59 protein-coding genes, 1 tRNA gene, 1 other RNA gene and 1 pseudogene are annotated in these 57671 nt (G+C 43.5%); 46 read left to right on the top strand and 16 right to left on the bottom strand.

The features are described 5' to 3' along the window. Nucleotides 1–427: 427 nt before the first annotated feature. The gene (gene mgsA / locus SLU01_RS05325) at nt 428–868 is read right to left on the bottom strand and encodes a methylglyoxal synthase (RefSeq protein WP_147056086.1); all 441 of its coding nucleotides are present in this window, start codon (nt 866–868) and stop codon (nt 428–430) included. A 66-nt stretch (nt 869–934) separates the two neighbouring features. After that, the gene (locus SLU01_RS05330) at nt 935–1120 is read right to left on the bottom strand and encodes a YhzD family protein (protein WP_147056089.1); all 186 of its coding nucleotides are present in this window, start codon (nt 1118–1120) and stop codon (nt 935–937) included. A 167-nt stretch (nt 1121–1287) separates the two neighbouring features. On the opposite strand from SLU01_RS05330, the gene SLU01_RS05335 reads away from it, so the two are divergent. The 8 genes from SLU01_RS05335 (at nt 1288) to yhaM (ending at nt 10160) form a co-directional block, all read left to right on the top strand. Further along, nucleotides 1288–1485 (top strand): helix-turn-helix transcriptional regulator, encoded by a 198-nt coding sequence (locus SLU01_RS05335; RefSeq protein WP_147056091.1) that lies wholly within the window; start codon nt 1288–1290, stop codon nt 1483–1485. 2 nt (nt 1486–1487) lie between these two features. After that, nucleotides 1488–1799: a hypothetical protein gene (locus SLU01_RS05340; RefSeq protein ID WP_147056093.1), complete on the top strand. Its 312-nt coding sequence runs from the start codon at nt 1488–1490 to the stop codon at nt 1797–1799. Nucleotides 1800–1817: 18 nt separating this feature from the next. Further along, nucleotides 1818–2120, top strand: coding sequence for a DUF2178 domain-containing protein (locus SLU01_RS05345; RefSeq protein ID WP_147056096.1), 303 nt, complete (start codon nt 1818–1820; stop codon nt 2118–2120). Nucleotides 2121–2183: 63 nt separating this feature from the next. Then, a complete protein-coding gene (locus SLU01_RS05350; RefSeq protein ID WP_147056098.1) occupies nt 2184–3083 on the top strand; it encodes an ABC transporter ATP-binding protein in 900 nt (299 codons plus the stop codon). Then, nucleotides 3076–4335, top strand: coding sequence for an ABC transporter permease (locus tag SLU01_RS05355; RefSeq protein WP_147056100.1), 1260 nt, complete (start codon nt 3076–3078; stop codon nt 4333–4335). Before SLU01_RS05350 ends, SLU01_RS05355 begins: the two co-directional genes overlap by 8 nt. A 601-nt stretch (nt 4336–4936) precedes the next feature. After that, nucleotides 4937–6148, top strand: a complete 1212-nt coding sequence (locus SLU01_RS05360; RefSeq protein WP_147056102.1) for a metallophosphoesterase family protein — start codon at nt 4937–4939, stop codon at nt 6146–6148. A gap of 188 nt (nt 6149–6336) precedes the next feature. After that, on the top strand, nt 6337–9225 hold the full coding sequence (locus SLU01_RS05365; protein WP_147056104.1) for an ATP-binding protein: 2889 nt from the start codon (nt 6337–6339) through the stop codon (nt 9223–9225). Then, on the top strand, nt 9222–10160 hold the full coding sequence (gene yhaM / locus SLU01_RS05370) for a 3'-5' exoribonuclease YhaM (RefSeq protein WP_147056106.1): 939 nt from the start codon (nt 9222–9224) through the stop codon (nt 10158–10160). Before SLU01_RS05365 ends, yhaM begins: the two co-directional genes overlap by 4 nt. A gap of 41 nt (nt 10161–10201) precedes the next feature. Here yhaM and SLU01_RS05375 read toward each other — a convergent pair whose 3' ends face one another. Beyond that, nucleotides 10202–11086 (bottom strand): peptidylprolyl isomerase, encoded by an 885-nt coding sequence (locus SLU01_RS05375; RefSeq protein WP_147056108.1) that lies wholly within the window; start codon nt 11084–11086, stop codon nt 10202–10204. A 140-nt stretch (nt 11087–11226) separates the two neighbouring features. On the opposite strand from SLU01_RS05375, the gene SLU01_RS05380 reads away from it, so the two are divergent. After that, nucleotides 11227–11325, top strand: coding sequence for a YjcZ family sporulation protein (locus SLU01_RS05380; RefSeq protein ID WP_147056110.1), 99 nt, complete (start codon nt 11227–11229; stop codon nt 11323–11325). 51 nt (nt 11326–11376) lie between these two features. Here SLU01_RS05380 and SLU01_RS05385 read toward each other — a convergent pair whose 3' ends face one another. From SLU01_RS05385 to SLU01_RS05405, 5 genes are all read right to left on the bottom strand, one after another. Continuing rightward, nucleotides 11377–11562, bottom strand: a complete 186-nt coding sequence (locus SLU01_RS05385) for a hypothetical protein (RefSeq protein WP_147056112.1) — start codon at nt 11560–11562, stop codon at nt 11377–11379. Nucleotides 11563–11621: 59 nt separating this feature from the next. Then, nucleotides 11622–12230: an HTH-type transcriptional regulator Hpr gene (locus SLU01_RS05390; RefSeq protein WP_147056114.1), complete on the bottom strand. Its 609-nt coding sequence runs from the start codon at nt 12228–12230 to the stop codon at nt 11622–11624. Nucleotides 12231–12408: 178 nt separating this feature from the next. Next, nucleotides 12409–12771, bottom strand: coding sequence for a YtxH domain-containing protein (locus tag SLU01_RS05395; RefSeq protein WP_147056116.1), 363 nt, complete (start codon nt 12769–12771; stop codon nt 12409–12411). A gap of 113 nt (nt 12772–12884) precedes the next feature. After that, a complete protein-coding gene (locus SLU01_RS05400; RefSeq protein WP_147056117.1) occupies nt 12885–13409 on the bottom strand; it encodes a tryptophan transporter in 525 nt (174 codons plus the stop codon). Nucleotides 13410–13517: 108 nt separating this feature from the next. Then, entirely contained in the window at nt 13518–13946 is a 429-nt protein-coding gene (locus tag SLU01_RS05405) for an HIT family protein (protein ID WP_147056119.1), read from the bottom strand. A 154-nt stretch (nt 13947–14100) separates the two neighbouring features. Between SLU01_RS05405 and SLU01_RS05410 the strand changes: the two genes are divergently transcribed. The 6 genes from SLU01_RS05410 (at nt 14101) to SLU01_RS05435 (ending at nt 22665) form a co-directional block, all read left to right on the top strand. Then, a complete protein-coding gene (locus SLU01_RS05410) occupies nt 14101–14850 on the top strand; it encodes an ABC transporter ATP-binding protein (protein WP_147056121.1) in 750 nt (249 codons plus the stop codon). Continuing rightward, the gene (locus SLU01_RS05415; protein WP_170232599.1) at nt 14834–16045 is read left to right on the top strand and encodes an ABC transporter permease; all 1212 of its coding nucleotides are present in this window, start codon (nt 14834–14836) and stop codon (nt 16043–16045) included. The genes SLU01_RS05410 and SLU01_RS05415 overlap by 17 nt, the downstream gene beginning before the upstream one ends. A gap of 87 nt (nt 16046–16132) precedes the next feature. Next, the gene (locus tag SLU01_RS05420) at nt 16133–16366 is read left to right on the top strand and encodes an IDEAL domain-containing protein (RefSeq protein WP_147056125.1); all 234 of its coding nucleotides are present in this window, start codon (nt 16133–16135) and stop codon (nt 16364–16366) included. A 157-nt stretch (nt 16367–16523) separates the two neighbouring features. Next, nucleotides 16524–18506: an excinuclease ABC subunit UvrB gene (uvrB, locus tag SLU01_RS05425; protein WP_147056127.1), complete on the top strand. Its 1983-nt coding sequence runs from the start codon at nt 16524–16526 to the stop codon at nt 18504–18506. Nucleotides 18507–18513: 7 nt separating this feature from the next. Next, nucleotides 18514–21387 carry an excinuclease ABC subunit UvrA gene (gene uvrA, locus SLU01_RS05430; protein ID WP_147056129.1) on the top strand — a complete coding sequence of 958 codons (2874 nt, stop codon included), beginning with the start codon at nt 18514–18516 and terminating at the stop codon, nt 21385–21387. A 108-nt stretch (nt 21388–21495) separates the two neighbouring features. Then, nucleotides 21496–22665 (top strand): DUF4097 family beta strand repeat-containing protein, encoded by a 1170-nt coding sequence (locus SLU01_RS05435; RefSeq protein WP_147056131.1) that lies wholly within the window; start codon nt 21496–21498, stop codon nt 22663–22665. A gap of 307 nt (nt 22666–22972) precedes the next feature. Here SLU01_RS05435 and SLU01_RS05445 read toward each other — a convergent pair whose 3' ends face one another. Continuing rightward, entirely contained in the window at nt 22973–23530 is a 558-nt protein-coding gene (locus SLU01_RS05445) for an N-acetylmuramoyl-L-alanine amidase family protein (protein ID WP_147056135.1), read from the bottom strand. Nucleotides 23531–23665: 135 nt separating this feature from the next. Here SLU01_RS05445 and hprK point away from each other — a divergent pair, with 135 nt between their 5' ends. The 12 genes from hprK (at nt 23666) to SLU01_RS05505 (ending at nt 34116) form a co-directional block, all read left to right on the top strand. Next, nucleotides 23666–24643 (top strand): HPr(Ser) kinase/phosphatase, encoded by a 978-nt coding sequence (gene hprK / locus SLU01_RS05450; protein ID WP_147056137.1) that lies wholly within the window; start codon nt 23666–23668, stop codon nt 24641–24643. Beyond that, the gene (lgt, locus tag SLU01_RS05455) at nt 24621–25427 is read left to right on the top strand and encodes a prolipoprotein diacylglyceryl transferase (protein ID WP_147056139.1); all 807 of its coding nucleotides are present in this window, start codon (nt 24621–24623) and stop codon (nt 25425–25427) included. The genes hprK and lgt overlap by 23 nt, the downstream gene beginning before the upstream one ends. A gap of 15 nt (nt 25428–25442) precedes the next feature. Beyond that, nucleotides 25443–26387 (top strand): nucleoside recognition domain-containing protein, encoded by a 945-nt coding sequence (locus SLU01_RS05460; RefSeq protein WP_147056141.1) that lies wholly within the window; start codon nt 25443–25445, stop codon nt 26385–26387. Continuing rightward, nucleotides 26380–27030 (top strand): pyrophosphatase PpaX, encoded by a 651-nt coding sequence (gene ppaX / locus SLU01_RS05465; protein ID WP_147056143.1) that lies wholly within the window; start codon nt 26380–26382, stop codon nt 27028–27030. The genes SLU01_RS05460 and ppaX overlap by 8 nt, the downstream gene beginning before the upstream one ends. After that, nucleotides 27027–27545 carry an acyltransferase gene (locus tag SLU01_RS05470; protein ID WP_147056145.1) on the top strand — a complete coding sequence of 173 codons (519 nt, stop codon included), beginning with the start codon at nt 27027–27029 and terminating at the stop codon, nt 27543–27545. Before ppaX ends, SLU01_RS05470 begins: the two co-directional genes overlap by 4 nt. A gap of 122 nt (nt 27546–27667) precedes the next feature. Beyond that, a complete protein-coding gene (locus tag SLU01_RS05475) occupies nt 27668–29191 on the top strand; it encodes a tetratricopeptide repeat protein (RefSeq protein ID WP_147056147.1) in 1524 nt (507 codons plus the stop codon). 99 nt (nt 29192–29290) lie between these two features. Beyond that, entirely contained in the window at nt 29291–30241 is a 951-nt protein-coding gene (trxB, locus tag SLU01_RS05480) for a thioredoxin-disulfide reductase (RefSeq protein WP_147056149.1), read from the top strand. Between the two features lie 254 nt (nt 30242–30495). After that, nucleotides 30496–30978 (top strand): NUDIX hydrolase, encoded by a 483-nt coding sequence (locus tag SLU01_RS05485; RefSeq protein ID WP_147056151.1) that lies wholly within the window; start codon nt 30496–30498, stop codon nt 30976–30978. Then, nucleotides 30978–31865 carry an RNase adapter RapZ gene (gene rapZ, locus SLU01_RS05490; RefSeq protein ID WP_147056153.1) on the top strand — a complete coding sequence of 296 codons (888 nt, stop codon included), beginning with the start codon at nt 30978–30980 and terminating at the stop codon, nt 31863–31865. The genes SLU01_RS05485 and rapZ overlap by 1 nt, the downstream gene beginning before the upstream one ends. A gap of 4 nt (nt 31866–31869) precedes the next feature. Next, complete coding sequence (mgfK, locus tag SLU01_RS05495; protein WP_147056155.1) at nt 31870–32847, top strand: gluconeogenesis morphogenetic factor MgfK; 978 nt, start codon at nt 31870–31872, stop codon at nt 32845–32847. Between the two features lie 31 nt (nt 32848–32878). Next, complete coding sequence (gene whiA / locus SLU01_RS05500; RefSeq protein ID WP_147056157.1) at nt 32879–33826, top strand: DNA-binding protein WhiA; 948 nt, start codon at nt 32879–32881, stop codon at nt 33824–33826. A gap of 32 nt (nt 33827–33858) precedes the next feature. Then, the gene (locus tag SLU01_RS05505; protein ID WP_147056159.1) at nt 33859–34116 is read left to right on the top strand and encodes an HPr family phosphocarrier protein; all 258 of its coding nucleotides are present in this window, start codon (nt 33859–33861) and stop codon (nt 34114–34116) included. Nucleotides 34117–34216: 100 nt separating this feature from the next. Here SLU01_RS05505 and SLU01_RS05510 read toward each other — a convergent pair. Next, nucleotides 34217–34288 (bottom strand) — tRNA-Arg (locus SLU01_RS05510). A gap of 183 nt (nt 34289–34471) precedes the next feature. On the opposite strand from SLU01_RS05510, the gene clpP reads away from it, so the two are divergent. The 15 genes from clpP (at nt 34472) to ssrA (ending at nt 49508) form a co-directional block, all read left to right on the top strand. Then, a complete protein-coding gene (gene clpP / locus SLU01_RS05515) occupies nt 34472–35074 on the top strand; it encodes an ATP-dependent Clp endopeptidase proteolytic subunit ClpP (RefSeq protein ID WP_147056160.1) in 603 nt (200 codons plus the stop codon). Nucleotides 35075–35342: 268 nt separating this feature from the next. Next, nucleotides 35343–35921: a LemA family protein gene (locus SLU01_RS05520; RefSeq protein ID WP_147056162.1), complete on the top strand. Its 579-nt coding sequence runs from the start codon at nt 35343–35345 to the stop codon at nt 35919–35921. A 95-nt stretch (nt 35922–36016) separates the two neighbouring features. Beyond that, complete coding sequence (locus tag SLU01_RS05525) at nt 36017–36745, top strand: TPM domain-containing protein (protein ID WP_170232600.1); 729 nt, start codon at nt 36017–36019, stop codon at nt 36743–36745. 389 nt (nt 36746–37134) lie between these two features. Next, a complete protein-coding gene (locus tag SLU01_RS05530; protein WP_147056166.1) occupies nt 37135–37362 on the top strand; it encodes a glutaredoxin family protein in 228 nt (75 codons plus the stop codon). A 133-nt stretch (nt 37363–37495) separates the two neighbouring features. Continuing rightward, complete coding sequence (locus tag SLU01_RS05535; RefSeq protein ID WP_147056168.1) at nt 37496–38545, top strand: sugar-binding transcriptional regulator; 1050 nt, start codon at nt 37496–37498, stop codon at nt 38543–38545. Nucleotides 38546–38560: 15 nt separating this feature from the next. After that, on the top strand, nt 38561–39568 hold the full coding sequence (gene gap, locus SLU01_RS05540) for a type I glyceraldehyde-3-phosphate dehydrogenase (protein ID WP_147056170.1): 1008 nt from the start codon (nt 38561–38563) through the stop codon (nt 39566–39568). A gap of 137 nt (nt 39569–39705) precedes the next feature. Next, the gene (locus SLU01_RS05545) at nt 39706–40890 is read left to right on the top strand and encodes a phosphoglycerate kinase (protein WP_147056172.1); all 1185 of its coding nucleotides are present in this window, start codon (nt 39706–39708) and stop codon (nt 40888–40890) included. A gap of 14 nt (nt 40891–40904) precedes the next feature. Further along, complete coding sequence (tpiA, locus tag SLU01_RS05550; protein ID WP_147056174.1) at nt 40905–41666, top strand: triose-phosphate isomerase; 762 nt, start codon at nt 40905–40907, stop codon at nt 41664–41666. Further along, nucleotides 41659–43185 (top strand): 2,3-bisphosphoglycerate-independent phosphoglycerate mutase, encoded by a 1527-nt coding sequence (gene gpmI / locus SLU01_RS05555; protein ID WP_147056176.1) that lies wholly within the window; start codon nt 41659–41661, stop codon nt 43183–43185. Before tpiA ends, gpmI begins: the two co-directional genes overlap by 8 nt. Nucleotides 43186–43358: 173 nt before the next feature. Next, entirely contained in the window at nt 43359–44654 is a 1296-nt protein-coding gene (gene eno, locus SLU01_RS05560) for a phosphopyruvate hydratase (protein ID WP_147056178.1), read from the top strand. Between the two features lie 119 nt (nt 44655–44773). After that, nucleotides 44774–45001, top strand: coding sequence for a preprotein translocase subunit SecG (gene secG, locus SLU01_RS05565; protein ID WP_147056180.1), 228 nt, complete (start codon nt 44774–44776; stop codon nt 44999–45001). 125 nt (nt 45002–45126) lie between these two features. Further along, nucleotides 45127–45873 (top strand): alpha/beta hydrolase, encoded by a 747-nt coding sequence (locus SLU01_RS05570; protein ID WP_147056182.1) that lies wholly within the window; start codon nt 45127–45129, stop codon nt 45871–45873. An 87-nt stretch (nt 45874–45960) separates the two neighbouring features. Further along, complete coding sequence (rnr, locus tag SLU01_RS05575; RefSeq protein WP_246110898.1) at nt 45961–48249, top strand: ribonuclease R; 2289 nt, start codon at nt 45961–45963, stop codon at nt 48247–48249. A 60-nt stretch (nt 48250–48309) separates the two neighbouring features. After that, nucleotides 48310–48777 carry an SsrA-binding protein SmpB gene (smpB, locus tag SLU01_RS05580; protein WP_147056184.1) on the top strand — a complete coding sequence of 156 codons (468 nt, stop codon included), beginning with the start codon at nt 48310–48312 and terminating at the stop codon, nt 48775–48777. A 370-nt stretch (nt 48778–49147) separates the two neighbouring features. Continuing rightward, nucleotides 49148–49508: a transfer-messenger RNA gene (gene ssrA, locus SLU01_RS05585) on the top strand. 122 nt (nt 49509–49630) lie between these two features. Here ssrA and SLU01_RS18195 read toward each other — a convergent pair. From SLU01_RS18195 to SLU01_RS05610, 5 genes and pseudogenes are all read right to left on the bottom strand, one after another. Next, a pseudogene (locus SLU01_RS18195) lies at nt 49631–49756 on the bottom strand (site-specific integrase); the annotation flags it as partial. 89 nt (nt 49757–49845) lie between these two features. Next, nucleotides 49846–50385, bottom strand: coding sequence for a GNAT family N-acetyltransferase (locus SLU01_RS05595; protein ID WP_147056186.1), 540 nt, complete (start codon nt 50383–50385; stop codon nt 49846–49848). A 341-nt stretch (nt 50386–50726) separates the two neighbouring features. Next, nucleotides 50727–51500: an SDR family NAD(P)-dependent oxidoreductase gene (locus tag SLU01_RS05600; RefSeq protein ID WP_147056188.1), complete on the bottom strand. Its 774-nt coding sequence runs from the start codon at nt 51498–51500 to the stop codon at nt 50727–50729. 49 nt (nt 51501–51549) lie between these two features. Further along, complete coding sequence (locus SLU01_RS05605; RefSeq protein WP_147056190.1) at nt 51550–52731, bottom strand: NAD(P)/FAD-dependent oxidoreductase; 1182 nt, start codon at nt 52729–52731, stop codon at nt 51550–51552. Between the two features lie 38 nt (nt 52732–52769). Beyond that, entirely contained in the window at nt 52770–53213 is a 444-nt protein-coding gene (locus tag SLU01_RS05610; protein WP_147056193.1) for a helical membrane plugin domain-containing protein, read from the bottom strand. A gap of 464 nt (nt 53214–53677) precedes the next feature. On the opposite strand from SLU01_RS05610, the gene SLU01_RS05615 reads away from it, so the two are divergent. The 3 genes from SLU01_RS05615 to SLU01_RS17905 all read left to right on the top strand — a co-directional run bounded on the left by SLU01_RS05615 (nt 53678) and on the right by SLU01_RS17905 (nt 55967). Continuing rightward, complete coding sequence (locus tag SLU01_RS05615; RefSeq protein ID WP_147056195.1) at nt 53678–54838, top strand: YhgE/Pip domain-containing protein; 1161 nt, start codon at nt 53678–53680, stop codon at nt 54836–54838. 66 nt (nt 54839–54904) lie between these two features. Beyond that, a complete protein-coding gene (locus SLU01_RS05620) occupies nt 54905–55444 on the top strand; it encodes a PadR family transcriptional regulator (protein WP_147056197.1) in 540 nt (179 codons plus the stop codon). A 373-nt stretch (nt 55445–55817) separates the two neighbouring features. After that, entirely contained in the window at nt 55818–55967 is a 150-nt protein-coding gene (locus SLU01_RS17905; RefSeq protein WP_170232601.1) for a hypothetical protein, read from the top strand. A gap of 242 nt (nt 55968–56209) precedes the next feature. On the opposite strand, the gene SLU01_RS05625 is transcribed toward SLU01_RS17905, so the two are convergent. Beyond that, nucleotides 56210–56794, bottom strand: a complete 585-nt coding sequence (locus tag SLU01_RS05625) for a hypothetical protein (protein WP_147056199.1) — start codon at nt 56792–56794, stop codon at nt 56210–56212. A 531-nt stretch (nt 56795–57325) separates the two neighbouring features. On the opposite strand from SLU01_RS05625, the gene SLU01_RS05630 reads away from it, so the two are divergent. After that, nucleotides 57326–57652, top strand: coding sequence for an ASCH domain-containing protein (locus SLU01_RS05630; protein ID WP_246110885.1), 327 nt, complete (start codon nt 57326–57328; stop codon nt 57650–57652). The last annotated feature ends 19 nt before the right edge of the window (nt 57653–57671 follow it).

Consider the following 57671-nt stretch of genomic DNA (forward strand, 5'->3'; position numbering starts at 1 on the left):
CGTGTAAAGAGTTCTCGTTAAAAGTTAAGAAGTTCTCATTGAAGTAGAAAGAGTTCTCGATAAGGGGTGAGGAGTTCTCATTGAAGTGCAGTGAGTTCTAGATAAGGGGTGAGGAGTTCTCATTAAGGTGCAGTGAGTTCTCGTTAAAGGTCGAGGAGTTCTCATTGAAGTGCAGTGAGTTCTCATTGAAGGTTGAGGAGTTCTCATTAAAGTGCAAAGAGTTCTCGTTAAAGGTTAAGGAGTTCTCATTGAAGTGCAAAGAGTTCTCGATAAGCATAGTAGAGTTCTCGATTCCAGTTCACTACTTTCGCGCAAGGTCCATTCCTTCGCACGAAGGTCCATTCTTTCACGGCGAGGATCCATTCTTCTCATTCCAAGGTCCATTCTCTCTCGCCCACACACTGGCTCACTCTAAAAACAAAAGGACTTAATCCTCTCGGGGATCAAGTCCTTTTGTTTTGTATTTATCCGCTGTTTCACGCCATGAGAAATAACCTTTTTCGACAGATTTAATCAGTAACTCAGCTGTAGCGATATTTGTCGCAAGCGGTATTCCGTACACATCACAAAGTCGCAATAATGCACTGACGTCAGGCTCATGAGGTTGGGCTGTTAATGGATCGCGGAAAAAAATGATTAAATCGAGATCGCCTGTCGCGATCATAGAACCGATCTGTTGGTCTCCGCCTAAAGGGCCCGACATCATCCGGTGGATTTGAAGGCCTGTCGCTTCCATAATGCGCGTCCCGGTCGTTCCAGTGGCATAAAGTTCATATTCGGAAAAGATGTGTTTATAAGCAATCGTGAAATTCACTAATTCATCTTTCTTCTTGTCGTGTGCAATGAGAGCAATATTCAATGGACGCACCTCTCTGTCGTTTCATTCAATTAAAGAGTATCACAATGACAGAAATGTAGCCAAATTTTTCACCGATTAAACGTGAAACAGCAATAGCTTTCCGGCAGGTGATGCAAGGCGATGTGTTTGCTCAATAAGGTTTTTCTCTTCCAGCAGTGCATGACCTTTTTCTTTTGCCAACTCATCATTCTCCGCAGTAAATGTTTCCTCTGTAATCAATTCACCCGTTTTTTCGTATGCCGTCAATTTATATGTTCTCAAGCTGCTCATCCTTCCGTACATTTTCTCCATTATACTATGAAAACATTAGAAATGAATAGCGGTTCATTGAAGAATTAAAAATATTTGTAAAGGTCCCTTGACATTCTGCATATAGTAAAGTAACCTTTACGTAAAGCGACCTTTACAATGAAAGGGGGAGCATTTAACTGGAAAACTTGATTAAGGAAATGCGGACCGCTATGGGATTGACGCAGGATGACCTTGCAGAGAAATTGGAAGTCTCAAGGCAGACGATCATTTCTCTCGAAAAGGGAAGGTATAATCCCTCTTTGACTTTAGCATTTAAAATCGCAAAGCTCTTTAATTGCCGTATTGAGGATGTCTTTAAACCAGAGGAGGAGTAAATATGTACGAAGGATTTGATATATGGGCTTTTCTACTAGGCTTGCCATCTGGATTAGCCATATGGGCAATCGTTTGGTATTTTGTAAGGAAAAAAGGCAAGAAGGAGCGAATGTTTGATGAAAGGTATACAAATCTCCATCGACACGCGAGATCAATTTCGTGGAAGGTAATGACTGGCGCGATTTTAATTGCCTGGCTCATCGTCATGATTGTGGAAGGGGCAAAACTGGCATTTTTTATCCTTACTGCGTTATGGGTCATTCATATGCTTTCATGGTTGATTGGCGCAGCGATTGTCAACAAACATCATTAATAAGAAAGGCGGGGAACTATGATTCCATCCATTGAAAGTTTAGCAGGATTTATTACAGGTGCGGGGGTCGTGTTGCTGATCGCTTTCCTTTATTTCAAAAAGGGAAAGAAAGAACGCCGCTTTGATGAAAGATATCAGGAGGTTCACGAAAAAGCGAGAACTGTGTCATGGTCAATTACACTTATTACGCTTATGCTGATGTGGGTAGGAGCACTTATTTTCGAAGGTCCGAAATTGGCCTATCTCCTTCTGTCATCTGCATATGGAGTGATGCTCATTTCATATGGTGTCGGGGCTATGATTTATAACAAGCGAATTTAATGAAACTAATTATCTCGTAAGCACGTAGTAAAAACTAGTAGGAAAAGGGAAGGGAGATACATGATGGCTTTACAACTTGAGAACGTTACAAAGCGGTTTGGTGACTTTACGGCCGTGGATGATTTAACTCTTTCAATTGAGGAAGGGACGATGTATGGCTTCTTAGGGGCAAATGGGGCGGGTAAGACGACGACGTTTCGGATGATTTTGGGTCTATTGAATGCGAATGAAGGGCAAATCGCTTGGAATGGCAAAACGATTTCATACTCGACAAGTCCTGAAATCGGTTATCTACCGGAGGAGCGGGGCCTTTATCCAAAAATGAAAGTCGAGGAACAGCTCATTTTCCTTGGGGAATTAAGAGGCATGAAAAAAGCGGATGCGAAAAAGGCGATTGGGTATTGGTTGGATCGATTCGAAGTGCCGCAGTATTTGAATAAAAGAGTGGAAGAGTTGTCGAAAGGGAACCAGCAGAAGATCCAAGTGATTGCCGCCCTAATGCATGATCCAAAACTTTTAATTCTTGACGAACCGTTCTCAGGTCTCGATCCGGTGAATGTCGAAATGCTGAAAAGGGCAATTATCGATTTTAGAAATACGGGGGCGACGATCATTTTCTCCAGTCACCGGATGGATCATGTAGAAGAGTTATGTGAGCAGCTGAGCATCATTCATAAGGGTCAACAAATTGTAAAAGGGTCGCTTCGAGAAGTGAAGCGTTCATTCGGAAGGCAAAATGTACGTATCCGATCTGATCATGATTTGACGAAGTTGGATCATATTTTAGGAGTCAAATCGGTTTCCCATTCAGTCGAGGGCGCGGTCTTCCAAATTGAAGAGGAAGACGTAGCAAACGAACTTCTGACGGCTGCATTGCAGGAAGGACCAATTCGACATTTTGAGATCGAAGAGCCTTCCCTGCAAGATATATTTATTGCAAAGGTGGGGAAAGAACATGCGTGAGTTTTGGATTATCTTCAAACAAGCTTTTACATCAAAGGCGAAGGCGAAATCTTTCATCATTACGACGCTCATTATGATGGTGGCCATTTTCCTGCTTGCAAATATATCGAAAATAATAGACACGGTGCAAGATATGACAGGCGGGGAAGAGGAAGAAGTCCTTCATGTTGTGGATACTAGCGGCGTTCTGATTGACCCGTTGCGGGCACAGCTGGAAACCGAAGAGAGTGGGATTGTCGTCAAAGCAACCGAGGAATCTGAACAGGAACTTACTGATAAAGTAACGTCCGAGGACATCGATTCATTCTTGACGTTATCTGTGGATGAGCAAGGTACGATTCATGCTAATTATACTACGATGAGTATGATGGATTTTAGCTTACCGGGACGCATCCAGGACGCACTTCAATCCATCCAGACAGAAATGAAAGCGAATGAATTGTCTTTATCCGGAGCGCAAGTGCAGACATTGTTCACACCGATTCAATTTGAACAGCAAAATATATCGCCTTCTGCTAAGTCGGAAGAAGAGCTGAACACAGCCCGGGTACTTGTGTATGTACTGATGTTCGTCATTTATTTCTCTGTTATCATGTATTCAAGCATGATCGCAATGGATGTCGCAAATGAAAAATCTTCAAGAGTAATGGAAATCCTTATCTCAAGCGTTTCCCCTGTGAAGCATATGTTTGCGAAAGTTCTCGGGGTTGGGTCTTTGGGGATTTTGCAAATTATTATTTATGGCATTACAGGATTCATCGCCTTTAAAACGTCAGCAACCGAAATTCCAGGAGGGTTTTCCGACTTCTTCAGTTTGAAGGATGTCAGTCCGAGCACCCTCGTCTATGCAGCAGTTTTCTTCGTGCTAGGATTCTTCCTATATGCGACACTCGCGGCATTGCTAGGGTCATTGGTCAGTAGAACAGAAGATGTCCAACAGATGATTATGCCGATGACATTGCTGATCGTGGCGGCATTTATCATCGCTGCAACAGGGTTGGGCAATCCGGAAATCGGTTATTTGAAATACGCATCGTATTTCCCATTCTTCACACCGCTTGTCATGTTCTTGCGGGTAGGGTTGCTCGATTTGCCAATGTGGGAACCGTTGCTATCAATCGCCATCATGCTTGCGACAATCTTCATTCTCGGCTGGTTCGGAGCAAGAGTGTATCGTGGAGGCGTTCTCATGTATGGACCTTCGCGTTCGTTGAAAGATATTAAGAAAGCAATTCAGTTAGGGAAGGAATAAAAAGCTGGAGCTGTCCGGAAAGTCAGTGCATACTGATTTTCCGAACAGCTTTTTTCTTTATTGTCCCGCGAACCGGCAAGATCGGCATGACAGTCAATTAAACGTCACTTATTGTCCCGTCCGCGTGAAAATTAATCCCTCGCGGTCAATTAAACGTCTCTTAAAGTCCTGTCCACGAGAAAAATAAGCTCCCGCGGTCAATTAAACGTCACTTAAAGTCCCGTCCACGAGAAAAATAGCCACCCGCGGTCAATTAAACGTCACTTAAAGTCCCGTCCACGAGAAAAATAAGCTCCCGCAGTCAATTAAACGTCTCTTAATATCCCGTCCACGTGAAAAATAAGCTCCCGCGGTCAATTAAACGTCTCTTAAAGTCCCGTCCACGTGAAAAATAAGCTGTCGCGGTCAATTAAACGTCACTTAAAGTCCCGTCGGCGTGAAAAATAGCCTCCCGCGGTCAATTAAACCGCTCTTAAAGTCCCGTCCGCGATAAAAATAAGCTCCGACTGTCATTTAACAGCCCCAGCTTATCTATGGTGTTTTTCCCCTTTACATATGGTAAAATTAGAACAAATATTCGTTAGGGAAGGGGGTTGTTGTTTTGTCATCCATCCGATTTATACATGCTGCGGATTTGCACTTGGATAGCCCTTTCAAAGGATTGACTGGACTATCGCCCGCTCGTTTGAATGAATTGCGTGAAAGCACATTTACAGCATTTGACCGACTTATCAGATACGCTTTGAAGTCACATCCGGATTTCGTGTTGATCGTCGGGGATTTGTATGATGGCGAGGACCGGAGCTTGCGTGCCCAACGAAAGTTCCAAGAGGGAATGGAAAAACTGGCTGAAGCCGAAATTCCTGTATACATCACTTATGGGAACCATGATCATGTAAGTGGGAGCTGGACAAAGTTTGAGCTGCCTGGAAATGTGTTTGAATTCAAAGAGCATGTCGAAGACGTTTCGTTGACGGTAAGGGGTCAAGAAGTCGTGCTGCATGGCTTCAGTTATCCTAAAAGGCATGTCCGTGAAAGAATGATCACTCATTTCCCGACCGCCTCGGATCAGCAGTCCTATCATATCGGATTGTTGCACGGCAGTGTTGCCGGGGACGAATCGCATGCCGTCTATGCGCCTTTCACGATTGATGAACTTCAGTCGAAGCATTATCATTATTGGGCGCTTGGCCATATCCATAAACGTCAGCAGCTTAGCGAAAATCCACCGGTTGTTTATCCGGGAAATATTCAAGGCCGTCACCGGAATGAATCAGGGGAAAAAGGATTTTATGAAGTGGAATTGAGTAATTCAGAAACAGTTCTTTCCTTCATACCGACATCTGCCGTTCATTTTGGTCGGATTCAACTACAGTGCAACGGCATCCATCATGCGAATGAATGGATAACGCTTTGTGAAGAGGCGCTTGATTCGTTTGTCGAGGAAAACGGGCCATCCATTATTGACTTGGAAATGCATATGACTGATGCAGAAACAGTTGCTTTCTTCGCACAACAGCCAGACGACGCATGGTTGGAAACAATCCGTGAAGTGACAGCGGGCAAGGAGCCGTTCGTTTTTGTTCACCGATTGGTGACTGTTGGGAACGTGCGCCAGGAAAATACGAATAACGTGCTGATCGAATCGGTGTTAAACCAAGTGGACAGCTGGTCGACCGACGAATGGATACATGTGCTCGACGACCTGTACGGACATGTTCGAACGGTCAGATACCTTGATGCATTGACGGAAGACGATATTTCAGAGTTGAAAAAAGACGCAGAACGGCTTTTATTAAATGAAATGCTATAAGTTTCATATTTACTTTAGGATTGTAGCGGAAGGCGGCGACTCTTGGGGGATCAGCGGGAAAGGTGAGACCCCGCAGTGGAGCGAAGCGACCGAGGAGGCTCACCTCCTGCCCCCCGGAAAGCGTCCGCCTGAAGCGGAAATCCGGGTTACAATGCCTTAATACACACATTTCGAAATGAGGTGAACATGTGAAGTTAAAAAAGATCGTCATCTATGGTTTTGGAAAGCATGAAAATAAAACAATCGATTTCGATACAGGCATAAACATCATCTTTGGAGAAAATGAAGCCGGAAAAACAACCATTCAGCAATTCATTCTTCAAGTTCTTTTCGGATTTCCACAAAAGAATAGTACACAACTTCGATATGAGCCGAAATCGGGCGGGAAATATGGGGGACAAGTCCATATATCTGATGCCATTCACGGTGATTATGTCATCGAGCGAGTACGCGGGAAATCAGCAGGAGACATCACCGTCTATTTTGCGGATGGTACGGAGGGTGGAGAAGAAGCATTAAAGACGCTTTTACGACAGTATGACCGTGCTTCGTTTGAATCGGTTTTTTCATTCTCCCTCCTTCAGCTGCAAGGATTTGAAAAGATGGATGAGCTCGAATTAAGCCGTACCTTATTGGCGTCGGGAACAACAGGCGTGGACTCCTTATTGCGTGTGGAGAAAAAAATGGAGAAGGAAATTGCGGATTTATTCAAAAAAACTGGCCGAAATCCTGAATTGAATCAACGTTTACAAGAATTGAAGGAAATGGAGTCCGATCTGAAAAGTGAACAAGAGAGACTATCGGTGTACTCTCCTAAACTAAACCGGATCCATGCGATTGAAAAAGAGCTGATCGAGAAAAAATCCGCATCTGAACGTTTACGTGCGTGCTATAAGGATCTCGGTCAGCAAATTCAACGATTGCCTCTGAAAAATCGAAAACGGACGATTGAAGACAGGTTAGGACAGATTGGACAAAGTGTCTTTCCGTCAGACGGCATTCGGCGGTTTGAAATGGTCAGTGGCAAGTTAAAGGAAATGGAAGCTAAAGTGAATGGGTTGGAAAAAGAACTGATGACAGTGAAGGAACGGATGCCAAATCCGCCGGACACTAAAACGCTAGTAGCCATTGAACGCCTATTAGCACGGGAGCCTGAATGGCATGATTGGCATGCGATCAGCGGCTCGCTGCAGGAAAGTCAGCGGCAGTCCATTATAAAAAAACATCAGTTGCTTGACCGATTAGGTTTGAGCGAGGCGGATGTCATATTGCAGTCGGATGTTTCCATTCATCGGGAAGAACTGTTATATGATCAATTGCAGAAGGCGGCTGAGCTTGATCGGCAAATGGGGTATATTGACCACCAACTGACACAGTTGGAAAACGAGCTTCGTGAAGTGAAAAAGGAACTGCAATACGTGGAGAAAAGCCGCCCATCCGATGAAGACATGAGGCGAGTGGAGGAATGGCCGTCCATTCGGGACCGTCTTGGCGAGGCAAAAGCATATCTCCAGTTAAAACGGACGAACCCATTGAATGGGAATCTATTTGTTTACCTTCTTCTATTTGTTGTGGCATTTGCGGCTATTGCGATCGGTTTTATTGAGAAACAGTGGTTGTTTAGTATAGTTGGGGCATGTATTGCTGTAATCGTTGCTTATCTCGTTTTAGTAATGAAAAAGCAGGATGCCAGTTCGAAAGAAGAGGAAATGAAGCAATTCGTAGCTCAATATGCGGGCTATGAAAAGCAAATGGAGAGCATGTTTGAAAAGGTGGCTGCTTATCGGCAACATCAGCCCCGATTAGCCGAAATGGAGCGTACGGTTGAACGTAAAATGAGCGGTTTGGAAGCGGAATACGAAAAACTTGGCCGGGCAAAAGAAAGTCTTGGGAATGAACTGAGTGGGTTCTTCCTGGATTATGGAATGACTAAAATCCCGAATCCGGGTATCTTGCATGAATTTTTCAGCATGGTCCGGAGTGTCCAGGAAATCGAACGGGATTTACAAGAAAATCGTGCAAGATTGGAAGAGGTTAATGAACGCATCCAATCCAGAATGACAGAGGCCCTTGTGCTAATTCCAGATTTGCAAGAGGAAACGTTATATGACAAGTTGAGAAGTGAATTCATATTCCTAAAGTCGGAACAGCAATCATATACTACTCTTTCGGACAGGTTGGAAGAGTTGCAAATGGAGAAGCGGGAAGTGACGGAGTTCATCGGCTCTTTGCGTGCGCAACAGAGAGATTTATTCCAAGAGGCTGAGGTTGAAACGGAAGAGCAATATTACAAGGCATATGATGATTACCAGGAAGCCGTTCTTCTGAATCAGCATTTGATGGATATAGCTGCGCAATTGTCAATGCAGGGAGCACAGGCAGATACGGAGCTTGCGCAGACAGAAGAAGAGTTGAAGACAGAGATTGAGCGTGCAGAACGAACACTCTCCGAAGTTGAAGAGATCATGGATCAGCTCGTACAGGAAAAGACTGCATTAAAGATTGAAACGGAAAAATTATTGACGGATGATACGTTTCAACAAAAACAGCAATTATTTGAAATGAAAAAGGCGGAGTTTGCAGAATTGGCCAAGCAATGGGCCGTCCGTCAAGTGACCGTAGAAGCCATTAAAGGGATGATGAAGGAATTAAAGGATAAGAAGCTGCCAGAAGTATTGCATGGAGCTGATCGGTTATTCCGGGAACTTACAGGGGGCGCATATGAATCGCTTACGATCCTTGATAATGGTTTGTTCCAAGCAATTGCACAAAATGGAATGCGCTATCCCATTATTGAGCTAAGCCAGGCAACAAAAGAGCAGGCATATATTTCGCTCCGGCTCTCATTAGCGATGGCGATGGAGAAGACAGCGCCTTTTCCAATTTTGATGGATGATCCTTTCGTTCACTTTGACGAAACGAGGCTTTCCCGCATGAAGACGATAGTGGAGAACTTAAGTGAACAGCACCAGTTCATCTACGTCACTTGTCATGGTAAGATGGTAGAAGAATGGACAAATGCAAAGATAATTAGCGCATCCGTATCGGAAGCGGAAAAGGGGGCGGTGGCAAGATGAAAAAAATTATTGAACACCAAGTCGGGGAACCTGTTGATCTCTTTTTGCTTATTAAACAATCAACTAAAGGAATTACACAACAAGGCAGCCCGTTCATGACACTCATTTTGCAAGATAAGAGCGGAGATATAGAGGCAAAGCTTTGGGACACAGGAACCGAGCAAGAACAATTATATGCTGCTGCAACAATCGTTAAAGTTGGCGGCGAAGTCCATGAATATAGAGGGAAAAACCAACTGCGCATCAAGAGCATCCGTCCTGCAAAAGAGGAGGAAGGTGTGACGATTTCAGACCTCGTCCCTTCTGCATCTAAAAGCAAGGAAGCTCTGTATGAAGAGTTAATGCAATATTTCTTTGAGATGAAAAACCCGCATATCCAGCGCATCACTCGTCATTTACTGAAGAAACACCAGTCCGCATTTTTAGTGTATCCTGCAGCAACACGGAACCATCATGATTATGTATCCGGATTGCTGGATCATGTCGTTTCTATGTTGAAACTTGGAAAAGCGATCGCTGATTTATATCCGTCGTTGAACAAGGATTTACTGTACGCGGGAGTCATTTTGCATGATATTGGAAAAGTGATCGAGCTGTCGGGACCTATCGGAACGCAGTATACGATTGAAGGTAATCTGTTAGGGCATATCACCATCATGGTGAATGAAATATCAAAAGCTGCAGATGAATTGGAAATTGACGGGGAGGAAGTTATGCTCCTACAGCATATGGTCCTTTCCCATCACGGAAAAGAAGAATGGGGCAGCCCGAAACGTCCGATGTTGATGGAAGCGGAGATGCTGCATTATATCGATAATATTGATGCGAAGATGAACATGCTTGACAGGGTGATGTCTAAAACGGAGAACGGGGAATTTACAGAGCGGATTTTCCCTCTGGATAACCGATCTTTTTACAAGCCGAATATCGATTGAAAAAAGCCTCGTTCAGAAACCTGAACGAGGCTTTTAACTTATTATTTTTTCTCAGCGTCTGCTTCTTCATCTTTTTGCGTCAAATAGTTGTCCAACGCATGTTTGTATTCATCGTCTTTAATATCAATGTCAGCTGCTTTGATCAATTCTTCAAGTTTTTCTTCGAATAGAGCAGCTTTTAGGTTATTTTCAACTTCGGCTTTAATTTCGTCATCTGTTTTCTCGGTTTCAGCCGTACGTGTATCAAGCAATTCGATGATGTGATAGCCATAGCTTGTCTTCACAGGCTCGCTAATTTCACCTTTTTTCAATGCATAAGCTGCATCTTCGAATTCCTGAAGCATTTTACCAGGACCGAACCAACCGAGATCTCCGCCTGTATCTTGAGCGACCGGCTCAGTGGAGTATTCCTTCGCTAACGCTTCGAAATCGCCGCCGTCTTTCACTTTTTTCAACACTTCATTTGCAGTCTTTTCGTCTTTAACTACGATATGGCGAGCATGGACTTCAGTTTTTGCACGTTCCACGCCTTTTGCGATATCCTCATCGGATACTTCCAATGATTCGATCATTTTCTTTTGAAGCATTTGGGATTTTACATTTTTGTCAAAGAACTTTTCAGTGATTCCTTGTTGTTGAAGGACCATTTCAAAGCTGTCTCCGTATGCTTCTTTCTGTTTCTTAATTTCTTCTTTTACTTCTTTGTCGGATACTTTATATTCATTCTCCAATGCTTGTTGAAGAAGTAGGTTTTCGACAACTTGAACGCCGATTGCATCCTTCATCTCTTCATATAGGTCTTCTTTTGTAATTGTGCCGACTTTTGATTTTGCGATGATCTCGTCATCCGCCTCTGTTTGGTCGTTACATGCAGCAAGGGCTAAAACAGATGCAGCCATCGTCATTGCAAGAATTGTTTTTTTCATGATTATTCTCCCCTAACTTTTGTGTACAACATTTGATACTATAACATAAAAACGTTCATAAAACAAAAAGGTTCCCTTCCTAAAAGCCTATGACGATAAACGCGGATTGCATAGGATACTAAGAGAGAGGAGGTGCTCTAATGAGTGGATATGGCCAAGGGCAAGGTTCTTCCGGATTTGCGCTGATTGTTGTATTGTTCATCCTTTTGATCATCGTCGGAGCTGCATACTTGTACTAAAAAAGAAAGTCCAACTCCCGATAAGGGAGTTGGACTTTTTCAAGGGCGCAATTATACATTTAATAGTACTTCAAGATAGAACGACAGAATCAATATAGTGATTAGGATATTGACCGTTCGATATATTTTAGGTTGCTTTTCTTCTGGGATTTCCCGTGATTGACATAATGCGAATGTCATCTTGTTGATTTGGAATAAATAAAATAATGAAAACAAAACAGTAATGATTAGGATCAAATCCAGTCCTCCTCTTCAAAGCCTTACTTTATAATAGCAGACATAATCGGAAATTGACATTATTTTTCATCGGCGGTCTGTAATTCGGGTGTTTCCATACGTTCTTTTTTTGCCGTATTAATAGAAACTAATTCACCATTTTGCTCGTCAAAGGAGCGATCGATGCGATTAAACCCACGTTCGAAAATCTCCATGAAATCTTCTCCGTAAATATTGCGGATGACGGACATCACTTCTAAAAATTCAGGAAATTTTCCATAAATGCTTTTGATTGGAAGTGATCCTTCTAAGATGCCATGTTCGGAATCGTAATAGTTTTCATTCATAGCTTGTAGAAGTTCATCGCCTTCTTCGGTAACGGATACATATGTATTACGGCGATCGTCGTCCTTTTTGAAAAACATCAGGTAGCCGCGTTCTTCAAGTTTTTTGGAAAAGTTGAATGCGGTGGATACGTGCATGACACCAAATTTTGCAATGTCTGATATGGTGGCCCCTTGGAGATGATGGGCAATCCAAAGAATATGGTGTTCATTAATATTCAAGTTATAAGGTTTTATCCACTGTTGCCAATCTTTTTCGACAGCCTTCCAGAGTGCTTTCGACATTTGAGCGACGCGTTGACTATAGATCATCGCTTCTTTTTGAGAAAATTTTTGTTCTGTCATGAAATACCTCCAAAATTATATAGTGTATTTTCATTATAGCAGGAAAGTTTCAAATAAAAAAGTTGGAATTGCAAAAAAACTTTTTTTAATCCAGCTCCGGTCGCCTTTAGGCAGGCGCCCTACGCTTTCTTATTCAAAAAAAGTTATCCAATTATGATGTTGGATAACTTGGTTTTGCTTATTTCTGTTGGGCGGCTATCGTTTGTTCTAGTTCTGCCAGGGAAGTTTGAATGGCGGAGATTTCTTTTTCGAGTCGAAGCTTGTTCTTTTCGGTGGAAAGCTGCCATTGTTCGATGGATCCTTTAATATCATGCACGGCTTCGGGCACGAGTTCTTTTACTTCCTTTGTCATATGAGTGATGGAATCCTTCAAATCGGAAATTTTTCCTTTGACGTCATATAATTTATGTTTCATGTCAGTTGACGCATTTTTAATGGACGATCGTATTTCGCTTCCCGATTGAGGGGTTGAGTAAAGGATGGTGACAGCAGCTGTAACCGAGCCTGTGATGAGTCCGTACATAAAGGCGGATGCTTTCATGGTGGACACTCCTTTCTTTTTGAATAGTATTCCTTGTCATAGTTTAATTAAAACATGGCGGAGTGTTCCGGGCAATCAAAAAAAGCTTCTCCGCTAAGAGAAGCTTTGTACAATCAATTGGATAATGCTGTTTTAAAGGAAGTCCGTTTTAACAATCCGATAATGATCGGATAGATGATGAAGAATACGATTCCGTTCATCGCAATGGCTGGCAAGACGACAGTTGCGAATAAAAATCCGAAAGGGATATTGACACCCATCATATAGATGACGATTGAAAGGAATACGGTTCCGGACAATAATGTTCCGACGCATATAATGAGTGTCGGTACGATTAAACGGTTTAATGATTTTTTAAATAGAATGATAAGCGCCAAGACGACAAAAGCCGTAATTAATTTATCGGCGATATTTGGTATGAAGCCGCCCGGGAAGCTTGAAAACAATCCTGAAATGACACCTGTTGTGGCTCCTAATAAAAAGACGCTGCGCACATCGGGGAATAAAAAGATCCCAATGATCATCATCGTCAACATGAAGTCCGGCTTCATGCCCTCACCATAACCGGGAATCACCAAATACAAAGCTGCACCGACGGACACCAACAATGCCATCAACGTCAAATTTCTAGTATTCATTTCTCATCTCTCCTCAACTCTGCTCTTATTCGTTCTCCTGACGTATCCTCGTGATCGTCAGCGAAAACATACTAAAATTGTACATGAAACTATGAATACTGGCAAGTGTTACTCCTTATCGAAACGATTCCGGATTTGGGCAGCGATTTCCTGAATCCGCTCCGTTGGATAATCTTCCACTTTCGGATTCCAGTCTGATTGGAAGCCATCCGTCTGGTCGTAGCGGGGGATAAAGTGCATATGGAAATGGAAAACAGCCTGTCCAGCCGGAGCGCCGTTATTTTGTAAAAGATTCATTCCCGCAGGGCTGAACTCCTCTTTTAAGACATTTGCCAGTTTAGGAGCGACTGCAAATAATCGGGATGCCTCTTCTTCAGTCATTTCATATAAATTTTCCCTATGATTTTTTGGGATGAGCAAAATATGCCCTTTTGTGACGGGCATGACATCCATTATGGCAATAACGTTCTCGTCCTCATAAATTTTTTCACTAGGTAGAGTTCCTTCTACAATCTTACAGAAAATACATGAAGTCATTCGTAATCCATCCTTTCCGGTTAACTGTGTCCGATAAATGCGGACATATTCATGATTCTCATAAGTGTAGCATATTTTCTGTTAATGGGTGAAAGATGGACAAAGCATTTTGGTGTTATGTTTGGTAAAATAGATATAAGAATGGAGGATGATTATGGCAATTCTCGAATTGAAAGATGTGACAGGCGGATATACGCGCAAACCTGTACTGCATGATCTATCGTTTGAAATCGGCGAAGGCGAACTCGTCGGGTTGATAGGTTTGAATGGTGCCGGAAAAAGTACGACAATCAAGCATATTATCGGACTTATGAATCCTCACCGTGGTGAAATTAATGTGAATGGCGTTACATTCGCAGATGACCCTGAAGCGTATCGGAAGGCGTTCACATATATTCCTGAAACTCCGATTTTATATGAGGAGTTGACGTTGAGGGAGCATCTGGAACTTACCGCAATGGCATATGGATTAGATGAAGAACTGTTTGAAGCCCGTTCTTCAATGTTGTTGAAAGAGTTCATGATGGAGAAAAGATTGAATTGGTTTCCCGCACATTTCTCGAAAGGGATGCGTCAAAAAGTGATGATTATGTGTGCATTTCTCGTGGAACCATCTTTGTACATTATCGATGAGCCGTTCGTAGGCCTTGATCCGATCGGTATCCGTTCCTTATTGGATCAAATATCCGAGAGAAAAGCGAATGGGGCTTCGGTATTGATGTCGACCCATGTCCTGTCAACTGCGGAGAAGTATTGTGACCGGATCATCCTTCTGCACGAAGGCCGAGTGAGAGCGCAAGGGACAATGGATGATTTAAGGAAAGCATTCAACCGTCCTCATGCAACATTGGACGAGCTATATATTTCAATGACAGAGGATCATGATCATGAACAGCTTGCGTGAAATATGGGGCAATCGATTTGTCCATTACATGACCGAACTGCAAAAATATATGAAGTTCGTTTTTACTGGCCATTTGGCAATTGTCCTGCTGTTTACAATTGGGGCCGGGGGGTATGCGTACAGTGAATGGCTGAAAGAAGTGCCTGATAACTTTCCATCGGCTATTATTGCCGCTATCCTTCTTGGGGCGGCATTAGTTTTCGGAGCGCCTGTGACATTGCTCAAGCCGGCAGATATCGTTTTTTTCTTGCCGATGGAAAAGAAAATCGAGGAATATTTGCGTAGATCATTACGCTACTCGTTATTTTCACAACTACCGGTGCCATTTATTATCTTTATCGTTTTAATGCCTTTGCTCACTGCTACAAATGTTGCAGGGAAGACTCAATTAATCTTGACTGCCGTTCTCGTATTTCTTGTGAAATGGCTGTACGTAGAGACGGAGTATGTTTATAGACGTGCGAATGAAGGCTCTGGAATGTGGAAGGACCGCCTCTTGCGTTTCGTATTAGCAGCGTTGCTCATTTATGTCATGCTTGCAAATCTTCCGTATTTCATCCCGGTCATCGGTCTATTGATGGCTGTCTATTATTTATTCTGGAAGAAAAAAAGTGCGGCTAAACCGTTCCCATATGAGCACTTCATAACACTTGAGCAAAATCGAATGATGCGTTTTTACCGTTTTGCCAATTATTTCACGGATGTGCCTCATTTAAAAGGATCCGTCAGCCGCCGCGCTTGGCTAGGATTCCTCATGCGCGCTCCGAAGTTCGGTCAAACTTCACCGCAACGTTATTTATTGCAAAGGACGCTTATCCGAACGGATGACACATTTTGGCTATGGGTCAGACTTACAGCATTGTCGGTCATCGGGATCGTTCTAATCCCATTCCCGATTGTTATCTATTTATTCATCGGGGCATTGGCTTTCGCCTCATCGATCCAACTCGTTCACGCTTTAAGTGGAGGAGATGATTTCCGGATGGATATGCTTTTCCCGCAATCGGAAAGCACGCGTCAACCGGCGATCCGCAAAACGGTAAGTGCTGTTCAATTGCTGCAAGCTCTTTTCGTTCTTATTACTGGATTCATCGTAGTTGGCCTATCCGTGTCTCCAGTAATAATGGCAGTTATCGTATTACTTATCTCCGAAGTGACCATCCGTCTTTCAAAAGAGAAAGCGGAAACAGCATGAAGAAAATTAAATAGAATATTCACAAAAACCTTGCAACCGATCTTCTAGTTTATGTATAATGGAAAAAAGGCATCAGGGGTGAGGGAGATGGAGAAGAAATATTCATATGCCGAGTTTTTAAAAGCCGTTGGAAAAAACAGCTCTTCTTTGCAAGCGGAGAGGTTATTGAACGATATTTATATGGATTTGTTCCTCAGTCACATTCATCGAGAGCAAACAAAAAGACGTCTCTTAAAACTGATCGATCTTGCGCTTGACCAAAAGGACGAGTCGGCCTTCAATCGTTTGACAGATGAATTGATGAAAATGGAAGAAAAATAATAATAGCTTAGCGGGCTGCCCGGTATCATCAGATGATATCGGTGCGGGCCGCTTTTTTATTTATAATCAACAATAAAAAACGTACGTTCCCTTATTTCTTTAGTCTAGCTTTAAACTATGTTAAGATGTAACTAATTCATGTTGGGGGGGACTTTGTATGGTCCAGAAATTTGATTTGCATGCTCCGTATGTTCCTTTAGGCGACCAACCTTCAGCGATTGCGAAGCTAGTGGAAGGCATTGGAGAAGGCAAAAAACATCAGACACTTTTAGGTGCGACCGGGACAGGGAAGACGTTCACCGTTTCAAATGTAGTGAAGGAAATCAATAAACCGACACTTGTAATTGCACACAATAAAACACTTGCTGGGCAACTTTATAGTGAATTTAAAGAATTTTTCCCGAATAATGCGGTAGAGTATTTTGTTAGCTTTTACGATTATTATCAACCGGAAGCGTACGTCCCGCATACGGATACTTATATAGAAAAAGATGCAACGATCAATGATGAAATCGATAAGCTTCGCCACTCGGCAACATCGGCGTTGTTTGAACGGAGTGATGTATTGATTGTCGCATCCGTGTCATGCATTTACGGACTCGGTTCACCGGAGGAATATGGGAAGCATGTCGTCTCACTACGGTCTGGCATGGAAATTGGCCGCAATGAACTATTGAGACGTTTTGTCGATATTCAATACTCAAGAAACGATATCAATTTTACGCGGGGCACATTCCGGGTGAGAGGGGACGTCGTCGAATTATTCCCGGCCTCACAGGACGAGCACTGCATTCGCATTGAATTTTTCGGGGACGAAATCGACCGGATCCGGGAAGTCGATGCACTTACCGGTGAAATTTTAGGCGAGCGCGAACATGTAGCCATCTTCCCTGCATCTCACTTCGTTACGGGTGAAGAAAAGATGGTGAAAGCAATCGCAAATATCGAGGCAGAGCTGGAAGAGCGTCTCAAAGTACTAAGGAAAGATGATAATTTGCTGGAAGCACAGCGACTTGAACAAAGAACGCGCTATGACTTGGAAATGATGCGGGAAATGGGTTTCTGCTCAGGGATTGAAAACTATTCAAGGCATTTGACGCTGAGACCTGCAGGGGCGACGCCTTATACACTGCTTGATTATTTTCCGGATGATTTCCTTATCGTCATTGATGAAAGCCATGTCACATTGCCTCAAATTCGCGGGATGTACAATGGTGACCAAGCAAGAAAGCAAGTGCTGGTTGACCATGGATTCCGCTTACCTTCAGCGCTTGACAATCGACCGCTTATGTTCGATGAATTTGAAAACTATGTCCATGAAGCGATCTATGTTTCCGCAACTCCCGGCCCTTATGAAATCGAGCATACGCCCGAAATGGTTGAACAAATCATCAGGCCAACAGGATTGCTTGATCCAATCATTGAAGTGCGTCCAATTGAAGGCCAGATCGATGACTTAATCGGGGAAATTAATGAGCGTACAAAACGGAATGAACGGGTATTGATTACTACATTGACGAAAAAGATGTCCGAGGATTTGACCGATTACCTGAAAGATATCGGCATCAAAGTCCAATACTTGCATTCCGATATAAAAACGCTCGAACGTATTGAAATCATCAGAGAACTGAGGTTAGGAACGTATGATGTCCTGATTGGCATTAACTTGCTAAGGGAAGGGCTTGATATTCCGGAAGTTTCCCTTGTCACCATTTTGGATGCGGATAAGGAAGGATTCCTTCGTTCTGAACGATCTCTGATCCAAACAATCGGCCGGGCTGCACGTAACTCTGAGGGCAAGGTCATTATGTATGCGGATCGCTACACGGATTCCATGAAAAAGGCGATTGATGAAACGACAAGACGCCGGGAAATCCAAATGGCTTACAATGAAAAGCATGGTATCACTCCGACAACAATTAAAAAGGAAATCAGAGATGTTATCCGTGCGACTCAAATTGCCGAAGATAGTATTTCTGCTCTTGATAAAGTGACAAAAGGCAAGAAGTTGACGAAAGAAGATAAGACGAAATTGCTTGCAACGCTCGAAAAGGAAATGAAAGAGGCGGCAAAGGCACTCGATTTCGAAAGAGCCGCAGAATTGCGCGATACGATATTAGAATTGAAGGCTGAAGGGTGAAGACGCAATGAAAAATACGGAAATTGTCATTCAAGGGGCCAGAGCCCATAATCTGAAAAATATTAACGTCACCATTCCACGCGATAAAATGGTTGTCATTACAGGATTGTCCGGCTCAGGGAAATCGTCTCTCGCTTTCGATACGATTTACGCGGAAGGGCAACGAAGATATGTTGAATCGCTATCAGCGTATGCGAGACAATTCTTAGGCCAGATGGATAAACCCGACGTCGATGTCATAGAGGGGCTGTCACCTGCCATTTCCATTGATCAAAAGACGACAAGCCGCAACCCTCGATCCACTGTCGGAACTGTTACAGAAATCTATGATTACTTACGATTGCTATACGCACGGATCGGCAAGCCTATCTGTCCGAATCACGGAATTGAAATTACTTCACAGACGATTGAACAGATGGTCGACCGGATTATGCAACTGCCGGAACGATCCAGGCTGCAAATATTGGCGCCTGTCGTTTCTGGAAGGAAAGGAACGCATGCGAAGCTGATTGAAGACATAAAAAAGCAAGGTTATGTCAGGATCCGAGTGAATGGAGAAGTAATCGATCTCGATGATAATATCGAACTGAACAAAAACAAAAAACATACAATAGAAGTCGTTATTGACCGCATTGTCGTTAAAGAGGGGATCGAAGCCCGCCTCAGTGACTCATTGGAGTCTGCGCTGCGGTTGGCTGACGGAACTGTCTTGGTCGATGTGATGGATGTGGAAGAATTGCTGTTCAGTGAACATCATGCTTGTCCGATTTGCGGTTTTTCCATCGGGGAGCTGGAGCCGCGGATGTTTTCATTCAACAGCCCATTCGGTGCATGTCCCGAATGTGATGGCCTAGGTTCGAAACTTGAGGTGGATCCGGAACTGGTCATCCCTGATCGTTCCCTTTCATTAAATGAAGGTGCAATTGCGCCTTGGGTACCAACGAGTTCACAATACTACCCAGAACTGTTAAAGACAATTTGTCATCATTTTAAAATACCGATGGACGTTCCTGTCGAAGATTTGGCAGATGAAGATTTGAATATAATCCTTTACGGTTCAAAGGATCATAAAATCAAGTTCCAATATACGAATGAATTTGGCAATACACGCGTAAATAATATCTATTTCGAAGGTGTACTCGCAAATGTTGAGCGCAGGTTCAAGGAAACGTCTTCCGATTATATCCGCGAGCAGATGGAGAAATATATGGCGAGCCGCGCGTGTCCGAATTGTAAAGGATACCGATTGAAAGAGGAGACGCTGGCTGTCAAAGTAAATGGGGAGCATATCGGAAAAGTAACCGCCCTATCCATTACAGAAGCCGACAACTTCTTTAGGAATCTCGTACTTTCAGAGAAGGATATGCAAATTGCAAAGCTCATCCTCCGTGAGATTGAAGAACGATTAGGGTTCCTTGTTAATGTAGGGCTCGATTATTTAACGTTATCCAGGACGGCAGGCACGTTATCGGGCGGTGAAGCGCAGCGAATCCGGCTTGCCACGCAAATCGGCTCCAGATTGACAGGCGTCCTCTATATTTTAGATGAACCGTCGATCGGACTCCATCAACGAGATAATGATCGTCTGATCGGAACGTTACAAAGCATGCGCGACATCGGCAATACACTTATTGTTGTAGAGCACGATGAAGACACAATGGTTGCTGCTGATTACTTGATTGACATTGGTCCCGGGGCAGGAGAAGCCGGAGGGCAAATCGTATCGGCCGGTACACCTACCGAAGTGATGAATGATCCGAACTCATTGACGGGTCAATATTTAAGCGGTAAGAAATTCATTTCCCTGCCAATCGAAAGGCGTGAGCCGGATGGCAGAGTTGTTTCGATAAAAGGCGCATCGGAAAACAACTTGAAAAACGTCGACGTAGATTTCCCGTTAGGTCAATTCATTGCAGTGACGGGTGTTTCGGGGTCTGGTAAAAGCTCACTTGTCAATGAAGTTCTTTATAAAGTGTTGGCCCAAAAACTAAACCGTTCAAAGCAAAAGCCGGGCAAGTTCACATCTGTTAGTGGACTTGAAGAATTAGAGAAGGTAATTGAAATCGATCAATCCCCGATCGGGCGGACGCCAAGATCGAACCCGGCGACATATACCGGAGTTTTCGACGATGTTCGTGATGTATTCGCCATGACAAACGAGGCGAAGGTAAGAGGATATAAAAAAGGGCGATTCAGCTTTAACGTGAAGGGCGGACGCTGTGAAGCTTGCCGTGGAGACGGTATTATCAAAATCGAAATGCATTTCCTTCCTGACGTCTATGTACCTTGCGAAGTATGTCATGGGAAACGATATAACCGTGAAACACTTGAAGTGACATACAAAGGAAAAAACATCGCCGACGTCTTATCAATGACTGTTGAAGACGCATTAGTATTCTTTGAAAACATTCCTAAAATCAGCAGAAAACTGCAGACGATCGCCGACGTTGGCCTTGGATACGTTCAACTGGGTCAACCCGCCACAACATTATCGGGCGGAGAAGCGCAAAGGGTCAAATTGGCATCCGAATTGCATAAACGTTCAAACGGAAAATCATTTTATATTTTGGACGAGCCGACAACCGGCTTGCATGTCCATGATATTGCCAAACTATTGGACGTGCTGCAACGTTTAGTGGACTCTGGAAATACGGTACTCGTCATCGAACATAACCTTGACGTCATCAAAACCGTTGACTATATTATCGACATCGGTCCCGAAGGCGGAGACAAAGGCGGCCAAATCATTGCGACAGGCACGCCGGAAAAAGTAGCCAACGTAAAAAAATCCTATACGGGCCATTATTTGAAACCGATTCTCGAACGGGACCGCCAACGAATGAAAGACATGATCGAAACAGCCTCCACTGAAAAAAGATGAAACCTTATGAAGGGGCATTCGTATATATACTATGGAAAGTAAGAGTATGTAACAGTGACTCTTGCTATTAGTTGAAATCAAAGGCATACCAAATTAGGAGGCGGAAAGATGCAAAATGAACGCGAACGTATCTTGACAATGCTGGAAAACGGTACAATTTCAATGGACGAAGCCTTAACACTTTTAGAAGCAATGGAGAAAAATACAACTCCATCTAGTAACGAAAAGAACTTCCAACAAGCAGAAGACTTCAACAATGAAACCCAATTCGAGCGAGAAAACAAACAATCAGAATCCAACAATACAAACGGAAAAGATCCATCAATGGATGAATTCTTCGAAGACATCAAGAAAGACTTTGTCACTGTTGGTGATCGCTTCATGCAATTCATGCAAACCGCTGTAGAAAAAATGAAAGACTTTGATTTTGACAAGCCTTTCGGCGGAAGTTCCACATTCCACCATACAATGGTCAAACAAGCCGACGATTTAGAAGAAATCCTTATTGACGTCGATCACGGAAGTGTTTCCATTCACGCGACCGATGTTGAGGAAATCAAAGCCGAATTCATCGTTAAATCATTTAACGGAAGATCAGAAGAAGAAGCCAAAAAAGAATTCCTCGATAAGTTGATCTTCTTGAAAGATGAAGGCAAGCTACGCTTATTAAGCGACTTGAAATTAAGCCAAGTCAATGTAGACCTCTTTGTTCCAAAGAAGGACTATAAAAAGATCTCTGCAAGACTTCTGAACGGTCACTTCGCAATCAAAGATCTATCCGTTGATCGATTATATACGAAGACGGCAAACGGGAAAGTGGATGTCGAGCGGATTACCTTTAAAGAAGCTGAACTGGAAGCAGGGAATGGGTCGATCCGGTTGAACGATAGTACTGGCGAAATGCTTGAAGCTGAAACAATTAACGGACGCGTCTATGTGCTAGGTGAATTGAAAGATGTCGAAGCAAAATCACTGAATGGCCATGTAGTTATCACGACAACGGATGCTGCTGCACAAAGAATAGATGCGAAAACGGTGAGCGGTTCCGTTGAAGTATATGTTCCATCCGATATTCCGTTGCGCGGGGAAATTGCAACAAACATGGGACGGTTGGACCTTCAGTTGAAAGATGTTAACAAATCGACTGAACAAGAACAATTCCTTCACCGCTCAGTCAGCTTTTCGAAAGAGCTTGAAAGTGAAACTGCTCCCCTTCATATTCATGCCGAGGCAAAAACAGGTTCAGTCATCGTCTGCTATACGGTTAAACATGATTAAATAATAAAAGCTGTCAACAACGTCATTCGACGTTATTGACAGCTTTTTACTACGAATTCCGCGCGCGTCCAAAGCAGGCCTCCGCGCGTCCAAAGGAGTAGCCCGCGCGTCCAAAGGAGTAGCCCGCGCGTCCAAAGGAGTAGCCCGCGCGTCCAAAGCAGGCCCCCGCGCGTCCAAAGCAGGCAGCCGCGCGTCCAAAGGAGTAGCCCGCGCGTCCAAAGGAGTAACCCGCACGTCCAAAGCAAGCTCCCGTGCGTCCAAAGGCGACTCCCGCGCGTCCAAAGTGCATACTAACCCGTACTGGTTATCACTGATTCCCATGATACAGCCAGGCGAGGATTCCGAAAGCAATCGCTCGTGCGCATTGTTTTCGATAGCCATTCTGCAGCAGAAGATCGGCCTCTTCCCGGTTGGTCATGAAGCCGCATTCCACCAGAATTGCTGGCATTTTAGTATCCCGTAATACCGCGAAGTTTGCTGTCTTTACCCCTCGATCTTTCCGCCTGCACGCTGAAATCAATGATGTATGGACGACAGCCGCCAATGCCTCAGATTGTTTACTTGCCTTCGGATAAATATATGTCTCAATCCCTTGCGCCTCATTCCATCCGTTCCCAAATGCATTTGCGTGAATAGAGACAAACGCATCAACGTTCAACTTGTTCGCTAAGCTCGTCCTTTCCGCTAACGGGACATCACGATTCGGACTATGTGATAAAACGACCTCCACCCCTTCCGAATGCAAAGTCTGTTTGATCATTTCTGCTACTGCCGAATTAAAGCTGAACTCTAAGAGTTTCCCATCCGGAGACCTTTTCCCGGGTGTTGCCGGCCCGTGTCCCGCATCCAATAAAATTTTCGCCATATGCTCTCCCCCTCGCTATGTATATAGACCTGATAACTAAAAAGGTAGACAATTTCAGGACGAAATCATTTCAAAAGGAATTGTTCATGGTAAAATGAAGCATAGCTTCAGAGAAAAAAGAAAGGCGGCGAGGAAATGTCGATTGTAACAGTGAAGGATATTCAAGAACGTTTTGGTCTTGAACTTCTCGCAGGCTGGGCAGGCATCGAGCGAAATATTTTAACTAGCGACATATCACGCCCGGGTCTTGAAATGGCGGGTTATTTCGACTTTTATCCGGCATTACGGGTTCAGCTGCTTGGGAAAACGGAAATTTCCTTTTTCAATAAGTTGAATGAGGCTGAACGCCAAGATCGTATGAATCGTCTTTGTACGGATGACACACCGGCTTTCATCCTTGCACATAATATTCAATGCCCGAGTGAATTGCTTGAGCTAGCGGAATTACGAAACATTCCTGTGCTGCAAACGGAGAACCCGACAACGCGCTTCTCGGGGATGCTGACGAATTACCTTGAAGGGCGTTTAGCACCGATGACGACTGTCCATGGAGTTCTCGTAGACGTTTATGGCATCGGCGTGTTGATAACTGGGAAAAGTGGCGTCGGTAAAAGTGAAACGGCTTTAGAACTTGTGAAAAGAGGGCACCGGCTCGTTGCAGATGATGCAGTGGAAATTAGGCAAGTCGCAAAAAATGTATTGATCGGGAATGCGCCGAAAATACTTAGACATATGCTTGAAATACGCGGTGTCGGCATTATTGACATGATGACACTTTTCGGTGCAAGTGCCGTGAAGGACGATAAACGGATTTTAATGGTGATCGATCTTGAAGCTTGGGACCCTAATAAAATTTATGATCGTTTAGGCATTGACGAAGAGAAGATGAAGATTATGGATTCGGATTTGACGAAGCTTACAGTACCCGTACGGCCGGGGCGGAATCTATCTGTCATTATTGAAGTGGCGGCAATGGATTACCGGATGAAAAGATTAGGCATCAACGCAGCTGAAAACTTTTCAAAAAAACTTGATTTGGCGATTAGCCAACATACAGATGAATCTGAAGTAGAGGGGATAGAGGAAAATAATGTTCGATATACTAGCGATTGACCCAACGGCCTTTCATTTAGGTCCTATACCGATTCGTTGGTATGGAATTTTAATCACATCTGGCATCATTTTAGCATTTATCGTCGTTCAAAAAGAAATGGTGAAACGGGGAATGCACCCTGATTTCTTAACCGATCTGCTTATTTGGGCTGTACCTATCGCCATTATAAGTGCACGGATCTATTATGTTATATTTTCATGGGATTCCTATAAGGATAACCCGGCCGATGTCATTAAAATATGGGAGGGCGGAATTGCCATCCATGGTGCATTGATCGGTGCATTTATAACGACTTACGTGTTTACAAAAAGACGCGGAATCTCTTTTTGGAAAGTCGCTGATATTGCCGTTCCCGGGATTTTGATTGGCCAGATTATCGGTCGATGGGGGAACTTCATTAACCAAGAAGCGCACGGGGGTCCTGTATCCCAAAAGTTTCTGGAAAACACATGGATTCCAGATTGGATTATGAATCAAATGACGATTGAAGGAGTGACGTATCACCCGACGTTTCTATATGAATCCTTATGGAATGTAGTCGGTCTTATCATCCTCCTTATTTTAAGAAGGGTTCGATTGAAGAGGGGAGAAATGTTTTTCTTTTACCTCATTTGGTATTCGATCGGAAGGTACTTTATTGAAGGAATGAGAACGGACAGTTTGTATGGCGGAGATCTTCGCGCTGCGCAAATTGTTTCAATCATTGCGGTTGTCTTCGCTGTGTCCATGTTCATATGGAGAAGGTTCATTAAAAAGATCAAAGTGGAATATCAAGATAACTAGAAGAGGGATGGGGAAATGCAGACGTTTCAAAATGGGTTGAAAGCTGGTTTGAAAACAACGTGGACATTAGGAAAGATTATTTTTCCGATAACGCTGCTTCTTGTCATTTTGCAGCACACGCCGGTTTTGCCGTGGATTGTGAAGCTTGTATCTCCTTTTATGGGGCTATTCGGGCTAAGCGGGGAAGCGGCCATTCCGCTTGTGTTGGGGAATGCATTGAACTTATATGCAGGGATAGCAGGCATTTTGTCGCTTGATCTGACAGTGAAAGAAGTATTCATATTGGCGGTTATGCTCAGCTTTGCACATAATATGTTCATTGAAACAGGTGTCGCTTTAAAGGTCGGTGTGAAATTATGGATTGTCCTCGTTGTGAGATTTGGTTTGGCAGCATTCTCAGCGATTGTCATCAATCTGGTTTGGCAAGGCGGCGGTGAGATTGCGCAATATGGCATGGCGCCTGAAATTGCAGCCGCCCCTGAAAGTTGGATTGGCATCGGCTTGCTTGGTTTACAGAAAGCGGGATTCGGGGTATTGCAGCTCGCGCTTATCGTCATTCCATTGATGATTATCGTCCAATATTTGAAAGACAATCACTACTTGCAGAAGTTTTCCGATAGGCTGGCGCCTTTTACAAAGGTCATCGGTGTCAAACCGAATGCCTCTATGACGCTCGTTGCGGGCCTCGTTATTGGTCTGGCTTATGGCGCAGGCGTCATGATTCAGGCGGTACAGGAGGACGGCGTAAGCAAAAAGGATGCAACGCTTGCTTTTATATTCCTTGTCGCTTGCCACGCAGTTGTCGAGGATACGCTTATTTTCATTCCTTTAGGCATCCCGGTCTGGCCGTTGCTCATCATCCGCCTCGTCACCGCATTCATATTGACGATTGCAGTCGCTTATTTCTGGAGGCAAAGCGAACGTAAAAGAGAGAGGGAGGTCACTTTGCTGAATGGCTAACATTACAACATTGCTTTTTGACTTTGACGGAACATTGCTCGACACGAATGAGCTGATCATCCAAACGTATCAAACGGTATTGAACAAACATTATCCGGGCAAGTATGAACGGGTCCATATTTTACCGTTCTTAGGACCGGTGCTAAAAGATGTATTCGATGAAATCGATCCAAAGAAATCCGAACAACTGATGAGTGAATACCGCGAATGGAATCTTGCGAATCATGATCTAATGGTGACCGAATTCGATGGTGTGGCAGAAACATTGAGACAGCTGAAAAGCAATGGAATGAAGATGGCAATCGTGTCGACAAAGCGGAAAAACATGATTATGAGAGGTATGAAACTCATCGGGATAGAAGACTTGTTTGACACTGTCATCGGCATAGATGATGTGCAACGCGCTAAACCTGACCCAGAGCCGCTAGTACTTGCGATGGAGAGATTAGGTTCATCCACAGCGGAAACGCTCATGATCGGCGATAACTTCCATGATATCCTAGGTGGTAAAAATGCAGGCGTTCGCACTGCGGGGGTAGCTTGGTCATTGAAAGGCGAACAGTATATGCGCGAGTTGGAGCCAGACTTTGTTCTTCAGCACATCTCAGATCTATTGCCAATAACAGCGGGAGAGAAAGTGTGAGACGGACCGAGCGTTATCCTGCTAAAGGAGATGCGAACTCCCTTTGGCATATTTATAAAACCGTTTCGTTTTTTAAAGTGGCAAAGAACTTCATCTTCATCCAACTCGGAAGATACACGCCTTTCATACCGATGAAGAACTTCATCTACCGTACATTTCTTGGGATGAAAATCGGGGATAAAACATCATTCGCTTTAATGGTCATGCCGGACACGATGTTTCCTGAACGGATTTCCGTCGGCGATAATACGATCGTCGGATTCAATACAACGATTCTTGCCCATGAGTATTTGATTGAGGAGTACCGTATTGGTGACGTAGTGATTGGAGATCGTGTAATGATCGGGGCGAATACGACGATACTTCCGGGTGTTGAAATCGGCGATGGTGCAATCGTGTCGGCGGCGTCGCTCGTCAATCGTGATATTCCGGCAGGCGCATTGGCTGGCGGCAACCCCGTACGGATCATTTATACTGCCGAGCAGATGGCAGAACGCCAAAAGAATGCTAAGTAATCAAATGTGTCAAAAAATAGAATGACGGGTATAGAAGTTATGGTATAATGAAAGCAAGTTAAAGAAGCAGTTTATTGGGAGGGACGTTTAGGCGTTCCTCTACTTTTTTCGGAGGAATTTGATTGGATAAAAAGCATAGGAACATAGATAAAAAAATTATATCTTTCATCCCCGACGGTGAATTTTACTACCAGAAGGGCATTAAAGCGATGCAGCGTGATCGCTTTGAGGATGCCCATAAATACTTGCAAAGAGCTGTTGAATTAAGCCCTAATGATCCCCTCATTCTTATGCAGTACGGCATTCTGATTATGGAAGAAGGCATGTTTGAGGAAGCCTATGAAATTCTAGCTGCTGCCCATGGACTTGACCCGGAAGAAGAGGACATCATCTTCTATTTGGCCGAAGTTCACGCGCATCTGGGTCTGCTTCGTGATGCGAAAATCTATGCAGAAAAGTATATTTCATTAGCCCCGGACGGACCACTAGCCGATGACTCAATGGAAATCATTGATTTTGCTGAACAAGAGGAAGCCTTTTTTGTCGATGACGAAGCGCCGGACGGAGAAGTGTATTTCCTTCAAGAGAAAGCAAGGAGATTGATGGAATCAGGGAGTTTCGATGAGGCGATTGACATTCTTGAATCAATTATCGTCGACTACCCGGAATTTTGGGCGGCCTATAATAATTTGGCCCTTGCCTATTTCTATATCGGTAAAATTGAACCAGCGAAGGAACTGCTTTATGATGTTCTGGATAAAAATAAAGGCAATCTCCATGCATTATGCAATCTTGCCGTCTTTTATTATTATGAGAAAGATAAAGAGGAATTGGATGCATTGCTCGAGCTGCTTCTGAAAATAAAGCCTTATCAATTTGTCCATCGCTACAAATTAGGCGCGACATTTGCCTTAGTTGGAAAGCATAAAGAAGCGTATGGATGGCTGAGAAGCTTGAAAAAAAGAGGGTTTGAAGGCGATGCGGGCTATTATTTCTGGCTTGCGCATTCGGCTTATTTCTCAGGAAACGAAGCGGTGGCGAAGGAAGCTTACGACAATCTCGTAGAACTTGATCCGAGCAAGGCGGGATTTGAGCCGTGGAAGGATGTAAACGCTGCGGCAAAACCAGAATCATATGAACAAGATCGTGAATTTCTACTAAGCAAAATTACGAATAAATATCGTAGTGAAAGATTATTAGGATTTTACTTATTAGGAAAGTCTGCACATAAACAAGAAATCGTTTCCCATCCTTCCTATATTGACTTGGAAAAACTCAGTGTCATTGAGCAATTATTTTTAGCAAATAGCCTTAATTATGAATTCACGGTGGAAAATGATTTTGACCATTCGTTTATGCGGGCATTGGAAACAACGGAATTGATATATGCCCAATACCAACCGCTTGATAAGCAAGGGACGCATCTTTTCCAAATGTGGTTCACCCTATGTGAAGTGGCACTTACGCGTTCCTATCATTTCAGGAACCCGGCGGCACTGGCGGCTGCAGCGGATTATATGTTTCAATCGTCGCGTTACAAAGGAGTAACCAAAACGGCAATTGCCCGCAGTTATGGCGTTTCAGTTCCGACCTTGACGAAATACGTAAATGAGCTGATTGAGTTTCTTCCGCAATTCAATGCGTAAGAACTTGAAAAAATACCCCCTCCGAGCATAAAAATTGATTGGCCACTTGAAATCTTATACGATTTGTACAGTGTTATATGTAGTGGAGGAGGAAAACCAATGACAACCGAGAAAATTTACGACGTCATAATTATTGGGGCTGGCCCAGCTGGAATGACAGCAGCGGTATATACGTCTAGAGCAAGCCTTTCAACTTTAATGTTGGAGCGCGGAATTCCTGGTGGACAAATGGCGAACACAGAGGAAATAGAAAACTATCCCGGCTTCGAATCAATTCTAGGGCCGGATCTTTCTACGAAAATGTTTGATCACGCCAAAGCGTTCGGCGCGGAATATGCGTACGGGGATGTCAATGAAATCATTGACGGCGAAAGCTACAAAACGATCATTTCAGGCAAAAAAGAATATAAAGCTCGCGCCATCATCATTACAACAGGTGCCGAGTACAGAAAAATGGGTGTACCGGGCGAACAAGAACTAACTGGCCGCGGTGTCAGCTATTGTGCAGTTTGTGACGGAGCGTTTTTCAAAGGGAAAGAAATCGTCGTGATTGGCGGCGGAGACTCCGCAGTCGAAGAAGGGGCATACTTGACTCGTTTCGCAAACAAAGTGACAATCATTCACCGTCGCGACGAACTGCGGGCTCAAAAAATCCTTCAAGACCGTGCATTCGCCAATGAAAAAATCGACTTCATCTGGAACTCGACTGTTAAGCAAGTAAACGACAAAGACGGCAAAATCGGCTCCGTTACCCTTGTGTCAACAGTGGATGGCACTGAAAAAGTGATGGATACTGAAGGCATGTTCGTTTACGTCGGAATGGATCCATTAACGGCTCCATTCAAGAACTTAGACATCTTGGATGACCATGGCTACATCGTCACAAACGAAGACATGGAAACAAAAGTCCCTGGTATCTACGCAGCCGGAGACGTCCGCCAAAAAATGCTGCGCCAAGTCGTAACAGCAACAGGCGACGGCAGCATCGCAGCACAAGCATGCCAAAAATATATCGAAGAACTGGCAGAGAAATTATCTGCTGAAGTTTGAGAATGAAAAGAGATCCGATTAGGGGTCTCTTTTTGCTAGCATTCAAAGGATTATTAATCTAACCTTAATGTTGCTGTAATCGAACTGAAATACAAAAAGGTTATGATAAGAGTATCAATTGACCCCCCTTTTAATATAGCAACAGTTTAAGACGATCTGCCGACTTACTGGCAGGTGGTCTTCTTTTTTTGTCGTTTACAACGTAAACATTGTATAATAGATCCATGCGCGTTGAAAAAAGTGAGGAAACCGTTATGCAAAGAATTGCAAATTTACTCGTAGTCAAGGACAATCAAGTCCTTTTATTAAAAAAACCAAGACGTGATTGGTATGTTGCACCAGGCGGAAAAATGGATTCCGGGGAATCCATTTACGAAGCCGCAGTCCGGGAATTTCAAGAAGAAACCGGCGCAACGCCCGTCGACCCGCACGTCAAAGGCATTTACACGATGATGATCGTCGATCCTGCATCAAAAGAAATACTTAACGAATGGATGCTCTATACATTTGTAGCGCAAGACCTGATCGGTACACCATACGAATCGAACAGGGAAGGCTTACTTGAATGGCATCCGGTCGAAAGTTTAAAAACATTGCCTATGGCGGAAGGCGATCGGTCAAATTTATTGTACGCCGTCTCCCAAAAGGGCGTACAATATGGTACATTCTATTATACAGAAGAGTTTGAACTGTTGGATGAGCATCTACAAAACTCAATGGAAGGTGACCAGCACTAATGGAGAATGAATTACCGAATAGCGATGTTGAATTAGTCATCATCACAGGCATGTCAGGTGCCGGAAAAACAGTAGCGATGCAAAGCTTTGAAGACTTAGGTTTTTATTGTATCGATAATTTGCCTCCCGAGCTTTTGGTCACATTTCTAGATTTAATGATGAAATCCGAAAACAAGATGAGGCGGATTGCTGCTGTCATGGATACACGTGGCGGAGACCTTTTTGACGCCTTAATCGGTGCGTTGGATGATTTATTGCAAATGGATGGGGTTTCGACCAAGCTTCTTTTCCTCGACGCCGATGACGAGACGCTTGTCAGACGATACAAGGAAACAAGAAGATCTCATCCACTGGCGGAAGGCGGACTCCCGTTGACCGGAATTCGAAAGGAACGAACACTCCTTTCCGAATTGAGAGGCCGTGCACGTTCCATCTACAATACTTCTGAGTTGAAACCTAGGGAACTCCGGGAAAAGATCATGTCCACATTCTCCTTTAAAGGAGATACTGCATTCACGTTGAACTTCATCTCATTCGGTTTTAAACATGGCATGCCGATTGATGCGGATGTTGTATTCGATGTACGCTTTTTACCAAACCCTTATTATATTGAAGAGCTTAAACCGATGACTGGCTTGGATAAAGACGTTTATGAATATGTCCTTAAATGGAATGATACACAAGTGTTAATTGATAAACTGTCTGATCTATTCAAATTCATCATACCGCAGTATAAAAACGAAGGTAAATCACAAGTTGTTGTCGCTTTTGGCTGTACCGGCGGCCAACATAGATCTGTGACGTTGGCTGAGTTTTTCGGAAATCGATTTAAGGAAGAATATAAAACATTAATTACTCATCGGGATGTAGAGAAAAGAAAGGGTTGACGCAATGCTGCAATCCGGGAAAAAGAAAAGAATTGTCGTTTTTGGAGGCGGGACCGGGTTGTCCACTATGCTGCGGGGGTTGAAGAAATACCCCGTAGACCTCACTGCAATCGTAACAGTTGCAGATGACGGCGGAAGTTCAGGCAGATTGTTGGATCAATACGACATTCCCCCTCCAGGCGATATCCGTCAAGTGATGGCAGCGCTTTCAGATGTGGAGCCGCTCATCGAGAAAATGTTCCAATACCGTTTCTCCACTTCTGACGATCTGAAGGGGCACTCGCTTGGCAATCTCATGCTCGCTGCATTGACGGACATTACCGGTGATTTTGCCAGTGCAGTCGAAAAGATGGGGCAGGTTTTAAATATTAAAGGTAAAGTATTACCAGCCGCAAATCAAAAGATCACCTTGCATGCTGAGCTCGATGATGGCACAATTGTAACCGGTGAATCAAAAATTCCGGTATACGGCCGTAAAATACGTAAAGTGTATGTCTCTCCGCAGGAAGTCGAACCATTGCCTGAAACTGTCCGCGTCATCAAGCGGGCGGATTTAATCATTTTTGGACCGGGCAGCTTATATACAAGCATATTGCCGACGATACTTGTAAGGGATATACGGGATGCCGTCCTCGCCAGTTCTGCCAAAAAGTTGTATATTAACAACTTGACGACGCAGGAAGGGGAAACGTATCAGTATACAGCATCTGAGCATGTGAAAGCTTTGTACGACCATGCAGGCAGCTCATTCCTTGACACAGTGTTGTTGAATGAGACTGAATTTGAGACATTATACGAGGGGATGGAACCGCCCGAAACTCAGTTGCCCGTGGAAAATGACATTGAGGCTTTGCAATTGCTCGTACCCAATATTGTACTGGGTGATGTATCGACCGTCTCGGATGGACGAATCATCCATGATGCCGATAAGGTTGCGTCATGGGTTATGGGCTATATGGAAGGCACGATTATAAGCGAGTAGACTTGATCATCGCCGAAGGAGGGGGAAAGTCATGTCTTTTGCATCTGAAGTGAAAAAGGAACTGACAAATATAGAATCCGACGAATGCTGTGTAAAGTCGGAAATAGCCGCCTTTATAAGGATGAACGGCGCATTATCTTTCTCAAACAAACAATTGAGTTTGGATGTGCAAACCGAAAATGCGGCAATCGCAAGAAGACTTTATTCAAACATAAAACGTCTTTATCCTTACAAAGTTGAATTATTAGTCCGAAAAAAAATGCGTTTAAAGAAAAATAACGTCTACATATGCCGAATACGTGACGGGGCTAAGCAATTACTTGAGGATTTATATATTTTAACAGGCACCTTTCAATTCAAAAATGAGATTGTAGATGAATTGGTGAAAAAGAAATGCTGTCAGCGTTCTTATTTAAGAGGCGCATTCTTGGCAGGAGGGTCGGTCAATAATCCGGAAACGTCCTCCTACCACTTGGAAATATTTTCTTTTTACAAAGAGCATAGCGAAGACCTCGTAGCGCTCATGAATAAATTCCAATTGAATGCGAAGTCGATTGAACGGAAAAAAGGTTATATCGCATATTTGAAGGAAGCTGAAAAAATTTCAGATTTCCTCGGACTAATAGGTGCCCATGCCTCGTTGATGAAGTTTGAAGATGTACGGATTATTAGGGATATGCGGAACAGCGTCAACCGTCTTGTGAATTGTGAAACCGCCAATTTGAATAAAACAATAGGCGCAGCACAACGGCAAGTGGAAAATATCAAGTTCATTCAAAGAACGATCGGTCTCGATCAACTGCCGGATCGATTGCAAGAAATCGCCCACCTACGCATTGAACACCAAGACATCACCCTGAAAGAACTGGGAGAGATGGTGTCAGGCGGGACGGTAAGTAAATCGGGTGTCAACCATCGTTTAAGAAAAATAGAAGAAATCGCGGAAAACCTCCGAAGTGGGGGTATTGCAACCCGATAAGATGACGGGAATATGAAAGGAGTCCAATGATTATGGCGGAAAAAACGGTTGAAGTAAAAATGAAGACCGGCTTGCAAGCAAGACAAGCTGCTCAATTTGTCCAAGAGGCAAATAAGTTTACGTCTGATGTATTTTTGAAAAAAGATGAACGCCAGGTGAATGCGAAAAGCATCATGGGCGTCATGAGTTTAGCAGTAGCAAAAGGCGTTTCAGTTACATTGATCGCAGAAGGTATGGATGAGGAGCAAGCGATTGCAACGTTGTCTGCGTTAGTAGAGAAGGAAAATTAAAAAGAATGAGCCGTTTCACCACGTATGGATGAAACGGCTGAATTATAAAAAAAGCTGCAAACATGAAAACATGTTTACAGCTTCTATATGTACACTTATACGCCCTCGGCAGGAATCGAACCCACATCTCAAGAACCGGAATCTTACGTGCTATCCGTTGCACCACGAGGGCTAATTGAACGACTGTTTGTAACAGACAAGATTAATTATACAAACAAACCCGCATGAATGCAATACTTATTTTAAATGCGTTATATTTGACCTTTATTGACCATAGTATGTATGATAGATGTACAGTTGAAACGAATCGTTTCAGCAGAACGATGATTCAGATCCAATCAAAGGAGGAACTAACATGAACCTAATACCTACAGTTATTGAACAAACGAACCGGGGAGAGCGCGCTTATGATATTTATTCCCGTTTGTTGAAAGATCGGATTATCATGTTGGGCAGCGCAATTGACGATAATGTTGCGAACTCGATTGTAGCGCAATTGCTATTCTTGGAAGCGGAAGATCCTGACAAGGACGTTTCTATCTATATTAACAGCCCTGGTGGAAGCATCACCGCAGGAATGGCGATCTATGACACAATGCAATTCATCAAACCGGACATTCAAACAATTTGTATCGGTATGGCAGCATCAATGGGATCATTCCTATTGACTGCTGGAACAAAAGGGAAACGTTACGCGCTACCAAACGCAGAAGTCATGATTCACCAACCACTTGGCGGCGCTCAAGGGCAAGCGACAGAAATTGAAATTGCTGCTAAACGCATTCTATTCTTGCGCGAGAAGTTAAATACGATTCTTTCTGAACGTACTGGACAGCCGGTCGAAGTCATCGCGAAAGACACAGACCGCGATAATTTCATGACAGCTGAACGTGCAAAGGAATACGGTTTGATTGACCATATCATTACGCGCAGCGATATGAAAGACTTGAAAAAATAATAAGTGAACGATGGCCGACCCGGGGTGACTGGGTCGGTTTTTTTGTTGTCGTTTTGCGGTTATCGATCATTTCCCGATATATATCGTCATTCCTGGACCTTCGTCCTTTTAGCTCTACGTCTTTTTATAGCTCAATCAATCATCCGTCTTTTCAAAGAATTATGTTTGAAACCTTTTCGCACTTCATACGATAAATAGTATACACACTCAAGTTTGAGTCATGATATTTGAAGGGTATTGCAAAGTATATTGAATGGAGTGAGAAAAGATGAAAAAACTATTAGGTCCACTTGCGATCATTGTTGTCATTCTCGTCATAGTTGGAATTATGTTTGTTCCAAGCTACAACAAATTCGTCAATCTGGAAGAGGATGTCGACAAGTCGTATGCACAAGTTGAAAATCAGTTGCAACGAAGACTCGACCTTATCCCGAACTTAGTGAGCACTGTAAAAGGATATGCAAGCCATGAAAAAGATGTAATTGCTGATATTTCGAATGCACGGGCAAAACTTTCAAGTGCAAGCGGTCCGGAAGAGCAAGCTGCTGCAGATACAGAACTTTCGAATGCTCTCGGAAGATTGCTCGTCGTCGTTGAGAACTACCCGGATTTGAAAGCGAATCAGAATTTCGCGCAACTAATGGATGAGTTAGCAGGAACGGAGAACCGGATTGGCGTTGCTCGTATGGATTACAATAATGTAGTCTCGGATTACAATCGACAGACGAAACGGTTTCCTGGCAAGTTAGTCGCTTCCATCTTCGGTTTTGATGAAAAGGAATATTTCAAAGCGGACACAGCTGCGAATGAAGCACCCAAAGTCGATTTTGGAGATGACAACGATTGATTCGAAATGCCGTCCGTTTTTGTCTAGCTGTATGTCTGAGCGTAATCCTAATGCCTGCAGGGGTGTTCGCAGCTGACGTCCCGCGGTGGAATGATATGGATTACTATATCCAAGACCATGCAGGCATACTTTCCACAGAACAGAAGGCGGAACTCAACCGCCTAGGTGGCATGCTGAATGACGCGACAGGTGCTGAACTTGCGGTACTCACGCTATCTAGCATTGGGGACGAACCGGTTGAGGATTTCGGACTAAAAGCGTATAGGGAATACCAACTCGGCAAAAAGGATGAACAAAACGGAGCATTGCTCGTCGTGACAACCACACCGAATTCGGATAAAAAGAGACATTTCCGGCTGATTACCGGATACGGTTTGGAAGGTGCATTGCCAGATGGGAAAATCGGCAGGATCATGGATGAAGTATCCATGCCTTATTTAGAAAAGCAAAACCCTGAGCCAGACTTGGCAATCATGGAAGGGTACAAAGCGTTTTATAATGAAATTGCTGCAGAATATGGATGGGACGGAGAAGTGGCCGAAGTGAATACAGTTGCCGACCAAGGCGGATCAGGTCTTGGCATTCCGTCACCCATCATTGTTTTCATTATCATTTATCTGCTAATCCGCTTTATGGGCGGCGGACGCGGCGGTGGTGGTGGACGAGGTGGAAGAGGTAGACGCAGAGGCGGACCCATCTTCTTCCCAGGCTCCTTCGGCGGAGGCGGTGGCTTCGGTGGAGGCAGCGGCGGCTTCGGCGGCGGAGGAGGGTTCTCCGGAGGCGGTGGATCCTCAGGCGGCGGTGGGGCAGGTAGGAGTTGGTGATCCCAAAAGCGAAGGACGCCTGCCTAGGGGCGACAGGCATAAGGCGAAGATGCGGCGTGGCGCTTTTTGCCACAGAGCAGCTTTGACTTATGACCCCGAGCCCCTGGCGCCCGCAGCTGGACGAACCAAAAGCGAAGGGCGCCTGCAGCTGGACGAACCAAAAGCGAAAAAAAATATTGAATTGAACTTGAGCAACTGCTTTCCATTCAAGCGTTCATAGGAGTTGAATTGCTGCAAATAAATTGGCAGGCAATGAATGGACCCTGGCAGCGAAAGAATGGGCCTTTGTAAGAAAGAATGGACCCTGATGGCAAAAGAATGGGCCTTTGTCGGAATGAGTGGACGCTAACTAATATTCTATAAAAACTATCCAATCGAGGTGTTTAAAAATGCACATCCATTTCTACACAAAACCCGGTTGCCACTTATGCGATGAAGCAGAAGCGATGATGAAATTGGTCGCGGAAGATTTTCCGCTGACGTGGACAACAATCAATATCGAAAAAGACGATGAAAGCCATGAGAAATACATGCTCATGATTCCGGTCCTGGAGAACGATGGGGAAGTGTTATTATACGGATCCATCAGCTACGTGGACTTAGTTGATTTATTCTAAAAAAAAGAGTAAGAAGTTTGAAATTAACGAAGAGAAGGTATACAATAACAATAAGATTTATATTTTTTTACACTACGTGGGACAAAATTATAAAGGGTGGGCAAAATATGACCCTTAGAAAGAGGGGCTTTCCTTGAACTCGAAAATTCTCGAGGCACAACGAAAGCTTGTGCCGGAAATGATGGAGATCTTGCACCAAAGGTATAGACTCTTGAAATTCATTGAGATGTCCGGGCCGATTGGCAGAAGGCCACTTAGCATGACCGCGGATATTTCTGAGCGGGAATGCCGAAACTTAATGGAAGCGTTGCGAACCGAAGGACTGATCCGCATCGCGAAAGAAGGAGCCACAATTACGGTCGAAGGTTCCACCGTCCTAAACACGCTCAGATCGAGCATTGAAGAATGGACGGGGCATGGGCTGGTGGCCAGGAAATTGGTTGCACTATTGGGAATTCAAAGCGTACAAATCGTCCCGGGAGATTGTGATGTGGATCCAGCAGTCAAAAGATTGATTGGTAAAGAAGCCGCATCGGAATTCATGGAGAGAATCGGTGAAGGGCAAGTCATTGCGGTCACCGGAGGAAGCTCGGTGGCGTCCATTCCGCAGCATATCCACCGGTTCGGCGATGCCGACCATTTGCACTTCATAGCGGCAAGGGGCGGAGTTGGAGATGATATCGGCTTGCAGGCGAATGTTATCGCAGCCTCGTTTGCCGAAGCGAGCGGAGGGACGTACAGCACGTTTTACTATCCCGAATCTCTGAGCAAAGAGGCGCATGAAGTATTCAAACGAGAACCTGAAGCTGTCAAAATGATGGAACTGTACGAAAAAACCGATTGTGTACTACATGGAATCGGGGATGCAGAAAGAATGGCCACCATGCGTAAAACGGCGGAGAATGAACAGCTTCTTCTGCAGGAACGCGGGGCGAAGGGTGAAGCATTTGGCTATTATTTCGATGCAGACGGAAGTATCGTTCACCAAATCCGCACAGTTGGCATCCAAACGGAACAGTTGAAGCGAATTCCGCTTATTATCGCAGTCGCAGGTGGAGAGAGTAAATCAGAAGCAATCTTATCTTATATGGCAAGCGCCCCTCGTCAAACGATCCTAGTGACAGATGAAGGTGCAGCGAAAGGCATGCTTGCGAAATTGGAACGCGAAGATCGACAAAACTAATTGGAGGTAATGGAAATGACTTTAAAAATGGCGATTAATGGATTCGGTCGTATTGGCAGACTTGTGATGCGGGAAGCGCAAAAGCATGAGAATATTGAAATCGTGGCTGTGAATGATTTAACGGATGCAGCGATGCTTGCACATTTATTGAAATACGATTCGGTCCATGGCATTTTCGATGCGGAAATCAGTTCGGAAGAAGATCATCTTCTCGTCAACGGCAAAAAAATCAAAGTGTATGCTGAAAAAGATCCTTCCCAGCTGCCTTGGGGCGAATTGGATGTCGATATTGTCATCGAGTCGACAGGCGTATTCCGAGATGAAAAAGGCTTGCTGAAGCATATTGAAGCAGGAGCTAAAAAAGTCATCTTGTCCTCGCCGGCTAAAGGGGACGTCAAAACGCTTGTTATGGGTGTGAATGAAAACGACTATGATGCATCAAATGACAAGGTCGTTTCAAACGCATCCTGTACAACGAACTGTCTTGCACCGGTCGTAAAAGTGTTAAATGACCAATTCGGCATTAAACGCGGCATGATGACGACTGTCCACTCGTATACGAATGACCAAAAGATTTTGGATTTGCCGCATTCCGATTACCGCCGTGCGCGTGCTGCCGCTGAATCAATGATCCCAACAACTACAGGAGCAGCATCTGCCGTAACAAAAGTTATCCCTGAATTGAAAGGGAAATTGGATGGAATGGCTGTCCGCGTTCCGACTCCTAACGTCTCACTCGTTGATTTCGTCGCTGAACTGTCGAAAGAAGTGACAGTCGAAGATGTGAATGCAGCATTGAAAAAAGCATCCGAAAATGAGTTGAAAGATATCCTTTTCTATAATGAAATTCCGCTTGTTTCAAGAGACTATAATGGCAATACAGCTTCATCGACAGTAGACGGACTTTCCACTATGGTCTTGGACAACGACATGGTTAAAGTGATCGCATGGTATGATAATGAATCCGGCTATTCTGCACGCTGCATCGATTTAGCTCTCTATATGAGCAAACAAGGCATTTAAAACATAGCCATTCTTATGGCGACCCATTATAATAGATAAATGGGTAGGAGGAACGGCGATGCCCGTTCCTTTTTTTTATAAGTTTGCGATGGAATTTAAGCTCCGTCGCCTTAATTTCTTGGAGGTGTGCAGTTTTCATGAATGAGAAACAGACAATCAAGGATATCGATCTAAACGGAAAGCGCGTATTTTGCCGCGTCGATTTCAATGTGCCGATGGAGGGCGGAAAAGTTACGGATGATACAAGGATCCGTGCCGCCATACCGACAATTGAATTCATGACTGGCAAAGGAGCGAAAGTGATTCTTGCCAGCCATCTTGGAAGACCAAAAGGCGAAGTGAAAGAGGAGTTAAGATTGACCGCCGCGGGTGAAAGATTGTCTGAGCTCCTGAACAAGAATGTGAAAAAGTTGGACGAATCGATTGGCGAGGAAGTCGAGAAAGCAGTAGCCGAATTGCAGAACGGTGAAGTTCTTCTTCTTGAAAACGTCAGATTCCATGCAGGTGAAGAGAAAAACGATCCTGAACTTGCTAAGCAGTTTGCCTCTCTTGCCGACCTATTCGTCAACGATGCGTTCGGAGCAGCACATCGCGCTCACGCTTCTACAGCTGGCATCGCCGAATTCATCCCGGCTGTCAGCGGATTTTTGATGGAGAAAGAATTGGAGGTTCTTGGGAAAGCTTTGTCTAACCCGGAGCGGCCGTTCACTGCCATCATCGGAGGCGCAAAAGTGAAAGATAAAATCGGTGTCATCGATAACTTATTGGACAACGTCGATAATTTATTGATTGGCGGAGGCCTTTCGTACACATTCACAAAAGCGGAAGGATATGAAACTGGCAACTCCTTAGTTGAAGAAGATAAAATTGAGCTTGCACAATCTTTCATTCAAAAAGCGAAAGAAAAAAACGTGAATCTCTATTTGCCAATTGACGCAGTTGTTGCTGATGCATTTTCTGAAACAGCGAATGTCAAAACTGTTAAAATCGATGAAATCCCTGAAGGTTGGATGGGGCTTGATATCGGTCCTGAAACAGCAGAGTTATACGCAAATGTTATCCGGGATTCCAAACTGATCATTTGGAACGGGCCGATGGGTGTGTTTGAAATGGAACCGTTCTCAGCAGGCACAAAGCAAGTTGCTTTGGCGATGGCCGAAACAAAAGCATATACAGTCATCGGCGGAGGAGACTCCGCTGCAGCGGTCGAGAAATTTGACGTTGCGGAACAAATGGATCATGTATCGACTGGCGGCGGCGCTTCCTTGGAATTCATGGAAGGTAAAGAACTGCCTGGCGTAACTGTACTGAACGATAAATGACAGGAGGGATAAAATTGCGTAAGCGAATCATTGCAGGGAACTGGAAGATGTACAAAATGATGGACGAAGCGAAAAGCTTTGTGGCGGAAGTGAAAGGGCGCTTGCCGGAAACGGAGCTTGTTGAAGCTGTCATTTGCCCACCTTCTCTCTTTTTAGCGGAGCTCGTGAATCAATCGGAAGGTACTTCATTGAAAATTGGTGCTCAAACGATGCATGATGCCGCGGAAGGTGCCTACACAGGGGAAGTGAGCCCTAACATGCTCGCAGACTTGAACGTCCAGTATGTCATTTTAGGCCATTCTGAACGACGTCAATATTTCAACGAAACAGATGAGTCGGTGAACCGTAAAGTGCTTGCCGCTTTTGCGAACGGTTTGACGCCTATCGTCTGTGTTGGAGAGAGCCTTGAGGAACGCGAAGGCGGCAAGACGGTCGAGCGGGTTGCATTACAAGTGAACAAAGCGTTTGAAGGTGTGAGTGCGGATCAGGCGAAGGAGGCAATCATCGCTTATGAGCCAATCTGGGCAATCGGCACCGGCAAAACGGCGACAGCGGAAGATGCCAATGACGTGTGCAAGGAAATCCGTCATGAAATCGGAAAGCTGTATGATAAGAATACTGCGTCCGCAATACGGATACAGTATGGCGGCAGTGTGAAGCCTGCCAATATCGGCGAACTTCTATCAATGGAACATATTGACGGAGCACTCGTCGGAGGGGCAAGCCTTGAAGCGGATTCATTCGTCAAAATGATCGAGGTCGCAACGCATGAATAAAGCACCAGTCGCTTTAATCATTCTGGATGGCTTCGGGTTAAGGGATGAAAAATTCGGAAATGCAGTCGCTCAAGCGAAAACACCGAATTTCGATATACTTTGGGACAACTATCCCCATTCAACATTGACGGCTTGCGGAGAAGCGGTCGGTCTCCCTGAAGGGCAGATGGGCAACTCAGAAGTCGGCCACTTGAATATTGGTGCAGGACGGATTGTCTATCAAAGCTTAACGAGAATTAATAAATCCATCAAAGACGGAGATTTCATGACGAACCCGGCTACCCTCGGCGCATTGGATCACGTGAAACGGCAAGGTTCAGCCCTTCATCTGATGGGGCTGCTTTCGGATGGCGGCGTACATAGCCATTATGAACACCTATTTGCCCTTCTCCGACTTGCGAAAATGAATGGGATTGAGAAAGTATATGTCCATGCGTTTCTTGACGGAAGGGATGTCGGTCCGCAAACCGCGCCTCGTTATATCGAGAAGACGGAAGAAGTGATGACAGGTCTCGGAGTTGGCAAAATCGCCTCGGTGTCCGGTCGTTATTACTCGATGGACAGAGATAAAAGATGGGATCGCGTAGAGCGCGCCTACCGGGCAATTGTTGATGGGGATGGGGACGCCTATCCTACGGCGACAGCCGGCATTCTAGCTTCCTATGAAGAAGGATTACATGATGAATTCGTCGTACCGTTTGTCATTGAAGAGGAAGGCAAGCCGATAGCGACACTGGAAGACGGAGACGCAGTCGTATTCTTCAATTTCAGGCCGGACCGGGCAATCCAACTTTCGCGTGCATTTACCGATCCGGGCTTTGATGGATTTCATACCGGTCCAAAAACATTCGATCATTTGAAATTCGTAACATTCACTCACTATAATGATGATGTACAAGCCGATGTCGTTTTCGGAAATGATAATTTGGAAAACACAATCGGCGAAGTGATTGCTAAAAACGGGTTGAGGCAACTTCGGATTGCTGAAACCGAGAAATACCCGCATGTCACTTTTTTCATGAGTGGCGGCAGGGAAGCAGAGTTCGAAGGGGAAACACGAATTTTAATCGCGAGCCCTAAAGTTGCGACGTACGATCTAAAACCTGAAATGAGCGCCGTAGAAGTGACGGAAGCGTTATTGAAAGAAATTGAAGGAGACCGCCAAGATGCCATTATCCTCAATTTTGCGAATCCGGATATGGTCGGCCATAGCGGCATGCTGGAGCCGACGATCAAGGCGATTGAAACCGTTGATGCGTGCCTCGGCAGAATCATCGACGCACTTATGTTAAAAGGCGGGACGGCAATCGTCACAGCCGATCACGGCAATTCCGACGAAGTCGTCACGCTCGAAGGAAAGCCGATGACGGCGCATACGACAAATCCCGTGCCAGTCATCATTACAAAAGATGATATCGAATTACGGGAAGGCGGCATCCTATCTGATCTCGCCCCAACTATGCTGAAACTGCTGGGAATCGAACAGCCGGAAGAAATGTCCGGAACACCATTATTCTAGAAATGTTTGTTGATTGAAGCGGAAGGCGGCGACTCCTGCGGGAAAAGCGTCAGCTGATGACCCCGCAACGTAGCGAAGCGAAGTGAGGAGACTGAAGCGACGCCCGCGGAAAGCGTCCGCCTGGAGCGGAAATCAACAGTCTTACTTTATTCTAATAAAAGGGAGAGATTGAAATGCCAATCATTACTCATATCCAAGCACGAGAAGTTCTAGATTCACGCGGAAATCCGACAGTTGAAGTTGAAGTATTCACAGAAAGCGGCGCATTTGGCCGTGCAATCGTTCCATCCGGCGCTTCAACAGGTGAATACGAAGCAGTTGAATTACGCGACGGTGATGCAAAGCGCTACCTAGGTAAAGGTGTTCTACGCGCAGTTGACCACGTCAACGAAGTAATCGCGGACGAAATCGTCGACAACTACTCGGTGTTAGACCAAGTCGTCATCGATAAAGCCCTCATCGAATTAGACGGAACGGATAACAAAGGTAAACTTGGAGCCAACGCAATCCTTGGCGTTTCAATGGCAGTCGCACACGCTGCGGCCGATTATTTAGATCTCCCTCTTTATCAATACCTTGGCGGCGTCAATGCCAAGCAACTGCCAGTTCCAATGATGAACATTTTGAACGGCGGCGAACACGCAGATAACAACGTTGATATCCAAGAATTCATGGTCATGCCGGTTGGCGCTGAATCTTTCCGCCACGGACTTCGCATGGGTGCGGAAATCTTCCACAGCTTAAAAGACGTACTCAAAACAAAAGGTCTGAACACGGCTGTTGGTGACGAAGGCGGTTTTGCACCGAACTTAGCATCGAATGAAGAAGCGCTATCCACAATCATGGAAGCAATTGAAAATGCAGGGTACAAGCCTGGCGAAGAAGTATTGCTCGCAATGGACGTCGCTTCTTCCGAGTTCTACGATAGCGAAGCGAAAACATATCGCTTGGCGGGTGAAGGAATCACGAAGACTTCTGAAGAAATGGTCGCTTGGTACGAAGAGCTTTGCTCGAAATACCCAATCGTGTCAATCGAAGACGGTCTTGACGAAAACGACTGGGCGGGACATAAGCTATTGACAGACCGCCTTGGCAGCAAAGTCCAATTGGTCGGGGACGATCTATTCGTCACAAACACTGAGAAATTGGCGCGCGGAATCGAAGAAGGCGTCGGCAACTCGATCCTGATTAAAGTGAACCAAATCGGTACATTGACAGAAACATTCGACGCAATCGAAATGGCGAAACGCGCTGGCTACACAGCCGTCATCTCCCACCGTTCAGGTGAATCCGAAGACACAACAATCGCCGATATCGCAGTCGCAACAAACGCGGGCCAAATCAAAACAGGCGCCCCATCCCGCACGGACCGCGTCGCAAAATACAACCAACTCCTTCGCATTGAAGACCAGTTGGATGAAACTTCAGTTTATCTTGGAGAGAAAACTTTTTATAACTTAAAGAAATAAAAGGAAAAAGTCGGCCGGCAATGTCCGGCTGATCTTTTTTGACTGAAAACTTGTTGTAGAAGTATAAAATGTTTGATAGAATATAAATGTTGTTAGTTCGATGCAGGAGGTGGAACAAAGTGCATGCTTTGTTAATGACATTACTATTAATCGTATCAGTGGCGTTAATCGTTGTAGTATTATTGCAATCCGGAAAAAGTGCAGGTCTGTCTGGAGCCATCTCCGGTGGTGCCGAACAACTTTTTGGGAAACAAAAAGCACGAGGTCTTGATTTGGTGCTTCAAAGAGTGACCATCGTACTTTCAATTTTATTTTTCATTTTGGCACTTGCCATCGTGAAATTTTAATCGAAAACCATCTAATTGCATATAAGACAAACGCCTGACCACCCGTATGGTCGGGCGTTTTTTTCCATAAGGAACTGGAAATAATGAGTACATAGAACACTTTTTAGCATGAAAGGATGAGCTACATGAGAATTGCACAACCGAAACCATTCTTTTTTGAAACTGGGAAAAGGGCAGTGCTATTATTGCATGGTTTTACAGGAACATCAGCAGACGTCAGAATGCTTGGCCGTTTTCTTGAAAAGAAAGGATATACGTCATTAGCTCCGCATTATCGCGGGCACGGTGTCCCACCTGAACAACTTATCCAAACTGGACCGGATGAATGGTGGGAAGATGTTGTTGCAGGGTACCATCAATTGAAAGACGCAGGCTACGAAGAAATCGCAGTTTGCGGATTATCGCTCGGCGGCGTATTTTCATTGAAAATAGGGGTTAAAATGCCAGTAAAGGGTATTGTAACAATGTGTGCTCCCATGTCGATGAAAACGACGGAAAAGATGTATGAAGGGGTATTGAAGTATGCTTCGGAATACAAAAGATACGAAGGCAAATCGAAAGACGTCATCGATGAAGAAGTCGAAGCATTGCGTGGAAAGTCAATGCCTTCATTAAGTGAATTAAGCACATTAGTCGATGATGTGCGGGAAAGTCTGCCGCATGTCGAGGCACCTCTCTTCGTCGTTCAATCAAGGAATGATGAAGTGATTGATGTTAACTCCGCGAACGTTATTTTTGATAAGGCTTCATCCGAGGAAAAACAGATAAAATGGTTTGAGAAATCGACGCATGTCATCACGTTAGGACCTGAAAAGGAACAACTCCATGAAGATGTGTATCAATTTCTTGAATCGCTTCACTGGAACGTGTGAAAATGTAATTAGTTGACGATAGTTAAGAATGGAGGGATGTAATTGGACTTTATTGATGAAGAACTAAAAAATAGGCTTCTGTCTTTTATGAGAGAGGAATCTTATAAGCCGCTGACTGTTCAAGAAATCCAGGAATACTTAGGGATTGAAGGGGCGGCTGAATTCAAAGAGCTTGTGAAAATGCTCGTCCAACTAGAGCAGAAAGGGGATATCGTCCGTTCGCGCACGAACCGTTATGGCGTCCCTGAAAAGATGAATCTGTTAAGAGGGAAGTTCATTGGACATGCGAAAGGTTTCGGATTTGTCACCCCTGAAACAGAAGGAATGGATGATATATTCATCCCGCCACCTGAAGTAAATGGGGCGATGAACGGGGATATCGTGCTTGTCCGCGTTTCAAAAGGTGAATTCGGCGGCAGACGTGAAGGAACGATTGTCCGGATTGCAGAACGGAAGACGACGAAGGTCGTTGGGACGTATCAGGATAATCGGGGCTTCGGATTCGTCATTCCGGATGACAAAAAATTGCCGATGGACATTTTTATCGGCAAAGGGAACTCGCTTGATGCAGTTGACGGGCATAAAGTCGTCGTCGAAATTACTGAATGGCCAAGCGACTTGAAATCAGCGACAGGAATGGTCGTCCAGATTCTTGGCCATAAAAACGATCCAGGCGTCGATATTCTGTCGATCATCCATAAGCATGGCATCGAAGTTGAATTTCCCCAAGCCGTGCTGGACGAAGCGAATAAAACCCCGGATGAAGTACAGGAGCAGGATATATTCAGACGTCGGGACCTTCGGGAAGATCTTGTCATTACGATTGACGGAGCGGACGCAAAAGACTTGGATGATGCAATTTCGCTTGTGAAAAACGGGGACGGTACATTTACACTTTCCGTCCATATTGCGGACGTCAGCCATTATGTAAGGCAGAACACAGCCCTTGACGATGAAGCGTATGAACGGGCGACGAGCGTCTATTTGACGGACAGGGTCATCCCGATGCTGCCGCATAAGCTGTCGAACGGCATCTGTTCATTGAACCCGCATGTCGACCGGTTGACATTATCTTGCATGATGAAAATCGATCGCAACGGTAAAGTCGTGGAGCATGAAATCTTTGAAAGTGTCATTCAGTCGAAAGAGCGTATGACATATACGGATGTCTATAAGATCATTGAAGTAAAAGATGAAGAGCTCATGGAGAAATATGCGCATATCGTCCCGATGTTGAACGATATGGCAGAGTTGGCTTCAATTTTAAGACAGAAGAGGATCGACCGCGGGGCAATCGATTTCGATTTCAAGGAATCAAAAGTGATTGTCGATGACAACGGGTGGCCGACTGATATCGTCTTACGTGAACGTACATCAGCAGAACGCCTCATTGAGGAATTCATGCTTGCTGCAAACGAAACGGTTGCTGAGCACTTCCACTGGCTGCAAGTGCCTTTCATTTACCGCATTCACGAAGACCCGAAAGCTGAGAAACTGACGAGATTCTTCGAGTTCTTGACGAATTTCGGTATTGTCGTCAAAGGAACTGGCAACAAAGTGCATCCGCGCGCCTTGCAGGAAATTGTGGAGTCAATTGAAGGCATGCCGGAAGAAACTGTCATTTCAACGATGTTGCTTCGTTCCATGCAACAGGCGAAGTATTTCGAGGAAAGCTTGGGCCACTTCGGATTGTCCACAGACTACTATACACATTTCACGTCACCAATCCGAAGATTTCCGGACTTGATCGTGCATAGACTAATCCGCACGTATTTGATTGAAAAGGATTTGTCTCGCGAAACGATTGCACACTGGAAAGCGAACATGTCTGAAATTGCGCAGCATACGTCAGAACGCGAGCGCCGGGCAGTTGACGCCGAGCGTGACACGGACGCATTGAAGAAAGCGCAGTACATGCTCGATAAGATCGGCGAGGAATTCGACGGCGTCATTTCGTCTGTGACGAACTTTGGTATGTTTGTTGAACTTGAGAACACGGTCGAAGGACTCGTGCATGTCAGCTATATGACGGACGATTATTACCGTTTTGATGACCGTCAAATGATGTTGATCGGCGAGCATACCGGAAAACAGTTCAGAATCGGGGATGAAGTTTCGATCCGCGTCGTTTCCGTCAAACCTGAGGAATCAGCAATCGACTTTGAAATCTCAGGTATGAAGCAATCATTCCACCGCACGCGGAAAGAAACGCCGAAAGTCATTCATACGAAGAAACCGAGCAGTGGCGGCGGGCGACGGGGAGATTCCGACAAGCCCAAAGGCGACAAGAAAAAAGGCGCACCAAGCCAAAAGAAGAAGTTTTACGAAGGTGTAGCGAAAAAGAAGAAGAAACAGGCTCCGAGAAAGAGAAAATAAGAGTGGCGGCATTCGTTCAGGCGAATGCCGTGGCATTTTTAATTAATGGGGGTAATGAGTATGGCGAAAGGTCAAGGGAAAGTACTGGCCATCAATAAAAAAGCGAACCATGACTTTGCGATTGAAGATACGATTGAAGCAGGGATTGTATTGCAAGGGACGGAAATCAAATCAATCCGTAATGGCAAAGTGCAATTGCGCGATGCGTTCGTCCTGATCCGGAACAATGAAGCATGGATTTCCAACATGCATATCAGTCCGTACGAACAGGGAAACCAATTCAACCACGACCCATTGCGTTCGCGGAAACTGCTGCTCCATAAGAAGCAGATTGCTGCGCTGATCGGTCAAGTGAAGCAGGACGGCTATTCAATCGTGCCGCTGAAAATGTACTTGAAAGATGGCTTTGCAAAAGTATTGATCGGCGTTGGTAAAGGGAAAAAGCTTTACGACAAGCGAGAAGATTTGAAGAAGAAAGAAGCAAAACGCGAAGTGGAACGTGCTTTCAAAGCGAAACAGCAATATTGATTTTTAGCTCACTGGAAGTATTGCGAGCTGTTAGTAGATTCGTTCTGATAGGACTTAGGTCATGAAACGGTGAAAAGGTTGAGGATTCAATAGATAAACCATCGGATTCGATAGATAAGTTCATTCATTCGATAGATAAATCGCTGTATTCAATAGATAAAATCATTTATTCAAGCGATAACTTGTGAGCCAGCAGGATGCCTGCAATTGGGTTCTAGAAAAAGTGTGAACACGACGAAAATTGTTTGCTCATTCGCACGAGGATTGATATTTACGTCAAAATGTAGTATGATACTAGTAGTGATATAGTTCAGAAGCCTTCAACAGGCATTCCTGACATCCCTTTAAAGGTGTAACAACCTTTTATAACGGGGACGTTACGGATTCGACAGAGGTGGTCTGGGCTTGAGCTGCGCGTCGGAGGGATCGTCTCCGTCAGAAACGACAGTTAATAATAACTGGCAAAACAAACAACAACTTAGCATTCGCAGCGTAAGCTGATGAATCTGCCTAGCAGTTCCATCGCCCATGTGGCATTGTTAGGCTCACCTATTAGTGGGATACGGTAACGGTCGCCTCCTGAGGCCGTTGCAAGAGATTATCAGGATAGCGCTCAAGACGCCTTGATTGACGGCATAATGCAGCGCGAATCGAAAGTAGTCAATCTACACGCGTAGACGCTGAAGTAGCAGAGCCTTTGGACGCGGGTTCGACTCCCGCCGTCTCCATAGTTTAATTTCATGGAGTTTCAAACAGTGTCAAAACCCTTGATATTCAAGGGTTTTTTCTTTTACACTGTTTCATCTGATTTCATATAGTATCAATCAAATTTAGTCAGAGCGTAGTCCTTTATCTACATCTCAATGTAGTTGGCAAACTTTAAGATCGCTTCTTCTTTCGCCGTCTTCGTAACATGAGCATAGATGTTCATTGTCGTCTGAACGTCGCTATGTCCTAAACGATCTTTCACTTCTTGGATATAGCCACGTTTAATCGCATTGCTTTACCCACAGGTCATAGACTTCCTGATATGTTTCAGCACGTTCCTGTTGGTACGTGCCGCTAGCATTATAATCCGAGTCTAGCACCTACTTCTGCATACTCTATATCTTTTCTTTCTGCATTCCAATTACCCCCTGTTTGTCCGTCCCATATCGCTCCTGTTTCAACGAAACCGACAGACGCATACAACTTCCGGGCGGCTTTGTTTACCATCCAATATGATATAGAAACTGCATCGGCTTTTCCTTGTGGAAACGACTTTATGTAATCAATAACTTTCATCATTGCTTGTTTGCCAAATCCTTTGCCTTGATGCTTTTTATCAATCATAAAGCGATTAAGTCCATAAGTAGATTTATCTCCATATTTTTCATGTAAAATTGAACTTTCCGCCAGTTTGTAAAATCCAATATCGACATATCCTATGACTTCATCATTGTTGCATATAGCGAAGATCATAGGAGGCTTTTCGTCGTTGAGTATCCTCACATAAGCTCTAGCCAAACAATATATGCTGGAATCCACATTTCCTTTCTGCTCATCTGTTATGCTTAACTTCAACACTGCCTCAAAATTATCGTGGGTAATTTTTCTTAATTCAATCATTTATCTTCCCTACTTCCGAAAATATAAATTCGCTGCATCTGCCTGTAACGCCGTTCCCGTCCCCAAGGGCAAGGGCGTTCCCCGTCCTCCGTGCCTTAACGACACCAGTATAGTATAAAAACCCAGATGTTTCCATATGAATATTCCAAGTCCTTCTGCAGTCTGCTCGCCGCCGCCAAAAGGCTTTTCATATAGAAAGCCAAACACACGGGGTAAATCCGAATGAGCTGTTTAGCAGGTAGGGAATCAAGAGTCCTGTACTGCACAGAACCCTCGGAAACTCCCATTGGAGTTCCCGAGGGTTCAGAATTTTACTATGGTGTTATGAAAATCTGTGTAACTTATTGTTGCATTTTACCTGCAGTATAACCGCCATCTACTGCAAGTGTTACACCGCTAATTGATTTTGCAAGATTTGAGCATAAAAATACGACAGCATTTGCTTGGTCTTCAGCAGTAGACATTCTTCCAGCTGGAAGTGATTTGAGTACGGCTTCGTATTGTTCTGGGGATGTTTTTGACCAACTTTCAATTGCAGGTGTAATGGTTGCACCCGGTGCAATAGAATTAATGGTAATGCCTTTTTGACCATATTCCAATGCAACTGATTTCGTTAAACCAGCGATAGCATGTTTAGATGCAGTATAGGGAGCCATGTTTGGTGATCCTTCAATACCAGCACCTGATGCCGTATTGACAATTGCACCGCCGCCAGTTTTCAACATTGCATTGACTTGGTGCTTGATGCAGTAAAAAGTACCATACAGATTTACTTTTAGTGTAATATCCCAATCTTTAGAATCCAATTCTCCAATCGGTTTAAGACCTTTGTTGATACCCGCATTGTTATGTGCAAAGTCAAGCTTGCCAAATGTTTCAACTGTTTTATTTACAAGTGCAATTACTTGCTCTTCATCACTTACGTCACATTTAATAAATGCTGCTTCGCCGCCGTTGTCTTTGATGATTTGTACAGTTTCTAGTCCTGCTTCTTCGCTTACATCAGAAATCATTACCTTTGCGCCTGCTTTTGCTAATGCAACTGCAGCTGCTCTACCGATTCCAGACCCTGATGCTGTGACTAATCCTGCTTTACCTTCCATAATTCCTACCATGAAAAACACTCCTTTTTTTCCTGAATTACAATACGAACCATTTATCCCGTTAATAAGCTAAACTAAATAACCCGTTAATATGTGTTAAATAACGTACGTTACTCGCTTCCTTCATTAAAGAAGCAGGTAAACCTTTAAGTGCTATATTGTTAGCTCCGATTGAAGCCACGCCGTCTTTACGACCAAGGCTTGCCAATGTACCGGAGTTTGTTGGATTAAATGCTTCTAACGTTTTTCCTTGTAAATACGCATATAAGTTATATCCTACAAGCTCACCCATTTGCCAAGCATTTTGTGCAGTAGGGGCGTATGGACGACCACCTTCAGAAGGGAAGGCAACCGCACTGTCACCTACAACGAATACATCTGGATGTGAGCTTGATTGGAGAAACTCATTAACCGTAGCACGACCGCGATCTACTGCAAGTTCTGATTCACTAACCAATGGATTACCCGCTACTCCTCCTGTCCATACAAATGTATTTGCTACAATTGTACGGCCATCTTTCAAGGAAATTTCATTACCACTCACATTTGTTACAGGTAGTCCCAATAAGAATTCTACCCCACGTGCCTCTAGGCTTGCAGTGGCACGCTCGATTAAATGATCTGGTAATACTGGCAATACTTTTGGACCGGCTTCAACAAGTTTGATCTTCAATTCTTTTGGATCTACACCAAAACCTTTTGCGATTTTTGGCATATGGTCAACAATTTCTCCGACTAATTCAATACCGGTTAAACCGCCACCACCGATTACAATCGTTGCATCGGCTTCATTTTTAGATTTTGCGTATTCACTGATTTTACCTACGATATGATTGTAGATTTTAGTAGCATCATTTACTGATTTTAACACCATGCTATTTTCTTCAAGCCCTGGTATGCCAAAGTAAGCTGTTACACTGCCTAATGCCACCACAAGTGCATCATATTTTATAGTCGAACCATCAGAAACCTTTACCTCTTTCTTATCGACTGAGAAAGATTCGACCTTTGCTATTTTTAGATCGATATCTTTTCCTTTGAAAAGCTTTTCTAAAGGTATTGAAACGGCCTTTTCAGAGATGGTCCCACCTGCAAGTCGATGCAATTCAGTAATTATCTGGTGTGTTGGATATTGATTGATAACAGTAATTGTAGCGTCATCACTTGATAAATAGTTGCGGACAGTTACAGCAGTAAGAAGACCACCATATCCTGCGCCTAAAATTACAATGCGTTTTGACATTTTGTTATCCCCTTTTTTATCGTCTTGTAGTAGAAGAATTATCTTCTGCTGTCACGTTCAGCTGCTACTTGCAGATATGAATTCACAAAACGGAAAAGCTTTTGAGCTTGTGGATCTTTCATCATTTTTAGAAGACCAAAAAGACCAATCACTTCGGTACTATCCTCGGCACGGTCTTTGGCTTCGATCATTGTAGCTGCAATATTTTTTACAGAGTCTTTTACCGGTTCGCCAATTTCTTTAATGAAACCAACTGTGTCATTTAGTAATACATCATCGGTTGCAACAGATTGAGCAAAATCATAGGATTTATTCAAAATGTTGAGAAGCTCGGTTAGTTTCGGTAATTGTTCTACTAAAGCAGTTAATGACTCTTGCACTTCAGGTTTTAATAGCTGAACAAGAACATCTAGTTTTTCTTGATTTGAAGGTACATTCACGATTTCTTCAGCAGGATTGATTGCGTTATTCTGTGAGGTCATTTGCGATTCTCCTTTGTTTTAGTTAAATTAAACTGATCCTTACATCAGCAATAAATCAAATTATTGTTGAAAGACAACACGGAAGAAAGCAGCAGCTAAGTTTTCCATTGAACAATATACGCCCATCTACAAGTAAAATCAAATATATAATTCGATATCTAATTATTTGTCGGTGAAATACATCCTTCGAAAATTTATGCATTAACTATTCATAATATCTTCAATTTCTAATGGATTATGCGCCTCTTCAGTTTAATAGCTGTAGAGGCTACTTTTATGGAGGAAAGGGAGGTATGGACGTTATTTTTCATAAAATGGACAATAAGTAAAAAAAATATTTGTCAAGCAAGTATTTGAGATTGTAATTTGCAATCGAATTTTATAGAATAACAAACATAGTTCAATTAAAGTACTTTGATTAAACTACAATTCGTGAAAATTGGGATGTAGAAAGGAAATCGTAAATGAAATTTAGAGAGTTTTTAAAAGGTAAAGGTGCTGCCTCCGCAATATTTATGGGGGTTTTATATGCAGTTTGTATGTTAGGGATCTTTTTGCCAGGTTACACGGCAATTCCAGGAAATATCGATCAACTGCCAATTGCTATTATTAATGATGACGAAGGAGAATTTGGGGGACAAATTGCAGAGAGCCTAGAAGAACAACTCCCATTCGAGAACATAAAAACAGATGTTTCGAATAAAGTAGCTTTGGAAGACTTAGAAGATAACGAATTAGCTTTAGTTATTCATATTCCAAAAACGTTTTCAGCTGATTTGAAAAATAGTGAAGGCCCATCAAGCATTGAGTTCACTCTCAATGAAGCTGGAGCAACAGTTGTAGCCTCTTCAATGAATCAAGTTGTTTCTCAAATTAATGCACAATTAAGTGCACAATTCTCGCAGCAAACAGCACAAGGCATCTTAATGAACTTTAATGTGCCTGAAAAGCAAGCAAAGGAAATGGCGGAGAAAATTGAAAACAGCTATGTAAGTAATGTTGTTACAATCAATGACATTCCAGATGGTATGCATAATAATATGCTGCCCATGTTCTTAACGATGGCCTTATATGTAGGGGCAATGATTGCAGCGATGCAATTAGTGGGAGCGTTTAAAGCGAATCGCGGGAAAGCTACGAAAACACGTTTATTCATCTACGTGCAATTAACAGCCATCATCGTTGGACTAATTGCTGGTTTAGTTTCAACAATAATAGTGATGGGGATTAATGATTTAAGCGGGGATTTATTCCTGAAGATTTTCGGGCAGCAAATCTTGAATTATTGGGTAAGCTTTAACTTCACAGCAACTGTCATCTTCTTGTTTGGAGAAGCGGGTATGGTTTTAAATATCCCGATCCTATTAGTTCAGACACTTGCAAATGGAGCAGTCATTCCACGTGCCATGATGTATGCGCCTTATAAGTGGGCAAGCCATATTTCACCAATGTATTACTCGGTGCAAGCTTATTTTGCGAATCTTTTTGGTAGCGCAAGTGTAAGCCATTATTTGTTAGGATTAGCTGTAGTTGGACTTGTCGCGATGGTAATAAACATTGTTATCGTGTGGAAATTACACAAACCACTGCCAAGAGAGCAGTCAATCGAAACTGCAAGAATGTAAAAACTGCTGAAGTAAATGATTAGTTTTGATAGAATGGAACTAATATTTACCGAAGGAGCTGAAAAAATGGCGATTCAAATTTTTATCCTGACTAAGCTTATGGAAGAAAATAATTACCCTTATAAATTGAAGAAACAAATCGCAGAATTACAGCCTCTAGAGACGATCAATGGTTTGACTGAAAGCAAGTTGTATTACCATTTTGAATCATTAGCAAAGCAAGGCTTCATTGAGGTAAAAGAAATCATTAAAGAAGAGCATCGACCAGATAAACAAGTATTTGCAATTACTGAAAAAGGTAAGGAAGTCTTACCGAAAAAGATTTATAAACTTTTTGAAAACGCAGAGACAATCGGAGATATGGTTATTGGTTTAGCCAATTTGAAATATGTGGATCGTGATAAAGTCATCGGTATTTTAGAGAAAAAGGTAAACGGGATAAAAATGACTTGGGACAAGATGTCCAAATTCGAGAGTCGACATTTTATTGAACCAGGGCAAGAAGTATTAGCAGACTTTATTGGCGATTATGCGAACTATAGAATAAATTCCTCAATACAGTATTTTGAAAGATTAATTAAACATATTCAAAAAGAGGAAATATAGGAAGTGGGGTCGTCTAAAAAGTCATATTGGAACGTTCTCATTACGAATAGGATAACGATTTCTTGATATGACCAACGCAGGAGCAAGGTATGTCAATAGTGGAGGGAATCAAGTACTCATTGAAGCTAAATTGATATAGAACCCGGCACTATAGGGGAATGTGAGACACCGGTTCGACTCCCGTTGTCTCCATAGACCTTATGGAAAACAGCTTTTCAAGTTCATCTAAAGTAAGAAGCATATTAGAATTAAAGTTTCTAGACCATAAATAGATACACCAATAAAGGTAAAAGGTATACTTCACTATAGAAGGTGCATTATATTTGTTGAATAGGATCTCGTGAAGCCGAGAAAAGAAAAGTAGGTGAACATAATGGGGAAATATCAGTTGGATAACAAAGGTAAATCAGCTGTAACTAAATATCATGAAAAAAACAAGCCTGCCAAATTTGATAAAAAGCAGCAACTTGAAAAAATACGTGCGGAGTATTTGAAGAAAAAGCAAAAACAAACAGAGAAATAATATGAATGAAAACATAGGAAGACTAAATTCTCCCTATGTTTTTCTTATTTGAAGCTCTTTTTTAAAATGATAATATGGTTTATTATTCTCCATGAATATAAGATCTGGTGAATGCCTGAAGATCTTCTGTTACTGACTAATTGTGGCGGATAGCTCTTGGATAGTTGGCTAACGGTAACGGCGGCCTCCCAGGTCTACGATTGAGACAGACAACCAGGAAAACGCGAATAGCCTAACTGGGCTTAATATATAGAGATTACATTCCCTTCTGCATCAATACCACGGAAGCTAAAACCTCCTACGTCGACACTAGGAATCAAGGTATAATGTGCAGCAACGCCATTCTCCACATCCAGTTCTATAAATATAGTTGATTGTTCTTCTACTTCTATTAATGATAAATCTTTCTTTTCTAAATTTGATTCATTACTAACAATCACTTTTACAATGCCTTTATCAAAAACATCTGCCGCAAAAAGTGTATAGTAAATTCCCGCTTCCTGATGAGTTGCCGCCCAAGTTATATTCATCTTCTTATTTGATGAGTTAATATCTATCCCACCGACTAAGATAGAACGATACAGAAACCAAAAGTTATTTTCTATGAGTTTGATATATTTATTTTGACCAGTATCCAAAATAATAACCTTTTTGTTTTTGAAATCCTTTTCAAAGACGACAATCCCATCTTGATTTGGAAATGTATTTCTAATCGCAGAACGCTCTGTCCAAAAATACCCTCCTAAGAAGAAAGGTGCGAAATAAATTATTATCAGTAGTATGAAGATGATAAAATGGTGTTTTTTAAAAAAGACGTTTCCTTTCATTCTAGCGTCACCTCCCCAAGCAAATATTTAGTTCCCACTATGTACTCTTACTTTTTACTTTAACTAACTTGCCTCTCTAGTTGATGATTATAATTTAGCGAATCTTTAATTTACCTTACCATAGATCTACCAAACTATTACATCAACTTTTTAGCAGTAGAGAATTGATCTGCTAAGCCAGATTGATGAAAAGAGAAACTGCTCGCAATTCGGCAAATGATTTTTGCTTATGCGCCCGAAATGGAAGAAGAGATTCGCTATAAGATGTTGAATTATGGGAAAGAAGATTTCTATGTGTTGCGTTAAATACGCAAAACATTATGTCAGCCTCTTGTAGGTACTACCGATAAAGTGGAAAATGCAGTAGCTCTATTAGCGGACTATAATTATGGAAAAGGTTGCATTCGTGTCAAAAAATTGATAAAGATAGAAGATAGGGCTTGTTGATGGCTAATACAACAAACGGAGCCGGATAGAAGGAGAAGAAAAAATAATCTAGAGTTTATGAGGTGTTGTTAAGTGGTACATCAAATGGGATTGTATGGTGAATATTTTCACGCAATTAGAGAAAGAAAAAAGACAGTAGAAGTCCGATTGAACGATGAAAAGAGAAGAAAAATCAAAGTTGGAGATACAATAGAATTTATAAAGGTTCCCCAACAAGATGAAACTATAATTGTACAGGTAACGGATCTTAGAAGTTATGATACTTTTGAAGCAATGTACAATGATATTCCTCTTAAGGATTTTGATTGTGAAGGTTGGACAATGAAAGAAATGATAGATGGAACATATGAAATATACACCCCTGAGGCAGAAAAGGAATGGGGTACATTAGCAATTATGATTCAATATTAAAGTGGCATTTATTCAGTTA

Origin of the sequence: Sporosarcina luteola (genome assembly GCF_007991495.1) — a bacterium.
In the GTDB taxonomy this organism is placed as follows: Bacteria; Bacillota; Bacilli; order Bacillales_A; family Planococcaceae; genus Sporosarcina; species Sporosarcina luteola.

What these genes read in the sequence shown, in the direction of transcription:
- gpmI (WP_147056176.1), top strand. Translation starts at nt 41,659, where the DNA reads ATGAATAAAGCACCAGTCGCTTTAATCATTCTGGATGGCTTCGGGTTA.
- SLU01_RS05340 (WP_147056093.1), top strand. Translation starts at nt 1,488, where the DNA reads ATGTACGAAGGATTTGATATATGGGCTTTTCTACTAGGCTTGCCATCT.
- SLU01_RS05605 (WP_147056190.1), bottom strand. Translation starts at nt 52,731, where the DNA reads ATGTCAAAACGCATTGTAATTTTAGGCGCAGGATATGGTGGTCTTCTT.
- SLU01_RS05520 (WP_147056162.1), top strand. Translation starts at nt 35,343, where the DNA reads ATGAAAAAACTATTAGGTCCACTTGCGATCATTGTTGTCATTCTCGTC.
- SLU01_RS05630 (WP_246110885.1), top strand. Translation starts at nt 57,326, where the DNA reads ATGGGATTGTATGGTGAATATTTTCACGCAATTAGAGAAAGAAAAAAG.
- trxB (WP_147056149.1), top strand. Translation starts at nt 29,291, where the DNA reads ATGACAACCGAGAAAATTTACGACGTCATAATTATTGGGGCTGGCCCA.
- SLU01_RS05375 (WP_147056108.1), bottom strand. Translation starts at nt 11,086, where the DNA reads ATGAAAAAAACAATTCTTGCAATGACGATGGCTGCATCTGTTTTAGCC.
- rnr (WP_246110898.1), top strand. Translation starts at nt 45,961, where the DNA reads ATGAGAGAGGAATCTTATAAGCCGCTGACTGTTCAAGAAATCCAGGAA.
- SLU01_RS05625 (WP_147056199.1), bottom strand. Translation starts at nt 56,794, where the DNA reads ATGAAAGGAAACGTCTTTTTTAAAAAACACCATTTTATCATCTTCATA.
- SLU01_RS05595 (WP_147056186.1), bottom strand. Translation starts at nt 50,385, where the DNA reads ATGATTGAATTAAGAAAAATTACCCACGATAATTTTGAGGCAGTGTTG.
- SLU01_RS05460 (WP_147056141.1), top strand. Translation starts at nt 25,443, where the DNA reads ATGCAGACGTTTCAAAATGGGTTGAAAGCTGGTTTGAAAACAACGTGG.
- SLU01_RS05400 (WP_147056117.1), bottom strand. Translation starts at nt 13,409, where the DNA reads ATGAATACTAGAAATTTGACGTTGATGGCATTGTTGGTGTCCGTCGGT.
- whiA (WP_147056157.1), top strand. Translation starts at nt 32,879, where the DNA reads ATGTCTTTTGCATCTGAAGTGAAAAAGGAACTGACAAATATAGAATCC.
- SLU01_RS05600 (WP_147056188.1), bottom strand. Translation starts at nt 51,500, where the DNA reads ATGGTAGGAATTATGGAAGGTAAAGCAGGATTAGTCACAGCATCAGGG.
- SLU01_RS05395 (WP_147056116.1), bottom strand. Translation starts at nt 12,771, where the DNA reads ATGAAAGCATCCGCCTTTATGTACGGACTCATCACAGGCTCGGTTACA.
- SLU01_RS05525 (WP_170232600.1), top strand. Translation starts at nt 36,017, where the DNA reads ATGGATTACTATATCCAAGACCATGCAGGCATACTTTCCACAGAACAG.
- SLU01_RS05410 (WP_147056121.1), top strand. Translation starts at nt 14,101, where the DNA reads ATGGCAATTCTCGAATTGAAAGATGTGACAGGCGGATATACGCGCAAA.
- SLU01_RS05355 (WP_147056100.1), top strand. Translation starts at nt 3,076, where the DNA reads ATGCGTGAGTTTTGGATTATCTTCAAACAAGCTTTTACATCAAAGGCG.
- SLU01_RS05530 (WP_147056166.1), top strand. Translation starts at nt 37,135, where the DNA reads ATGCACATCCATTTCTACACAAAACCCGGTTGCCACTTATGCGATGAA.
- SLU01_RS05420 (WP_147056125.1), top strand. Translation starts at nt 16,133, where the DNA reads ATGGAGAAGAAATATTCATATGCCGAGTTTTTAAAAGCCGTTGGAAAA.
- rapZ (WP_147056153.1), top strand. Translation starts at nt 30,978, where the DNA reads ATGGAGAATGAATTACCGAATAGCGATGTTGAATTAGTCATCATCACA.
- SLU01_RS05610 (WP_147056193.1), bottom strand. Translation starts at nt 53,213, where the DNA reads ATGACCTCACAGAATAACGCAATCAATCCTGCTGAAGAAATCGTGAAT.
- SLU01_RS05435 (WP_147056131.1), top strand. Translation starts at nt 21,496, where the DNA reads ATGCAAAATGAACGCGAACGTATCTTGACAATGCTGGAAAACGGTACA.
- hprK (WP_147056137.1), top strand. Translation starts at nt 23,666, where the DNA reads ATGTCGATTGTAACAGTGAAGGATATTCAAGAACGTTTTGGTCTTGAA.
- uvrA (WP_147056129.1), top strand. Translation starts at nt 18,514, where the DNA reads ATGAAAAATACGGAAATTGTCATTCAAGGGGCCAGAGCCCATAATCTG.
- yhaM (WP_147056106.1), top strand. Translation starts at nt 9,222, where the DNA reads ATGAAAAAAATTATTGAACACCAAGTCGGGGAACCTGTTGATCTCTTT.
- SLU01_RS05505 (WP_147056159.1), top strand. Translation starts at nt 33,859, where the DNA reads ATGGCGGAAAAAACGGTTGAAGTAAAAATGAAGACCGGCTTGCAAGCA.
- lgt (WP_147056139.1), top strand. Translation starts at nt 24,621, where the DNA reads ATGTTCGATATACTAGCGATTGACCCAACGGCCTTTCATTTAGGTCCT.
- SLU01_RS05615 (WP_147056195.1), top strand. Translation starts at nt 53,678, where the DNA reads ATGAAATTTAGAGAGTTTTTAAAAGGTAAAGGTGCTGCCTCCGCAATA.
- SLU01_RS05570 (WP_147056182.1), top strand. Translation starts at nt 45,127, where the DNA reads ATGAGAATTGCACAACCGAAACCATTCTTTTTTGAAACTGGGAAAAGG.
- gap (WP_147056170.1), top strand. Translation starts at nt 38,561, where the DNA reads ATGACTTTAAAAATGGCGATTAATGGATTCGGTCGTATTGGCAGACTT.
- SLU01_RS05620 (WP_147056197.1), top strand. Translation starts at nt 54,905, where the DNA reads ATGGCGATTCAAATTTTTATCCTGACTAAGCTTATGGAAGAAAATAAT.
- clpP (WP_147056160.1), top strand. Translation starts at nt 34,472, where the DNA reads ATGAACCTAATACCTACAGTTATTGAACAAACGAACCGGGGAGAGCGC.
- ppaX (WP_147056143.1), top strand. Translation starts at nt 26,380, where the DNA reads ATGGCTAACATTACAACATTGCTTTTTGACTTTGACGGAACATTGCTC.
- SLU01_RS05405 (WP_147056119.1), bottom strand. Translation starts at nt 13,946, where the DNA reads ATGACTTCATGTATTTTCTGTAAGATTGTAGAAGGAACTCTACCTAGT.
- SLU01_RS05380 (WP_147056110.1), top strand. Translation starts at nt 11,227, where the DNA reads ATGAGTGGATATGGCCAAGGGCAAGGTTCTTCCGGATTTGCGCTGATT.
- SLU01_RS05390 (WP_147056114.1), bottom strand. Translation starts at nt 12,230, where the DNA reads ATGACAGAACAAAAATTTTCTCAAAAAGAAGCGATGATCTATAGTCAA.
- SLU01_RS05350 (WP_147056098.1), top strand. Translation starts at nt 2,184, where the DNA reads ATGGCTTTACAACTTGAGAACGTTACAAAGCGGTTTGGTGACTTTACG.
- SLU01_RS05345 (WP_147056096.1), top strand. Translation starts at nt 1,818, where the DNA reads ATGATTCCATCCATTGAAAGTTTAGCAGGATTTATTACAGGTGCGGGG.
- uvrB (WP_147056127.1), top strand. Translation starts at nt 16,524, where the DNA reads ATGGTCCAGAAATTTGATTTGCATGCTCCGTATGTTCCTTTAGGCGAC.
- SLU01_RS17905 (WP_170232601.1), top strand. Translation starts at nt 55,818, where the DNA reads ATGGGGAAATATCAGTTGGATAACAAAGGTAAATCAGCTGTAACTAAA.
- SLU01_RS05415 (WP_170232599.1), top strand. Translation starts at nt 14,834, where the DNA reads ATGAACAGCTTGCGTGAAATATGGGGCAATCGATTTGTCCATTACATG.
- eno (WP_147056178.1), top strand. Translation starts at nt 43,359, where the DNA reads ATGCCAATCATTACTCATATCCAAGCACGAGAAGTTCTAGATTCACGC.
- mgfK (WP_147056155.1), top strand. Translation starts at nt 31,870, where the DNA reads ATGCTGCAATCCGGGAAAAAGAAAAGAATTGTCGTTTTTGGAGGCGGG.
- SLU01_RS05445 (WP_147056135.1), bottom strand. Translation starts at nt 23,530, where the DNA reads ATGGCGAAAATTTTATTGGATGCGGGACACGGGCCGGCAACACCCGGG.
- SLU01_RS05485 (WP_147056151.1), top strand. Translation starts at nt 30,496, where the DNA reads ATGCAAAGAATTGCAAATTTACTCGTAGTCAAGGACAATCAAGTCCTT.
- smpB (WP_147056184.1), top strand. Translation starts at nt 48,310, where the DNA reads ATGGCGAAAGGTCAAGGGAAAGTACTGGCCATCAATAAAAAAGCGAAC.
- SLU01_RS05545 (WP_147056172.1), top strand. Translation starts at nt 39,706, where the DNA reads ATGAATGAGAAACAGACAATCAAGGATATCGATCTAAACGGAAAGCGC.